Annotated in this window: 54 protein-coding genes and 7 pseudogenes (2 of these 61 cut by a window edge); 26 read left to right on the top strand and 35 right to left on the bottom strand. The window is 39.3% G+C overall.

Features of this window, described 5'->3' with window-relative positions:
- A pseudogene (locus ABLB98_RS02490) lies at positions 1-254 on the bottom strand (type I restriction-modification system subunit M N-terminal domain-containing protein) (its annotated part extends 163 nt beyond the left edge of the window); the annotation flags it as partial.
- 320 nt (positions 255-574) lie between these two features.
- Between ABLB98_RS02490 and ABLB98_RS02485 the strand changes: the two are divergent.
- Both ABLB98_RS02485 and ABLB98_RS02480 read left to right on the top strand, forming a co-directional pair.
- Positions 575-733, top strand: coding sequence for a hypothetical protein (locus ABLB98_RS02485; RefSeq protein WP_178883070.1), 159 nt, complete (start codon positions 575-577; stop codon positions 731-733).
- Between the two features lie 16 nt (positions 734-749).
- Positions 750-1,082 carry an antitoxin Xre/MbcA/ParS toxin-binding domain-containing protein gene (locus tag ABLB98_RS02480; protein ID WP_369028921.1) on the top strand — a complete coding sequence of 111 codons (333 nt, stop codon included), beginning with the start codon at positions 750-752 and terminating at the stop codon, positions 1,080-1,082.
- 576 nt (positions 1,083-1,658) lie between these two features.
- Here the strand turns inward: ABLB98_RS02480 and ABLB98_RS02475 are convergent.
- Positions 1,659-1,819, bottom strand: a pseudogene (locus ABLB98_RS02475) (IS5/IS1182 family transposase); the annotation flags it as partial.
- 113 nt (positions 1,820-1,932) lie between these two features.
- On the bottom strand, positions 1,933-2,421 hold the full coding sequence (locus ABLB98_RS02470; RefSeq protein WP_004668582.1) for a hypothetical protein: 489 nt from the start codon (positions 2,419-2,421) through the stop codon (positions 1,933-1,935).
- A gap of 77 nt (positions 2,422-2,498) precedes the next feature.
- On the opposite strand from ABLB98_RS02470, the gene ABLB98_RS02465 reads away from it, so the two are divergent.
- Positions 2,499-2,726: a helix-turn-helix domain-containing protein gene (locus ABLB98_RS02465; protein WP_025467336.1), complete on the top strand. Its 228-nt coding sequence runs from the start codon at positions 2,499-2,501 to the stop codon at positions 2,724-2,726.
- Between the two features lie 125 nt (positions 2,727-2,851).
- Here the strand turns inward: ABLB98_RS02465 and ABLB98_RS02460 are convergent.
- Positions 2,852-3,784 (bottom strand): annotated as a pseudogene (locus ABLB98_RS02460) (IS5 family transposase).
- Positions 3,785-4,116: 332 nt separating this feature from the next.
- Here ABLB98_RS02460 and thyA point away from each other — a divergent pair.
- The 4 genes and pseudogenes from thyA to msrA all read left to right on the top strand — a co-directional run.
- Positions 4,117-4,401 (top strand): annotated as a pseudogene (gene thyA / locus ABLB98_RS02455) (thymidylate synthase); the annotation flags it as partial.
- A 21-nt stretch (positions 4,402-4,422) separates the two neighbouring features.
- Positions 4,423-4,932, top strand: coding sequence for a dihydrofolate reductase (locus ABLB98_RS02450; protein ID WP_348882708.1), 510 nt, complete (start codon positions 4,423-4,425; stop codon positions 4,930-4,932).
- A 20-nt stretch (positions 4,933-4,952) separates the two neighbouring features.
- On the top strand, positions 4,953-6,008 hold the full coding sequence (locus ABLB98_RS02445) for a DUF4105 domain-containing protein (RefSeq protein ID WP_348882707.1): 1,056 nt from the start codon (positions 4,953-4,955) through the stop codon (positions 6,006-6,008).
- A 339-nt stretch (positions 6,009-6,347) separates the two neighbouring features.
- Positions 6,348-6,872 carry a peptide-methionine (S)-S-oxide reductase MsrA gene (gene msrA / locus ABLB98_RS02440; RefSeq protein WP_348882706.1) on the top strand — a complete coding sequence of 175 codons (525 nt, stop codon included), beginning with the start codon at positions 6,348-6,350 and terminating at the stop codon, positions 6,870-6,872.
- Between the two features lie 49 nt (positions 6,873-6,921).
- Here msrA and ABLB98_RS02435 read toward each other — a convergent pair whose 3' ends face one another.
- From ABLB98_RS02435 to ABLB98_RS02415, 5 genes are all read right to left on the bottom strand, one after another.
- Positions 6,922-7,326, bottom strand: a complete 405-nt coding sequence (locus ABLB98_RS02435; protein ID WP_348882705.1) for a biopolymer transporter ExbD — start codon at positions 7,324-7,326, stop codon at positions 6,922-6,924.
- Position 7,327: 1 nt separating this feature from the next.
- Positions 7,328-7,948, bottom strand: a complete 621-nt coding sequence (locus ABLB98_RS02430) for a MotA/TolQ/ExbB proton channel family protein (protein WP_004958871.1) — start codon at positions 7,946-7,948, stop codon at positions 7,328-7,330.
- Positions 7,949-7,990: 42 nt separating this feature from the next.
- Positions 7,991-8,755, bottom strand: a complete 765-nt coding sequence (locus ABLB98_RS02425) for an energy transducer TonB (RefSeq protein ID WP_005162440.1) — start codon at positions 8,753-8,755, stop codon at positions 7,991-7,993.
- Between the two features lie 245 nt (positions 8,756-9,000).
- Positions 9,001-9,864 (bottom strand): formyltetrahydrofolate deformylase, encoded by an 864-nt coding sequence (purU, locus tag ABLB98_RS02420; protein ID WP_005218264.1) that lies wholly within the window; start codon positions 9,862-9,864, stop codon positions 9,001-9,003.
- Between the two features lie 83 nt (positions 9,865-9,947).
- Entirely contained in the window at positions 9,948-10,649 is a 702-nt protein-coding gene (locus ABLB98_RS02415) for a TetR/AcrR family transcriptional regulator (RefSeq protein WP_249570077.1), read from the bottom strand.
- A 121-nt stretch (positions 10,650-10,770) separates the two neighbouring features.
- Between ABLB98_RS02415 and ABLB98_RS02410 the strand changes: the two genes are divergently transcribed.
- The 4 genes from ABLB98_RS02410 to ABLB98_RS02395 all read left to right on the top strand — a co-directional run bounded on the left by ABLB98_RS02410 (position 10,771) and on the right by ABLB98_RS02395 (position 14,735).
- Positions 10,771-12,225: a coniferyl aldehyde dehydrogenase gene (locus ABLB98_RS02410; RefSeq protein WP_005162448.1), complete on the top strand. Its 1,455-nt coding sequence runs from the start codon at positions 10,771-10,773 to the stop codon at positions 12,223-12,225.
- A 168-nt stretch (positions 12,226-12,393) separates the two neighbouring features.
- A complete protein-coding gene (gene rpmB / locus ABLB98_RS02405; RefSeq protein ID WP_004649871.1) occupies positions 12,394-12,630 on the top strand; it encodes a 50S ribosomal protein L28 in 237 nt (78 codons plus the stop codon).
- 12 nt (positions 12,631-12,642) lie between these two features.
- Complete coding sequence (gene rpmG, locus ABLB98_RS02400; RefSeq protein WP_003654787.1) at positions 12,643-12,798, top strand: 50S ribosomal protein L33; 156 nt, start codon at positions 12,643-12,645, stop codon at positions 12,796-12,798.
- A 221-nt stretch (positions 12,799-13,019) separates the two neighbouring features.
- Positions 13,020-14,735 carry a cation:proton antiporter gene (locus tag ABLB98_RS02395; protein ID WP_348882704.1) on the top strand — a complete coding sequence of 572 codons (1,716 nt, stop codon included), beginning with the start codon at positions 13,020-13,022 and terminating at the stop codon, positions 14,733-14,735.
- A gap of 114 nt (positions 14,736-14,849) precedes the next feature.
- Here ABLB98_RS02395 and ABLB98_RS02390 read toward each other — a convergent pair whose 3' ends face one another.
- Positions 14,850-15,029 carry a zf-HC2 domain-containing protein gene (locus ABLB98_RS02390; protein ID WP_005162460.1) on the bottom strand — a complete coding sequence of 60 codons (180 nt, stop codon included), beginning with the start codon at positions 15,027-15,029 and terminating at the stop codon, positions 14,850-14,852.
- Positions 15,023-15,127 (bottom strand): annotated as a pseudogene (locus ABLB98_RS02385) (RNA polymerase subunit sigma); the annotation flags it as partial. The gene ABLB98_RS02390 and the pseudogene ABLB98_RS02385, both read right to left, overlap by 7 nt.
- Positions 15,128-15,589: 462 nt before the next feature.
- Here ABLB98_RS02385 and dusA point away from each other — a divergent pair.
- Positions 15,590-16,594, top strand: a complete 1,005-nt coding sequence (gene dusA / locus ABLB98_RS02380) for a tRNA dihydrouridine(20/20a) synthase DusA (protein ID WP_087537293.1) — start codon at positions 15,590-15,592, stop codon at positions 16,592-16,594.
- Between the two features lie 9 nt (positions 16,595-16,603).
- Here dusA and ABLB98_RS02375 read toward each other — a convergent pair whose 3' ends face one another.
- Entirely contained in the window at positions 16,604-17,035 is a 432-nt protein-coding gene (locus tag ABLB98_RS02375) for a GNAT family N-acetyltransferase (protein ID WP_348882703.1), read from the bottom strand.
- Positions 17,036-17,370: 335 nt separating this feature from the next.
- Here ABLB98_RS02375 and ABLB98_RS02370 point away from each other — a divergent pair, with 335 nt between their 5' ends.
- On the top strand, positions 17,371-17,853 hold the full coding sequence (locus tag ABLB98_RS02370; RefSeq protein ID WP_249570081.1) for a CHAP domain-containing protein: 483 nt from the start codon (positions 17,371-17,373) through the stop codon (positions 17,851-17,853).
- A 30-nt stretch (positions 17,854-17,883) separates the two neighbouring features.
- Here ABLB98_RS02370 and ABLB98_RS02365 read toward each other — a convergent pair whose 3' ends face one another.
- From ABLB98_RS02365 to ABLB98_RS02335, 7 genes are all read right to left on the bottom strand, one after another.
- Positions 17,884-18,654: a tRNA threonylcarbamoyladenosine dehydratase gene (locus ABLB98_RS02365; RefSeq protein ID WP_348882702.1), complete on the bottom strand. Its 771-nt coding sequence runs from the start codon at positions 18,652-18,654 to the stop codon at positions 17,884-17,886.
- Between the two features lie 61 nt (positions 18,655-18,715).
- The gene (locus ABLB98_RS02360) at positions 18,716-19,903 is read right to left on the bottom strand and encodes an MFS transporter (RefSeq protein WP_005162549.1); all 1,188 of its coding nucleotides are present in this window, start codon (positions 19,901-19,903) and stop codon (positions 18,716-18,718) included.
- A 110-nt stretch (positions 19,904-20,013) separates the two neighbouring features.
- Positions 20,014-22,770, bottom strand: a complete 2,757-nt coding sequence (acnA, locus tag ABLB98_RS02355; RefSeq protein WP_348882701.1) for an aconitate hydratase AcnA — start codon at positions 22,768-22,770, stop codon at positions 20,014-20,016.
- 127 nt (positions 22,771-22,897) lie between these two features.
- Positions 22,898-23,713, bottom strand: a complete 816-nt coding sequence (locus ABLB98_RS02350) for a TatD family hydrolase (protein ID WP_348882700.1) — start codon at positions 23,711-23,713, stop codon at positions 22,898-22,900.
- Entirely contained in the window at positions 23,713-24,627 is a 915-nt protein-coding gene (locus tag ABLB98_RS02345; RefSeq protein ID WP_348882699.1) for an RsiV family protein, read from the bottom strand. Before ABLB98_RS02345 ends, ABLB98_RS02350 begins: the two co-directional genes overlap by 1 nt.
- A gap of 108 nt (positions 24,628-24,735) precedes the next feature.
- Positions 24,736-25,563 carry a hypothetical protein gene (locus tag ABLB98_RS02340; RefSeq protein WP_348882698.1) on the bottom strand — a complete coding sequence of 276 codons (828 nt, stop codon included), beginning with the start codon at positions 25,561-25,563 and terminating at the stop codon, positions 24,736-24,738.
- Positions 25,564-25,631: 68 nt separating this feature from the next.
- Positions 25,632-27,224, bottom strand: a complete 1,593-nt coding sequence (locus ABLB98_RS02335; RefSeq protein ID WP_087547988.1) for a peptide chain release factor 3 — start codon at positions 27,222-27,224, stop codon at positions 25,632-25,634.
- A 192-nt stretch (positions 27,225-27,416) separates the two neighbouring features.
- On the opposite strand from ABLB98_RS02335, the pseudogene ABLB98_RS02330 reads away from it, so the two are divergent.
- Both ABLB98_RS02330 and ABLB98_RS02325 read left to right on the top strand, forming a co-directional pair.
- A pseudogene (locus ABLB98_RS02330) lies at positions 27,417-27,761 on the top strand (transposase); the annotation flags it as partial.
- Between the two features lie 143 nt (positions 27,762-27,904).
- Positions 27,905-30,244, top strand: a complete 2,340-nt coding sequence (locus ABLB98_RS02325; protein WP_348882697.1) for a TonB-dependent siderophore receptor — start codon at positions 27,905-27,907, stop codon at positions 30,242-30,244.
- Between the two features lie 93 nt (positions 30,245-30,337).
- On the opposite strand, the gene arsH is transcribed toward ABLB98_RS02325, so the two are convergent.
- The 5 genes from arsH to arsC are packed head-to-tail and all read right to left on the bottom strand — an operon-like array spanning position 30,338 to position 33,389.
- Positions 30,338-31,042: an arsenical resistance protein ArsH gene (arsH, locus tag ABLB98_RS02320; protein WP_348882696.1), complete on the bottom strand. Its 705-nt coding sequence runs from the start codon at positions 31,040-31,042 to the stop codon at positions 30,338-30,340.
- Between the two features lie 5 nt (positions 31,043-31,047).
- Complete coding sequence (arsB, locus tag ABLB98_RS02315) at positions 31,048-32,088, bottom strand: ACR3 family arsenite efflux transporter (protein ID WP_348882695.1); 1,041 nt, start codon at positions 32,086-32,088, stop codon at positions 31,048-31,050.
- A 7-nt stretch (positions 32,089-32,095) separates the two neighbouring features.
- The gene (locus tag ABLB98_RS02310; RefSeq protein WP_348882694.1) at positions 32,096-32,569 is read right to left on the bottom strand and encodes an arsenate reductase ArsC; all 474 of its coding nucleotides are present in this window, start codon (positions 32,567-32,569) and stop codon (positions 32,096-32,098) included.
- 6 nt (positions 32,570-32,575) lie between these two features.
- Positions 32,576-32,896, bottom strand: a complete 321-nt coding sequence (locus ABLB98_RS02305) for a metalloregulator ArsR/SmtB family transcription factor (RefSeq protein WP_348882693.1) — start codon at positions 32,894-32,896, stop codon at positions 32,576-32,578.
- A gap of 58 nt (positions 32,897-32,954) precedes the next feature.
- Entirely contained in the window at positions 32,955-33,389 is a 435-nt protein-coding gene (gene arsC / locus ABLB98_RS02300) for an arsenate reductase (glutaredoxin) (protein WP_348882692.1), read from the bottom strand.
- Between the two features lie 270 nt (positions 33,390-33,659).
- Between arsC and ABLB98_RS02295 the strand changes: the two genes are divergently transcribed.
- Positions 33,660-34,808: an alpha/beta fold hydrolase gene (locus ABLB98_RS02295; RefSeq protein WP_348882691.1), complete on the top strand. Its 1,149-nt coding sequence runs from the start codon at positions 33,660-33,662 to the stop codon at positions 34,806-34,808.
- A gap of 109 nt (positions 34,809-34,917) precedes the next feature.
- On the opposite strand, the gene ABLB98_RS02290 is transcribed toward ABLB98_RS02295, so the two are convergent.
- The 4 genes from ABLB98_RS02290 to ABLB98_RS02275 all read right to left on the bottom strand — a co-directional run bounded on the left by ABLB98_RS02290 (position 34,918) and on the right by ABLB98_RS02275 (position 40,896).
- Positions 34,918-36,978: an EAL domain-containing protein gene (locus tag ABLB98_RS02290; RefSeq protein ID WP_348882690.1), complete on the bottom strand. Its 2,061-nt coding sequence runs from the start codon at positions 36,976-36,978 to the stop codon at positions 34,918-34,920.
- A gap of 581 nt (positions 36,979-37,559) precedes the next feature.
- Positions 37,560-38,576, bottom strand: a complete 1,017-nt coding sequence (gene ilvC, locus ABLB98_RS02285; RefSeq protein ID WP_004659026.1) for a ketol-acid reductoisomerase — start codon at positions 38,574-38,576, stop codon at positions 37,560-37,562.
- Positions 38,577-38,680: 104 nt separating this feature from the next.
- Positions 38,681-39,172, bottom strand: coding sequence for an acetolactate synthase small subunit (gene ilvN, locus ABLB98_RS02280; protein ID WP_005162601.1), 492 nt, complete (start codon positions 39,170-39,172; stop codon positions 38,681-38,683).
- Positions 39,169-40,896: an acetolactate synthase 3 large subunit gene (locus ABLB98_RS02275; protein ID WP_249570115.1), complete on the bottom strand. Its 1,728-nt coding sequence runs from the start codon at positions 40,894-40,896 to the stop codon at positions 39,169-39,171. The genes ilvN and ABLB98_RS02275 overlap by 4 nt, the downstream gene beginning before the upstream one ends.
- 506 nt (positions 40,897-41,402) lie before the next feature.
- Between ABLB98_RS02275 and ABLB98_RS02270 the strand changes: the two genes are divergently transcribed.
- The 10 genes from ABLB98_RS02270 (at position 41,403) to ABLB98_RS02225 (ending at position 53,555) form a co-directional block, all read left to right on the top strand.
- Entirely contained in the window at positions 41,403-41,774 is a 372-nt protein-coding gene (locus ABLB98_RS02270) for a DUF4124 domain-containing protein (protein WP_249570116.1), read from the top strand.
- 76 nt (positions 41,775-41,850) lie between these two features.
- Positions 41,851-42,315, top strand: coding sequence for a DUF4124 domain-containing protein (locus ABLB98_RS02265; RefSeq protein WP_249570117.1), 465 nt, complete (start codon positions 41,851-41,853; stop codon positions 42,313-42,315).
- 136 nt (positions 42,316-42,451) lie between these two features.
- Positions 42,452-45,076 carry a leucine--tRNA ligase gene (gene leuS, locus ABLB98_RS02260; RefSeq protein ID WP_249570118.1) on the top strand — a complete coding sequence of 875 codons (2,625 nt, stop codon included), beginning with the start codon at positions 42,452-42,454 and terminating at the stop codon, positions 45,074-45,076.
- 88 nt (positions 45,077-45,164) lie between these two features.
- Complete coding sequence (lptE, locus tag ABLB98_RS02255) at positions 45,165-45,674, top strand: LPS assembly lipoprotein LptE (RefSeq protein WP_005218406.1); 510 nt, start codon at positions 45,165-45,167, stop codon at positions 45,672-45,674.
- 9 nt (positions 45,675-45,683) lie between these two features.
- Positions 45,684-46,679 carry a DNA polymerase III subunit delta gene (gene holA, locus ABLB98_RS02250; protein ID WP_348882689.1) on the top strand — a complete coding sequence of 332 codons (996 nt, stop codon included), beginning with the start codon at positions 45,684-45,686 and terminating at the stop codon, positions 46,677-46,679.
- Between the two features lie 24 nt (positions 46,680-46,703).
- Positions 46,704-47,534, top strand: a complete 831-nt coding sequence (locus tag ABLB98_RS02245; RefSeq protein WP_348882688.1) for a Sir2 family NAD-dependent protein deacetylase — start codon at positions 46,704-46,706, stop codon at positions 47,532-47,534.
- Between the two features lie 109 nt (positions 47,535-47,643).
- A complete protein-coding gene (locus ABLB98_RS02240) occupies positions 47,644-48,978 on the top strand; it encodes a MacA family efflux pump subunit (RefSeq protein ID WP_348882687.1) in 1,335 nt (444 codons plus the stop codon).
- A 1-nt stretch (position 48,979) separates the two neighbouring features.
- The gene (locus ABLB98_RS02235; RefSeq protein ID WP_348882686.1) at positions 48,980-50,971 is read left to right on the top strand and encodes a MacB family efflux pump subunit; all 1,992 of its coding nucleotides are present in this window, start codon (positions 48,980-48,982) and stop codon (positions 50,969-50,971) included.
- Positions 50,972-50,982: 11 nt separating this feature from the next.
- Positions 50,983-52,383 (top strand): efflux transporter outer membrane subunit, encoded by a 1,401-nt coding sequence (locus ABLB98_RS02230; protein WP_348882685.1) that lies wholly within the window; start codon positions 50,983-50,985, stop codon positions 52,381-52,383.
- Positions 52,384-52,592: 209 nt separating this feature from the next.
- A complete protein-coding gene (locus tag ABLB98_RS02225) occupies positions 52,593-53,555 on the top strand; it encodes a hypothetical protein (RefSeq protein ID WP_249570124.1) in 963 nt (320 codons plus the stop codon).
- 85 nt (positions 53,556-53,640) lie between these two features.
- Here the strand turns inward: ABLB98_RS02225 and ABLB98_RS02220 are convergent, their stop codons facing one another.
- The 7 genes and pseudogenes from ABLB98_RS02220 to ABLB98_RS02190 all read right to left on the bottom strand — a co-directional run.
- The gene (locus tag ABLB98_RS02220) at positions 53,641-54,444 is read right to left on the bottom strand and encodes an enoyl-ACP reductase (RefSeq protein WP_249570125.1); all 804 of its coding nucleotides are present in this window, start codon (positions 54,442-54,444) and stop codon (positions 53,641-53,643) included.
- Between the two features lie 141 nt (positions 54,445-54,585).
- Positions 54,586-55,320 carry a Bax inhibitor-1/YccA family protein gene (locus tag ABLB98_RS02215; protein WP_348882684.1) on the bottom strand — a complete coding sequence of 245 codons (735 nt, stop codon included), beginning with the start codon at positions 55,318-55,320 and terminating at the stop codon, positions 54,586-54,588.
- Positions 55,321-55,684: 364 nt separating this feature from the next.
- Positions 55,685-55,963, bottom strand: a complete 279-nt coding sequence (locus ABLB98_RS02210) for a hypothetical protein (protein ID WP_348882683.1) — start codon at positions 55,961-55,963, stop codon at positions 55,685-55,687.
- 111 nt (positions 55,964-56,074) lie between these two features.
- The gene (locus ABLB98_RS02205) at positions 56,075-56,578 is read right to left on the bottom strand and encodes a DUF6586 family protein (protein WP_348882682.1); all 504 of its coding nucleotides are present in this window, start codon (positions 56,576-56,578) and stop codon (positions 56,075-56,077) included.
- Between the two features lie 72 nt (positions 56,579-56,650).
- Positions 56,651-57,010: pseudogene (locus ABLB98_RS02200) on the bottom strand (ASCH domain-containing protein).
- 6 nt (positions 57,011-57,016) lie between these two features.
- Positions 57,017-57,262, bottom strand: coding sequence for an RNA-binding protein (locus ABLB98_RS02195; protein ID WP_004802550.1), 246 nt, complete (start codon positions 57,260-57,262; stop codon positions 57,017-57,019).
- Positions 57,263-57,318: 56 nt separating this feature from the next.
- Positions 57,319-57,671: the 3' end of an ATP-dependent helicase gene (locus ABLB98_RS02190; RefSeq protein ID WP_348882681.1), read on the bottom strand. The gene runs 1,627 nt beyond the window's last position; only the last 353 of its 1,980 coding nucleotides appear in the window; its start codon lies beyond the right edge, outside the window; its stop codon occupies positions 57,319-57,321.

The following is a 57,671-nucleotide window of genomic DNA, read 5'->3' as shown; positions in this document are numbered from 1 at the left end:
AAAGTTGCAGCATCACCCAAAGTCACAAACTTCGACCAACGAAGATGATCTTGTTCAGGCGTAAAAATTGGATGTTCTACAGCAGTTTTTAAGCGGTTAGCTTTCTTTTCTTTGGTGATCTGAATTTCATCGAGTCGGCGAATAAACAGCAAATAAGTCATTTGCTCCATGACTTCTAAAGGATTGGAAATACCACCACTCCAAAATGCGTTCCAAATCTGGTCAATTTTGCTTTTAATTTCGCCTGTAATCACGTAGATGACTCTCAAATTTCTTTGAGAGTATTGTGGTGGATTTGCAGGGGAAAAGCTATAAGACCAAAAGCACAACGTCATCTTATGTCGTAGCAACTACTGTAAGAACTGTTTAATTTTTAGACCGTTTGTTTAGATGTAGGAATAATTTAATTAAGGGCTGTTGACATTTAACGTTTAAAATTAAAAATAGCTTTATGATGAAGATTATTATACAAAACAAAAATACGAATTTTAAAATAATGTGGCTAGATTGATGTCTACTCTCCTGTTTCTGGGTATTAGGAAGTGGAGGACACGATGAGAGTGAGGAAATATCTATGGATATTAAACCAATTAGAAATGATGATGATCTTACGAATGTTTTTATTCGCTTAGAAAGCATCTTTCAGGCAGATGAAGGTACGCCTGAAGCTGAGGAAATGGAAATTTTAGTTAATCTTATTGAAGCTTATGAAGACAGATATTTCCCAATCTAATGTAGAGCCTAAGGTGGTGTTAGCAAAATCATTGCCTAACACTGCGGATCAGCTCGGCCTGAAAGAGGCACAGCTTGCATCTATCATTGGGGTGAATTGTGACTTTATCAGTAATTTAAAAGCCAATCCTGAACTAGACCCTGCAACTAAACAAGGAGAACTAGCAATATTGCTCATTGAAATTTATCGTGCAGTATATGTCCTTAGTGGTAGAGATTCAGAATGGATTCATTACTTCATGAATTCCTATAATGATGCGACTAAAGGAGTTCCAATTGAGCAGATTCAGACCATCAGTGGTTTGAACAAAGTACTAAATTTTGTTGACTCAGTTCGAGCGAAAATGTGATTTTTGCAAAGAGATTATGTGTATTAGAATTTAGTTCTATTTGTAATAAGTTTTAGTACTGAAAAATGGAGGTTACGCTAATTGCATATTCTTGTTTGCACGATAACAGTACTAGTTCTTCCTTTTTCAAATTTAATACCATAACGATTAAAAAAATTTAATCTTATCTCTAAGCAACAAAACAGGATAATTAAAAACTCTTTTTATGATTTTTGACCAATCTAAATTATATGTTATGTAGTGAATGTTAAGAAACTCTGTGAGATGCAGTACGGTTGAACGTCTTAAATACTTTACGACTGAAAATCGTAAACCTCGTTCACCTTCAATGAGTCGAGTTGTGCCAATGCAATTCGGAGATGATGAAGCCTCAAAGTGTGTTGTGATGCATGCCGTTAATCATGTAATAAGTCAGCACAAAGATGAACTTATTAAACTTGTCTACAAATGAGTTAAATTAACTCGCATCAATAAAGATCAACTTCAAATATTCACCACCACAAAACAACCTAAACATTTCAAATACTTACAACCTAAAATCCATCGACTAAATTTCTTAAAAATAGAGTGCGGCTAACCAAAAAATAAGGTAAATCATGTCAAGGACATCCAGTTCTAATCCGATAAAGGATAGCTTCGATAAACAACCATAAATTATATTTGAGATAAATACCGAAATTGGAGAGAATCGATTTCAACTTAGACAATTTTTGATCTTTGAGAATTGTACGAGGTATAGCGTGGAGTGAATCTAGTTTGTCAATTGAATTCTAATTTCTCGCTATTTTTTGCAGAGTATTTGCAAACAGACCCTACTGAATTTGGATGTGATTTCAAATAAGCACTCATGTTATATATGAGCACTTATCTTATTAAGAACACTGATTTCAGACTCTAGCTTCTTAAGCTGTTGTTCACTATTTTTTTTAAATACAATAAGAGTATCTCTTAACAGTGGAAATTCTTTTATATATTGATCAAAAAACTGAATTTCTAACTGTGTCTTCTCCATCGTTACTTTCAAAATGTTGAGCTTTTTCTCAAATTCAATTTGAAAATCAAATTTTATACCCTTATTCAATAAATATGCGTTAAGTTCTGACGTTGTATAATTTGATGAATATTCATAACTTTGATTTTTACGACGAATAATTGTAATCAAATTAATTTTAGCTAAGCTTCTGATTATATTATAGGTTCTCTGGTAACCGTGATAGCCACAAAATTCAGGATACTCACTCGTAAAACCATCAAATATTGTTTTAAACTCACTATTTAAAAAATTGTGACTTGATAAAAACTTGATTAAACAATAATTAAGTTTATGATTTTTAGGCATAAAAAACTCAGCGTCTTACTTACAAATAAAATATCCCATTTTGGTATATTTATTGAAATAGTACACCATTTTGAGCTATGAGCTCAATACACGATCCTAGGTATAGGAAAATTATTACAGAATTGATTAAACTGCGTGAATATAAAAATATGACGCAGGTACAACTAGCCTTGTCCTTAAACAAGCCACAGTCCTATATTGCTAAAGTTGAAAACTGTGAGAGAAGATTAGACTTTATTGAGCTACATGATTGGTTAATGCATTTAGATGAAAATATTACAACTTTTCTAACTCATAAATTATAGATTTTTTACATAGTAATGTACGGGAAGTTATAATTACATGAGGCATTGTTACATAAAATTCTAAAGATAGAGGGCTTTATTGCACAAAGGTTTGAAAAATAGAGCTCCCCTAATTGAGCTAAAATTCAAGTGACAACTTGGGTATGAGGTCGGCCTAATTCTGTAAATTTATTTAGCACGGCTATACGTGCATGGATTTCATTGACTTGACTAGGAAAACTCCTTGCTGTTAATTTATCGCCTAATAATTTGATGCAATGCATTTTGGTTTCCACTACACTTCGACGATGATAACCAGACCATTTTTTCCAAAGAGATCTACCTAGTCGTTTGACTGTTTTTAATAATTCATTCCTCTCTAAAGATCTCAATTTCTTATCTTTCCAAGGCTTTGCATTCTTCCTAGGTGGAATGACTGCATGTGCATCTCGATCTAAAATGACTTGTCGGCAGTGCTTTGTGTCATAAGCACCATCTGTATAGACTGAATCAATTCGTTCATCAGGTGGGATTTGATCAAGTAAATCTTCGAGTACTTGTGAATCACTGACATTATTTGTGGTAAGTTGTACTGCACGTATTTGAAGGGTTTCAGCATCTATAGCAATATGGAGCTTACGCCATTGGCGACGATATTCAGATCCATGTTTCTTGCGTTTCCATTCACCTTCACCTAGAAATTTCAAGCCTGTAGAGTCCACGAGTAGATGCAGTCCATCGCTACTTTTTTGGTAGCTAATTGTAATATCAATATGTTTTTGTCTTCTACAAAGCGTGGTGTAATCTGGCGCTGTCCAATGTCATCCGCAAAGTTTAATCAGACTTTGCACAAAGCCAGTGACCATACGTAAAGACAGGCGGAATAAGGATTTAATCATTAAGCAGCATTGGATGGCTACGTCGGAGTAGGTTTGATTTCGTCCTTGTTTGCCTTTTGATGGAGCATACCATTGCGTAGCAGGATCAAACCAAATGGAAATATTTCCACGATTAATGAGTGCTCGGTTATATGAAGACCAATTGGTTGTACGATAAATTTTAGGTGTAGGCTTCTTCATTTGAAAATTATATTGTGGAATCAGCCTTTAGACATAGGTTTGTGCAACAAAGTCAAGATAGAGCATTTCTTGGTTACTCAAGTTTAAGTGACAACTTGGCTATGAGATTCAATTTTTTGAATTAAAGGATGGCTAAAAGCATTAACTATATCTATAATTAATTTTCTAGGAAAAACTTATTTAATTACACTTAGATGAGTAGTTGGTTCTAATTAACCGTTCTAGAATATACTTGGGCTTACCAAATGTGCAAAATAAATAATGCACAGTTATAATTTGATGGTAAAACCCTTATTGGAAAGCATATTGTGCAAAAATTCAGGGGCATAAATTTCCTAGGTGTGCCATTTAATATGGCCAGCTATGCCCTTCTTACACATATGATTGCTCAAGTTTGCGGCTTAGGTGTAGGTGACTTTGTTTGGACAGGCGGTGATACTCATTTATATGCTAATCACTTTGAGCAAGCACAATTACAGCTTAGCCGTGAGCCGCTACCCTTATGTCAATTAAAACTCAATCCCGGAATTACTGATATTTTTGACTTCAAATTTGAGGATATCGAAATTATTGGTTATGAGTCACACCCTGCTATTAAAGCACCCGTCGCAGTTTAAATCGATCAGAGAGAATATAAAATGGCATGGCAAGGTATAGAAGTTGTCCACGTAGTCGCAATGGATAAAAACAACTGTATTGGCAAGGGCAATGCTTTACCGTGGCATATCCCAGCTGATCTTAAACACTTTAAAGCGATTACCCAAAGCGGTGTTGTCCTGATGGGGCGTAAAACCTTAGAGTCAATGGGACGCGCACTTCCAAATCGTGTGAATTGGGTCATCACGCGTGATGTTGAATGGCAATTTGAGGGCGTTAAAGTAGCACATAGCATTGAAGATGCTTTGACACATGCACTTACAGACGTACAACACGCTGAAAAAGCATCTTTATTTATTATTGGGGGTGGAGAGATTTTTACTCAAACCCTCGCAATTGCTGATCGTCTTGAATTAACCCATGTTGATCTAGATGTACAAGGTGATGCACATTACCCAAAAATCTCTGAGGATTTTCGCAAAGTAAACTCAGAACAACACATTGATGAAAAATCAAATATTGCTTTCGAGTTTGCGACCTACCAAAAATAAAAAATGGATCGCGCGTCATCATGCATAATATTGGATCACGTGAGTTTTTACTGGCGCTAGGCATTGGGCTATTACACAGTTTTTTTGCCTTATTTGTGATCCTCTCAAGTATTTGGTTATGTCTGGCATTCTGGATTCAACATCCTTTTGGAACAATCTTTAGCCGAATCATTATCATTCTTTGGGCACTATTTGCACTCAGCCTACTTGGTGTTTATGTCAGTGGGCATATTTTTAGTCGCCGTACTGATATTTTAATTTACTGTGTTGCCTTCGCCTGTTCACTGGTCTGGTATTTTTCATTAGAGGCTCGACAAGATCGTGACTGGAATCCTGAAGTCGCTGAGCAGCTTACTTACCAAAAGCAAGGCAATCTAGTACAGTTGCATAATGTGCGTAATTTTAATTGGCATAAAGACGGCACTTATGACATTCGCTGGGAAAATCGTACAATTGACCTAGATAAAATTACAGGCGTTAATGTCATCACATCCTACTGGATGGGACCCCAAATCGCGCATACGCTAGTGAGTTTCGATTTCTCAGATCAAAAACCTTTGGTTTTTTCTATCGAGATTCGCAAAGAAAAAGGAGAAGAATTTTCCGCGATTGGTGGCTTCTTCCGTAAATATGAACTCAGTTTAGTGGCTTCTGATGAAAAAGATCTGATTTATACGCGAAGTAATATTCGTCATGAACAAGTTTATTTATTTCCAATAAGAATGCCTCAGACTGAACGTAAAGCGCTATTTATCGAATATCTACATAAAGCAGATGAGTTACGTGCTGAAGCAAAATGGTACAACACGCTCACAAGTAACTGTACAACGCTCGTTTTTGACATGATCCAAGCGATCAACCCACAAACTTTACCTAAAGATTATCGTTTACTGGCTTCAGGCTATTTACCCAATTATCTTTTTGATCTACAAGCACTTAATCAAAATTATAGTATGAAAGAATGGTATCAATTGGCATGGATCAATACACGTGCTGAAAAATATGAACAACAACCAGATCAATCCAGTGAATATTTTTCGAGAATCATTCGACATGGATTACCAAAAGAAAATTAGTCCATTTCGCTTTTTAACAAAACAATACTGAATCTCCTTCTATAGTCCATTTTGATTGATTTAAATCAATCAAGATGTATGCATTCACTTGATGATCGCGAATCCACAATCATCCTCACAAATTATTGCAAGATCGTGGATAGAAATGCCACATCATGAATACATAGGAAAAATATGCTCGGGCTTAGGTGAATTTTTATGAAATTTATAAGGGATACTGAATCAGTTATTTGATTTTGTGACCTAAAAAGCTAAATCTCTGATTGATGATGGGCTTTTACTTTTCATTGACTTCGTATACTTTATTAGTATTCTTAGAATTAAAAATTGGGAAAATTTATGCAACAAGCATTATTCGGTGGAGGTTGCTTTTGGTGTGTAGAAGCTGTTTTTCTACAACTAAAAGGCGTCGAAAAAGTTGTGAGTGGTTATGCTGGTGGTATCGTTCACAACCCAAGTTATGATCAAGTTTGCCAAGGTAATACTCAACATGCGGAAGTTGTACTGATTGACTTTGATGAACAGCAAATCAGTTATAGTGATTTATTAAATGTATTTTTTGCCACACATGATCCAACAACATTAAATCGTCAAGGGAATGATATTGGTACGCAATATCGCTCTGTCATCTATTATTTTAATGATGATCAAAAAGCACAAGCGCAGCAAATGATTGAAAACCTAATCAGTGAGGGTTTAAATATTGTTACAGAGCTAAGCCCCGTGCCAACGTTCTACCCAGCTGAAGATTATCATCAAAATTTTTATGCGCGCAATCCTTCACAAGGTTACTGCAATTTTAGCATTCCCCCAAAGCTCTCTAAACTACGCTGTAAGTTTACTGAGCTTCTTAAAACAGAATAGACATAAAAAAAGCAACTCGATGAGTTGCTTTTTTAAATCCTAAATCATTTTAATTTTCACTGACAAAGGCAATATCACTCAAACCTGCTTCACTAGCACGCGACATCACCTGAGCAACCGTATCATATTTCGACTCTTTATCTGCACGCAGTTGAACCGTAGGTTTTTGTTCAGCCTGCCCCGCTTCTTGGAAGCGCTTTTCTAGCTCTTCTAAACTTATTATCTGAGCATCCCAAGCAACTTCGCCATTTTGATTAATGCTAATGGTGATGGCTTTCGGCAGTGGATCAATAATTTCAGCCGTGGTTTTTGGCAAGCTTAATGGAATTGATGGGTTAGCAACCGTTGCTGTGACTAAGAAAATAATCATCAATACCAACATAATGTCGATCAGAGGAATGAGATTCATCTCATTCATACCACTGTCGTGGTCTTCACCCAATTGGAAACCCATTTTAAGCTTGACCTCCAACTAAACTTTGTTGAGTCGCTTTAGCTTCGGTTTTCGTCGTGCTTTCTTGTTGCAACATCGTATCGATCAATAAACTATGTGCCTGATCTTGTAAGTCATGTGCTAAACCACGATTGAAACGTACACAGATGTTATAAGCAAGTACCGCAGGAATTGCAACTGCAAGACCAAGACCCGTCATAATCAATGCCTCACCCACTGGTGTTGCTACTTGAGCTAAACCTGCTTGACCGCTCTTACCGACAGCAACAAGCGCGTGGAAGATTCCCCAGACTGTACCAAACAAACCAACGAATGGTGCGATCGAAGCAATGGTACCCAATACAGATACGCCCTTTTCCGCTTGAGACTTTTCAGCAGAAATTTGACGCAACAATGCTTGCTCAGCAACCGCTTTACGTTGTTCAAACGTCAATGGTTGTAGTTTAGATTTGAGCGACGTCAAAGCTTGAGCAAGTTGAGCATAAGCCTGTTGTTTTAATTGGCGAGTTCCCATTAAACGTAGAATAAAAATCGTCCACGTTGCAATCGACATTGCTAAAAGGATGAAATACAGAGTTTTACTTACTGCATCTGCATGTTGCCAATAAACTGAAAAGTTCATATACGAACTCCTGATTTAATCTGTCACTAGGACGCAAATTTATTAAGGATTAAATTCAAACGGTTGCTCTGTTTTGATTGGATAAGCAATACCATTTTCCATATACGGTTTAAACTTTGAACTTCTAACAGCGCGTAAAGCCTTTTCATCAAGACTCGGTAAACCACTACTACGAGTAATTCGAGCATTGGTTACTTTACCTTTTTCATCTGCCTCGATATAGATCGTAATTAAGCGTGTCTGATTTTCTAAATCTTTCGGAGTAAATGATACTCTTGGAGATCTACTCCATTGAATACCTGTCCCCCCTATAGAAACTCGTTTTGGTGAAGAATCAGCAGCTGGCTGTGCTTTAGGCGCCTCTGGTTGTACAACAGGCTGTGGTTTTTCCACTGGCTTTTCTGTCACAGTTGTACTAACAACCTTCGTTTCAACTTTGGATTCGACTTTAGGTTCAGTCTTTTGCACTATTTTTTTTGGTGTTTCTGCTTTGACCTGTTGTACTTTTTCAACTTTTTTCGGTGGTGGAGGTAAAGGCTTATCAATCACTTTTACTTCTTTCACTTCCTTTTTAGGTTCAGGTTTTGGCTTTTCTTTCGGCTTAGGTGGTTCTGGTTTAGGTGGTTCCGTAATTTTAACAAACTTAACCTTGAGTGGCTTTTTCTCAATTGGTTTTAACTCAATTGGCTTCATGTGGCTAACTGCCCACAGAACTCCTGCATGTCCAATCACAACTGCTACAAGTGCAGTGATGATCTTCTTTTTCATCGAGTGTGGCATATTCAATATCGCAGGAGATTGACTCATAAGAATCTAAGTACCTAATAGATGGTGAAATCTTTACAAAGTGAAAAACGATTTCAGTCATCGGATAGAACAATTAAAGTGGCGCAATAATAAATGAGAAGTGTTTTCATTTGCAACTATTTTTTTGTGAACATCTTTTAATTGATTGATCAATTTACATTTATTAAAATAAAATGTTATAACATAGCATTGTTGGTTTTAAAAAAGCATGCTTTAAAGCATGCTTTTTTAAAAATCTATTTGGTTTAGAAAACAACCGTTTTATTACCATCTACAATAATACGATCTTCCAAATGCCATTTTACAGCGCGAGCCAATACATTACGCTCAACGTCTTCGCCTAACTCACGTAACTGTTCTACATTGTAATCGTGGCTAACACGTTCAACATCTTGTTCAATAATTGGACCTTGATCGAGATCAGCAGTCACGTAATGTGCTGTTGCACCAATCAACTTCACCCCTTTCTCATACGCTTGCTTATAAGGATTTGCACCTACGAAAGCAGGTAAGAATGAATGGTGAATATTGATAATCTTCATTTCCCACTTGGCAACAAAGTCTTCACTCAAAATCTGCATATAACGCGCCAAGATCAATAGATCATTGCCCTGCATCATTTCATCAATTTGCGCATAAGCTTCAGCTTTATTGTCTTTATTGACTGGTACAACATGGAATGGGATACCAAAGTTTTCAACCGATTCACGCAAATCTGGATGGTTTGAGATGACTTGGGTAATTTCACATGGCAATGAGCCACGTGCATGGCGCCATAACAATTCCAATAAAGCGTGGTCCACTTTAGAAACCAGAATACCCACTTTCTTTAACTCACCCACAAAAGTGAGTTTCCATTGCATTTCATAACGTTCAGCAACGTTGGCAGCAAAGGTTTGCATCAATGCTTCTTTACGAGAATGCAAATGATCAAGTTCAAACTCAACACGCATGAAATAACGTCCGCCTTGAGCTTCTGTAGCATACTGATCAAGTGCGGTAATATTTGCTCCCTGATGATACAAAAAGCTCGATACGGCTTGCACGATTCCCGGCTTGTCTTCGCAAGTAATCAATAATCGTGCAGTGTGGGCGGTCGTCGTGTTCATGTGGTTAATATCACTTATTGGAATCAAAATTAAAAATCAAGCCGAGCATTCTAGCTCTTTTTTGCCTATGACTAAATACCTACTTATTCATCATCATCATTTTTAAGATTAGATAAACTAGCAAATAAGTCCGATGGCCCCAAAGATTTCAATAATTGTTCATAAGTTTGACGACTTTCGCCCATTAAATAAGGACCTTCCAAAAATACCATTTGTCGTAAAGCTTGCCATACCCATTTTTCTTCTAAACGATTGTTATCACTAATATGACCCGACATGTACAGGAAATTAGTCCAGTTGGTCAACACGATCCACAAGTTGATAATCAAAGCTTCAATTTCTGAATCAGTCATCTTCATCAAACCGGCATCGACAAAGGCACGATAAATTTTTTGCCCTTGCTGCATCACCTGCCCTGCAAAACGAGGATATATTTTTCTGAAGTCTTCATTATTTTCAACAAGATGATAGACATCACGGTGAATAAAGCGATAAGCCCACAACTGATTACTCAAAACTTGGAAATAACTAATTTTATCATTGGCATTTAAAGGTCGATCCGTTGGCAAGGCCAACATCTCCAAGGTTTCAGCCTGATATTGCTGCGCTAATTCTTTAATAATTTCCTGTTTATTACGGAAGTGATAGTACAGATTGCCTGGGCTAATTCCGAGTTCAGCGGCAATATGATTGGTTGTGACCGAACGTTCTCCACGCTCATTAAACAACTGCAAACTGATATGCAGAATTCTATCTTTTGTTTTATTCGGTTTAGCGTGCGACATTGAGTTTAACCATCTATAACATTATCAATAGGTTATAAAACAAACCTATAAAGCGACTTGACACTTTAGAGTATTTACTCTAAAAATTAAAAAATAATAAGCTTTCTTTTGGTCCACTCCTATGAACAGTCAAACAAAAACAACCGCTATGACACCTCATGTTGATGTGAAACGGCTACATGATTTGCTTGAACAGCAAAAAGCAGCTTACCAACGCCATCCTGTGCCAAGCGCCAAAGAACGTATTGAGCGCTTAGCTCGACTTAAAAATATCTTGGTAAAATATCAAGATCAATTTGCTAACGCAATTAGTCAAGATTATGGCAATCGTGCCATTATGGAAACCAAAATTGGCGAAGTTCTAACATGTTTAGAACATATCAAATACTATAGCAAGAACTTAACTGAGTGGATGAAGCCCTCTAAGCGCCATATCAGTATGTTACACCAACCTGCAAAAGGCTGGGTACAATATCAACCATTAGGTGTGATTGGTATTATTGCACCATGGAACTATCCATTATTACTTTCAGTTGGCCCATTGATCTGCGCAATCGCTGCAGGCAATCATGCCATGATCAAGATTTCGAGTGCATCTTCTCAGTTTGGTGCTGTATTGGAAAATGCACTTGCAGAAGTATTTCCTCAGGAACTTGTGAGTGTTATCAATGGTGGTGGCGCGATTTCAGATGCCTTTAGTCATTTAGCATTTGATAAATTAATTTTCACAGGTTCAACGTCTGTCGGTAAAACCGTGATGGCAGCAGCATCACAGAACTTAGTCCCTGTGATTTTAGAGCTAGGTGGAAAATCGCCTGCTCTTGTACATTCGGCAATGAATATTCGTGATGTGGCACAACGTATTGCGGTAGGTAAACTTTGGAATGCAGGTCAAACTTGCGTTGCACCTGATTACATGTTCCTACCTAAAGGCAAAACGGCAGAATTCACCAAGCACTATAACGACTTTGTGAATACGATGTACCCAACGCTACGTGACAATAAAGATTACACGTCAATTGTAAATGACAAACAATACAATCGTCTTCAAGGCTATTTAGAAGATGCACGTGATCAAGGTGCGACGATCGTCGAGTTAAACAACAAGAAAGAATCTTTAACTGAAGTTCGTAAAATTGCACCAACGTTACTCACAGGTGTAACCACAGAAATGGAAATTATGAAGAATGAGATCTTTGGTCCAATTCTTCCTATTCTAGAATATGAACATATTGAAGATGCACTTCAATTTATCAATAGTCGACCACGTCCACTCGCATTCTACTATTTTGATATTGATATGGCTCGTGCTGATTATGTTGCAGGACGTACCCATTCTGGACATTTTGGTATTAACCAAACCCTCACTCATGTAGCGCAAGATGATCTACCATTTGGTGGTATAGGTGCATCGGGTATGGGCAAATATCATGGTAAAGAAGGCTTCTTCAGCTTCTCTAACGAACGTTCAGTGATGTCTAACCCTGTTAACCCTAAACTTTATAGTTTAAAATTCATTCTGCCGCCGTACAACAAACCAACGCATAAACTGCTTTTGAAAACACTATTCCGTTAAGCTGATCAAGGCATGATCTATCACACTAGATCATGCCCTGTTTTTACCAAATTCGCTTGTCTTTTAATCGTATTTTTGGTATAAAACGCCCCTTGAATGATTTCATCCGTTTACTTGAATGGCTAGTTGCACGAAACCGTGCTATATAAACTAGCAATGGAGTTCACCATGTCTAAGGTTTGCCAAGTTACCGGCAAGCGTCCTATCGTTGGTAACAACGTATCGCACGCAAACAACAAAACCAAACGCCGGTTCGAGCCGAACCTGCACCACCACCGTTTTTGGTTAGAAAGCGAAAAGCGTTTTGTACGTCTTCGTTTAACCACTAAAGGTATGCGTATTATTGATAAATTGGGTATTGAGAAAGTTGTTGCTGATCTCCGTGCTCAAGGTCAAAAGATCTAAGGAGTCTGAACAATGCGTGATAAAATCCGCCTCGTTTCTACAGCTGGTACAGGTTATTTCTATACCACTACTAAGAACAAACGTACTATGCCGGAAAAAATGGAAATCAAAAAATTTGATCCAAAAATCCGTCAACACGTAATCTTCAAAGAAGCTAAAATTAAATAATTTTAGTTTTCTTAAAAAAACGACTTCAACTGAAGTCGTTTTTTTTGCAAAAAAATTTTTTAGCTAAAATAAAATGAATCACTATTTCATAATTTTTTTTGATAAATAAAAAAATTGTCATCAACAAATCCGATTTTACTTGTTACAATTTCTTCGCTGTTTTCTTGGCATGTTTTATGCTGAATTATTTGTACCTTAACCGCAATGATTAAGGAGTTTCAATGCCTCATGATGTTGATTTAATTATATTACTTGCCGTCGGTTTCGGTATAGCACTTATTTTTGGCTATATTGCCGCACGTTTACGTCTACCACCATTAATTGGTTATTTGGTAGCAGGTATTATTATAAGCCCTAACACCCCAGGTATCGTGGCAGATATACATCTCGCCAATCAACTTGCCGAACTCGGGGTAATGTTCTTAATGTTTGGCGTAGGGATGCATTTTTCCCTCAATGATTTATTACTTGTTCGTCGTATCGCCCTGCCCGGTGCGATTTTACAAATCGCTGTAGCAACACTCTTGGGTGCCGCTGTATCTATGTTTTGGGGCTGGAGTTTTGGTTCTGCACTGATTTTTGGTTTAAGTTTATCGTGTGCAAGTACCGTAGTATTACTCAAAGCACTGAGTGATCGTGGTTTACTCGATTCTGTCAATGGCAAAATTGCAGTGGGTTGGCTTTTGGTTGAAGATCTTGTTATGGTCCTGGTCTTGGTCTTATTACCTGCAACAGCTGTTCTACTTGGTGGACACCCATTAGCTGGAACGGATACCTCTCAAAATATTTGGATCACCATCGGCCTAACATTACTGAAAGTAACAGGTTTTATCGCTTTCATGCTGATAATTGGGAAGCGATTAATCCCCAAAATTATGCAATTGGTTGCTCGTTTAGGTTCTCGTGAATTATTTACACTTACCGTCGTTGCTGCTGCCGTTTCTATTGCTTATGGTTCTTATGCAATCTTTGGTGTCTCAATGGCATTAGGTGCTTTCTTTGCCGGCATGGTTGTAAAAGAGTCCGATTTCAGCCATAGAGCAGAGGAAGAGACGCTTTCATTGCGTGAAATCTTCGCTATCTTATTTTTTGTTTCAGTGGGAATGTTATTCGATCCAAAAATCTTGATTGAACAACCTTTACATATTTTAGCTGTCGTTGCCATTATCATGATTGGTAAGACTTTAGCAGCGATGGCTTTAGTTTTATTCTTCCGCTACCCAATTAATACAGCTCTCACTGTAGGCGCTAGTTTGGCACAAATTGGTGAGTTTTCATTCATTTTAGCAACATTGGGCTTGTCACTCGGTCTACTCACCCCAGATGCACAAAACTTGATTCTTGCTGGTGCGTTATTTTCAATAACTTTAAATTCATTTGTATTTTCAGCGATTGAACCCGCTCAACGCTGGATACGAGAACGCTCACATTTAGCTCGCTTATTAGAACGCAGTGGCGACCCGCTTGCCATGCTGCCAGATGAAGTTGATCAAGCTTATTTACGTGATCAGGTGGTGATTATTGGCTATGGTGGTGTAGGACGCCGCATTAGTGAAAACCTGATGCAAGAGAATATCAAGGTCGTAATTGCTGAAGAAAATCGTGAGATTGTTGAAAAACTGCGTGCCCAAGGAATGGCTGCCGTAAGCGGTGAAGCGACTGAACCTTATGTACTCATACAAGCCCATATTCAGCATGCACGCTTATTGGTTATTTCCCCTATGGATATTTTAGATATTCATCGTATTGTCGATATTGCAAAGCAATTGAATCCTGAGATTCAGGTCTTGATCTGTGCTGAAAGCAAGGAAGAGGCTGCTGTTATTCGCGATGAAAATATTGGTGAAGTTTTCTATGCGAAAGAAGAAATGGCGAAGAATATGAGCCATCATATCCTGAACCAAATTGAGCTTGCTCATCAAAGTACGTTACATTAACAAGCTATTTTCAAATTAAAGCATCTAATACCAATTATTCAGATAGTTGGTATTTTTTATCTTTTAAATTTCAGTCTTATGATTTAAAGCTAACATCCAAATACTTAATAACATTTAACCCTCGTATTTGCTCAATGCTTTTGAAAGCTGACGAAGTGTTTTGATTTGTTTGCCATAACGGCGACAAGAACGACAAGCAAATAAATGTAATTGTAGATTGCTCTGCTCTATAAACTGAAGTGGTCTATCCTGTTTCTCGGAAATTAATTGTGTTGCTTGTCGGCAAGTTAGCATGCGCAATCCCCCTTAAGTAACCATTTATTTTCTAGACATTCACGTAATCTAGTTCGGCTTCTATACACCAAGACATTAAAATTTGAGACATTAATCTCAAAACACGAACTTAAACCAAATTAACTCTTATTAAATAGATGAAAATAGAGACTACGCCTACTGTAGACACAATTAACAGAATTAAAGTCATTCCAATGAGTTAACACCTGAACGATGCTAAATAGCATTTAAAGAAAACCCCAACGAGTGTGCAGCATCAATACCGTCCGAAATGTATAGATTAAATATTTGTGGTAGTATTGCGCGCAATTGGAAATCTCTTAATCAAGCTAGAAGAGTTTCGTTCTTTGATGCTCACGCTCAATGTATCCAAATATTTAGTCATAGCATCTGTTCGATCAGATCAATCGGTTGCGCTTTGCCTAAAATGTTTGGATATACATCAGTGATGAATTCCTACTTTAAGTTTATTTCCCACTATTTGTCATAAATAGTCTATTTTCTAATACGCTCAATCATTTTATCAGGTTGTTTAACACTGAATAAAGGCATGATTTTTTATGAATATTGAAAAAACTCAGACACCACGAATCAGTGTTGCACCCATGATGGATTGGACCACAAAAGACTATCGTTTCTTTGCTCGCTTATTTAATCCCAATGTCGTGCTGTATACCGAGATGGTCACTACAGGCGCGATTATTTACGGTGGTGCAAATCGGCATCTCGATTTCAATCAGCAAGAGCATCCGATTGTGCTACAACTCGGCGGCTCAAATCCACAAGAACTTGCTACCTGCACCAAAATGGCCGAAGACTGGGGTTATAACGAAGTTAATCTCAATGTCGGCTGTCCAAGTGATCGCGTGCAAAACAATAAAATTGGCGCTTGCTTAATGGCTGAACCCAATTTAGTTGCAGAATGTATTCATAGTATGCAAAAAGCAGTATCGATTCCTGTAACTGTAAAGCATCGTATCGGGATTGATGACATGCAATCTTACGAAGAAATGCTGCATTTTGTTGATACGGTGGCATCAACAGGCTGCACACATTTTATTGTACATGCACGTATTGCGATCTTGCAGGGCTTATCGCCGAAAGAGAATCGCGAAGTTCCACCATTACGCTATGAAGATGTCTATCGTTTAAAGCAAGAACGCCCACATCTAAAGATTGAGATTAATGGCGGTATCAAGACCTTTGAAGAAACACAACAACATTTACAGCATGTTGATGGCGTCATGATTGGTCGTGAGGCATATCATAATCCGTACTTATTGGCGGAGATGGGTGAACTTTGGAATTTGGAAGCACCTAATCGTTTTGAGATCATGCAGCACATGATGCCTTATATTCATCAACGCGTTGCTGAAGGTGCTCCACTTTCGATTATCACTCGCCATATTCTAGGTTTATTTCAAAATCTACCAGGCGCACGTAAATGGCGTCAGGCGCTCAGTGGTGGAAATGCCAAAACGATTGCTGATATTGAAAATGCAATCATCAATATCCAAACAGCGATGCAACGTACTGAAGATTACGTTCGAGAACATCAAAGTTAATTTGATGTTCTACGCATAACGTTTACACATCGGAATATAGCGTAATCCGCCATTTTCAATCATTGTTGAACTGACTGTAAATCCGAAATTGTCATAAACGGGCTGCGCATAACAACTAGAATTCACAGTAATTTTTGAATGTTGCTGAGAAAGTTTATCTTCTAAAAACATCCAAAGCTGACGACCGATTCCTTGCTGTTGTAAGTCCTGCTTAACAAAGAACTGAATCAAATGAGAAGGTTGTTTATAAGCAATCACACCAATAATGGATAAATCTTTCTCGAAAACAAAATATTCAATACTTTGCATTTCAAGTAATTTCTCAATCATATCCTGACTAAATTTTGCTTCACCCTCTGCATTCAGTGCAAAATCTTTTATATATGGCTGAATTAATTCTACTATTTGCTTGATATCTGTTGCTTTTGCTGGACGTATCACTTGTTATTCTTTCCATTTTTCACTTTAATAAACAATAGTTTATAACTCTTCAAACTACAAAGCTTTGTTTCTTTGAATCAGTACTTACGTATATTTTCTAATCAAAAAAGAAATATAATCTTACAAATCATTTTATTCAAACTAATTAACAACTAAATTCATGATAATAAAAAGATTATTTATGTGATTTTTACGCCAAGTTCCTCACAACACCCTCAAAAAGTTACGTTATTACATTGCAAATAAGTTTTTTTAAGATTTATCGCTTAATATCTGCGAGCCACGGAATTTGGCGACCGTTTCAAAGTTGTTTTAGGATTGGTTGAGATTGAACTATGATTTATGATGCACCCTCATTAGATTCGATGATGCATGCACAGACTCAAAATGCAGTCATTATGCTCAGAGAAACTCCCGCAGATACTACACCACCATACGCATTATCCAAGAATTCGCAGCAAATTAACTTACAGAAGTTTTCAGATAAACTTTCTCGTGTTTCCTCATTTCACAGTTCAGCAAAGTGCGCCAAATCAATTCGCATCGCATTACAAACAGCGGGTGCAAAAATTGCACAACATCCTATAGCCGCCTCAGATTGGGGTGGAACGCTACAAAAGATTGGCTATAAGCAAATTGACCCTGCTTTTGATAACCCAATGCCAGGTGATATTTATATTATTCATCGCACCAAAAAACATGTGTATGGTCATATTGCTGGTTTTACAGGCTCACAATGGGTTTCTGATTTTAAGCAGACTAGCTATGACGTTTATAAAGACAAAAACGTCACTTATACTTATTACCGTCTTGGTTAATAAAAGACTGAATCAAAGCCTAAACGAAGATTATGTTTTAGGCTTTTTAGCATCTAATTTTTTCAGCACTTCAGCCACCGCCACCATCGCAAAGCTTGAAGTCACCACCACCGCAGAACCATAGCCGCCACAACGTAAACCTGCGCTTGGACATACATCTGCACTGGAAAATGGATTATCAATCGAATACACGCAAGTGATTCCGAATTTCTCTTTTGGTTTTTTACAAATCCCTTTTGAACGCAGTTGCGTGCGTAACTTTGCAAGCATTGGGTCTTGTTCGGTCTTGGACAAATCTGCCACGCGAATCTTCAGTGGGTCGAGTTTGCCACCCGCACCACCCGAAACAATCAACGGAATCTTGTTAAAGCGGCAATGCAGCATCAAGGCAAGTTTGGCTTTGACATCATCGATGCAATCCAAAACAATGCTTGGCACTGGGTTTAGAATCTCTTTGACATTATCAGGCATCAGATAATCATCAATCACGTTTACTTTCATGCGTGGATTGATCTGGCGACAACGCTCCGCCATCACTTCAATTTTTTCTTGTCCGAGTGTTGAGCTCATCGCTGGCAATTGACGGTTAATATTTGATGCTGCTACCACATCCATATCGACCAAAGTCAATTCACCAATCCCTGTACGTGCCAGTGCTTCAACCGCCCAACTGCCAACACCACCAATCCCAATCACCATGACATGACTGTGTTCATAATGCGAAAATGCATTTTCTCCATAAATTTTGGCGACACCAGCAAAACGGCGCTCATATTCATCATTTACAGGAACATCGGTCATAACAGTCGTGATCTATCTTTTCAGTCAAAGTAGTATTTTACCGTGTTTAACTGGTTTTAGGTTAGCCCAGTGAAACTTTACTTGATGGTTGATCTCGACGAATTAAAATAACCAACAGGATAAAAACGATTAGGCTCATGCATAAAGCCAAAAGGTTTGCATTGATCCATCCGAGGCTACTCAAAATCGGTGCAGGTAAAAATGCTCCCAAAGTCGCAAACAAAGCAATTCCTGTTTCATTAATGCCTTGGACACGATGTTTTTGCTGTTCGTTAAGACCTGCTAACAAGGTTGATGCGCCTGAATAAGCAAAATTCCAACCCACGCCCAACACGATCAAGGCAGCATTAATATAGATACCGACCTGTCCAAACATTGGAATTAAGGAAGATAGCATCAGCAAAGCAAAACCAACATAAATCGTAGTATGCGTTCCCCATCGTTGAATCAGTTTAGAGACAAAGAAGGACGGGATAAACATCGCCAATACATGTAGCTGGATCGAGATCGAAGCATAATGAAATGAATGATGCTCCTTGAGATGTAAGGAGGACATAATCATCATCACATTCATAATATAGTAAGCAAAAGCACCGCTGATGACAGCAGCGATAATCAAAGTGCTTGGCAGTTTGCGACGTTGAGTTGGTTCAATCAGCACCTGCTGTATCTGTTGGCGTTGGAATTTTTTGTTCCATAGATACAAGATCGGAGAGAGCAACAAGGCTAAGACACTGAAAATGAAATAGATCGCAGTGAAATCGGGTAAGCCTGCTACCTGTTGAAACTGAATTGCCAACATCGGTGCAATAATTGCTGCAATCACCCCACCCGAAATCACCATCGCAGTAGCTTTTGGAATTAAATCTGTCGCCAAACGATCAGAGGCAGCAAAACGATAAAAATTCGCAGTGGAGATAAATAACCCCAGTGAAAAATGACTGAGGCACAATAAATAGAATTGTTGCTGCTGTAGGGCCAAATAACCGAGAACACCTGCCAAGAACAAGCAGACGCAACCAAACTGGAAAACCAAATGCCGCCCAAGCTTTTTCATTAGAAAAGAAAAAATAAAGGTGGTCAGTAACATCGCTAAAAACTGCAAACCATACGGAACCGTAGCCAAAGCCTGTGTCGGCGCTAATTTCAACCCCACAATTGCCGCTACAGTAACAGACAGAACAGCAGCAATTAAATTAAATGCCTGCGCAGCCAAGAGATAATAAACATAGCGTGGTAACTGATTCAAAGCCTTTATCCAATTTAATCTGGCCTGATTACCTTAACGCTGAATGCTTGAAATTCAAACAAAAAAAGATGAAAGTCTAGCTTTCATCTTTGATTTAAGTGTGTGTTTCGTTATGCAGCGATCAAATTGCGTAATACATAATGCAGAATCCCACCTGCTTTAAAGTATTCCACCTCATTCAAGGTATCAATACGGCATAACACTTTGAATTGGTCTTGACTGCCGTCTTCTCGTACCACCTGAATATCTAGCGTTTGATGTGGTTGGATATCATCAGATAATCCATGACTCGACAGTACTTCACGGCCAGTGAGGTTCAAGGATTGACGGGTCTGTCCCCCTATAAACTGCAATGGCAAGACGCCCATACCGACCAGATTCGAACGATGAATCCGCTCAAAACTTTCCGCAATGACCGCTTTAATGCCTAAGAGATTGGTACCTTTTGCAGCCCAGTCTCGTGACGAACCCGTTCCATATTCCTTACCTGCAATAATCAGCAACGGTGTTTTCTGTTGCTGGTACAGCATGGAGGCATCATAGATCGCCAGCTTTTCACCCGTTGGAATAAAAATGGTATTGCCCCCTTCTTCACCACCCAGCATTTCATTCTTGATTCGGATATTGGCAAAGGTCCCGCGCATCATCACTTCATGATTACCGCGTCGAGAACCGTAGGAGTTGAAGTCTTTCGGCTCAATCCCCTGCTGCTGTAAATAGCGTCCTGCTGGGCTGTCTTTCTTGATATTTCCTGCGGGAGAAATATGATCGGTGGTGACTGAATCGCCCAATACCGCCAAGATGCGTGCCTGTTCAATATTGCAAATGGCTTTCGGAGGCTGATTAATTTCCTCAAAAAATGGCGGATGGCGAATATAAGTCGAGTTATCTTGCCACGCATAAGTTTGGCTTTGTGGAATCTGAATCGCCTGCCAAGTTGCATCACCATCAAATACTGCTGCATATTCCTTATGGAACATGTCGGTATTCACTTTTTGCAGTACTTGATCAATTTCAAACTGACTTGGCCAAATGTCTTTCAAATAGACATCTTGACCATTTTGATCTTGTCCAATCGGCTGAGTGGTTAAATCAGTCCGAATATTACCCGCCAAACCATAGGCTACAACAAGTGGTGGTGACGCCAGCCAATTGGTTTTCACTAAAGGATGAACACGCCCTTCAAAGTTACGGTTACCTGAAAGTACCGAAGCCACATTCAGATCATGGCACTGAATTGCTTCTTCAATCGGTTCAGGCAAAGGCCCTGAGTTACCAATACAGGTAGTACAACCATAACCCACCAAGTTATAGCCCAACTCATCCAAGTACGGCGTTAAGCCTGCCGCAGCCAAATAATCGGTCACCACTTTAGAACCCGGTGCCAATGAACTTTTCACCCACGGTTTACGTTGTAAACCTTTTTCAATGGCTTTTTTCGCCAGCAAACCTGCTGCCAACATCACACTTGGATTGGAGGTATTGGTACATGAGGTAATCGCGGAAATCACCACATCACCATCCTTCAATGGATACGATTTTCCATCAATAGTACAAGCAGGTTCTTCATGCGCTAAATTCGCTTTCTTGGCTTCAACAGCCGTACCGCCGCCGCCTTCATTCTCTAAACGTTCTTTGGCCTCTTTCGCAGGTTTTAAATTCAGCTCCATCAAGGCGTTAAACGTTTTAGGAACATCGCCCAACAAAACCCGATCTTGTGGACGTTTTGGCCCAGCCAGACTGGCTTGTACGGTACTCATATCCAGACTCAAGGTATCGGTAAATACAGGTTCATCGCCTGCATTACGCCATAATCCTTGTTGTTTACTATAGGCTTCGACTAAATCGATACGTTCTTGTTTACGGCCAGTTAGGGCTAAATACCCCAATGTCACATCATCAATCGGGAAGAAACCACAAGTTGCTCCATATTCAGGTGCCATATTGGCAATAGTCGCGCGGTCAGCCAATGGTAAATCAGCCAAACCATCACCATAAAACTCAACAAATTTACCCACTACGCCTTTTTGGCGCAGCATCTGGGTAATCGTGAGCACCAAATCGGTCGCAGTAATCCCTTCATTCAACTTGCCTGTGAGTTTGAAACCAATCACTTCTGGAATCAACATCGATACAGGCTGCCCGAGCATGGCTGCTTCGGCTTCAATACCACCAACACCCCAGCCCAACACACCCAATCCATTGATCATGGTGGTATGTGAGTCAGTTCCGACCAGCGTATCTGGAAAGGCAAAAACCTGACCCTCATCTTCTCCCAACCAGACCGCTTGCGCTAAGTATTCTAAATTGACTTGGTGGCAAATCCCGGTGCCGGGTGGCACCACACTAAAGTTATTAAATGCAGATTGTCCCCAACGCAGGAATTGATAACGCTCACCATTGCGCTGCATTTCAATTTCAACGTTCACAGCAAAGGCATTATTATCGGCAAAATGATCGACCATCACTGAATGGTCAATGACCGGATCAACGGGTGACAAAGGATTGATCAGGTTTGGATCACCGCCTGCTTGAGACATTGCGGCACGCATCGCAGCCAGATCGACCACTGCTGGAACACCTGTGAAATCCTGCATCAATACACGTGCAGGTCGATATTGGATTTCCTGATCTGAGCTTCTATTTTTTTGCCAATCGACTAAGGCTTGAATATGCTCTACTTTTACACTTTTTTGATCTTCAAAACGGAGTAAATTTTCAAGTAAAACCTTTAAAGACTTGGGTAATTGATCAATATTACCCAGTGTTTCAGCTGCTCGCGCCAAGCTAAAGATTTGATAGGATGTCGAACCGACGCTGAGCGTTTGTAATGAATTAAAGCTATTGATTGTGCTATATCTGGCCATTCGGTTACCCTCCCAGTATTGGCGAGTTTATTTATTATGATGTTCCCCCTTTAATGTAAGCCTGTTTAGAAAAGAGTGTGTTCCCTTTTGGTTATCTTATTTTTATCGAGATTATTGTCTTATTCTTCTAAAATTTTAAATGCAAAGCAACCAATGAGTTTTGCCATAATTGTGCAGCCAGCTGCAACTCAGGCTGGTCAAGGGTCTGAGCCAAACTGTCTAGAATATAAGGTAGGTTCACTGGGGTATTACGGGTGCGATGCTCGGTCGAAGTTTGGCAACACAACGGCGTCATATCTGGACAATCTGTTTCAATCACCAAATTTTCACTGCCAATCGCCTGCACTACTTGATGCAGCTTTTTGGCATTTGGATTGGTGATTTGTCCTGTCACCCCAATTTTAAAGCCCAGTTTAACCAATGCCTTGGCTTCTTCGACTCCACCACTAAACGCATGGGCAATGCCACCCAATTTGAATTTTTGTGCTTTTAAAATGGCAAGGGTTTCGGCATGTGCCTTACGGATATGTAATAACACTGGCTTTTGATACTGTGTTGCCAATACAAGTTGCTCAATAAAATAATATTGTTGCTTGGCAAACAGTTCTGGCTGTTTATGTTGTTTTAAAAAAGTATCTAAACCAATTTCACCTACAGCCACACAGTCATGCTGTTCTAAGACTTGCTCAAGCCGCTGTAAATGTTCTGGCTGATGTTGTTCGATATAAAAAGGATGCAAGCCTGGGGCAAGATAAGAGCTTGGCACATTTTCCCAAGCGTGTAATTGTTGATGGGTATGGATCAGTTCATCGAATCGGGATTCAACAAAACCAATCAACACTAAAGCATCGACCCCAACCTGTTTTGCTTGTTCAGCCAGATGTTGCCGATCAATATCAAAATCGGCAACATCAAAATGGGTATGGGTATCGAACAGTTGCATTAACTTTGACTTGGCGTACTTGCAGCAGGCGTAGATGCTGCGGGCGTATCAATTTTTGGTAAATATTCAGGTTTTAAAACACCCTGCAATTCACTAAATGGAATCACTAACCGCGGTAAACCGACGACATAAGGACCAATTTCATATTCGCCATATTGTAGAATTAATCCCTGCTCACCCAATAAAAAATTATCTGTTACTTGGAATGGCCAAGCCTGTTCATATTCTTTCGGATCAGTTGCAAGTTTTGAATCGACAATCCACACTTTAAAGGCTTCATGCGCCAGTTTGTCTAGAGTTGCTTTTTGCTTCGGTAATAATAGGTCATGCAATTGAATCTGTTTTTGGTTCGCTAAATCAAAGTTATAGTAACGTTGTGAGGTTGAACCATGCGCTCCACCCAAATAACTGCTGCTATTTAACACTACAGTTGCCAGCTTGCCTTTCGGTTGCAAAATTTTAGGCTTAATCATCAGACTGATTTGATGACTACTACTGAGCGCTTTCAACTCTTCATCAATTTTTACAAAAGCATTAGCATAGGTTTGTGCTTGAATATCTAAACCTGTTTTTTGTTCAGCCGTTTTGGGTACGGATGCTGCTGCGGTATCAGCATCAACGACATCGAGCATTTTACTCAGTTGATTGAGAATCTGTTGATCCAGTAACTGATCAATAAATGGGAAATTACTTTGTAATCGTTCAACTGTGAAATCTGGACAGGTATTGCCCTTACATTCAGGTAAATTTACCTGCAATTTCACGGTTTCACCACGCAGAATTGGCTCAGCAGTTTGCTGTACCACTGGCGGATCTGTCGGTTTATCCTGTGATTCTTTCGGCTCTGATTTCGGCTGGCAAGCAGCAAGCAAAATGGCACCTGCAAGAATGCTATATTTATAAAATGCTTTCATTTAAAACCTATCAGTATTGTTATTACACAAGATTTTTAAATGCTATCGAAGTTAAAGCAAAACCGCTATAAGCGCATGCAATTTCTATACGAAACTCAAGCAAGTAGATTAAAACATTTGCTGATAAATTTCAGGTTGTAGCATCTGTTTGCTTTGTTCAGTGCTTAAATAAATATCCAACTGCGGTGCATCTTTACTTATTTCATTGGCACGATAATGCAAGCCAATTCCTTCCCCATCGAAGAACCAATCTGCCTGCCCCCAATACAGTTTTTTAGGAACTTGTTTCTTCACCTCTGTACTTTGTTTTTCAATCCATTGTTGATAATGTGCTTGAATAATATTATTTAATTCATTTTGCTGATTTTTCTGTATCACATCGAGTACGGTTAGATTTTTTTGTAACTTACGATCAGCAACGAAAAAGTAAAATCTATCTTTAACCGCAATATCTTCTTGCTGTGTATCAACGCCAATTTGCAACAACACATACTGATTACGCTGTGAAGCAATACGTGTCGTTAAGCGCAGCTCATACGCTTTATTTTTAGAATACTTATCTTGCCATTCATCTGACTTTTTCACATAAGCATTCACGGCTTGCTGTAAGGTTAAATTCTTGTTTTGCTCAATTTGTTGTTGAATCACATTGGCCTGATTTTTTGCAATCCATGTGTTAAGCCACGCATCTTGGGTTTTAATGGTTTGAATGTCGACATCAATACAGTTTTTCTTTTCACAGAACGGTAAGGCATAATCCGCTTTGGCTTCTTGCATATTGAGGTATGGTAGGACTTCAGCTTTTTCAGTATGTGTTGATATTTGATTTTTGTTTTGAGCTGTATCCGTCTCATTTTTTTTAGGATGATCGCATGCCGTTAAAGCCATCATTCCAATCATTATACTGACAGCAAAAAGTGGTTTTAAAGTATTCATCTCATCCTCCTTTTTTAGATCGTTCAATTAAAAACAGCCTCTAATTTAGAAGCTGTTTTTGTATATTTTTAGTGTTCTCGCGTGTTACGGAACTGAATATCTGGCCAGCGTTCTTGCATTAACTGCAAGTTTACACGGCTTGGTGCAAGATAAGTCAGATGACCGCCGCCATCTACCGATAACTGATCATGCGCTTTTTTCTTGAACTCATTCAGAATTTTTTCATCATCACAATGAACCCAACGTACCGTATGCACACTGACAGGCTCATAAATACAGTCAACTTTATATTCTTCTTTCAAACGATAAGCGACCACATCAAACTGTAACACACCGACTGCACCGACAATCAAATCATTACTAATTTGAGGCATAAATACCTGTGTTGCACCTTCTTCAGATAACTCTTTCAAACCTTTTTGCAATTGCTTAGATTTAAGAGGATCACGTAAACGAACTCGGCGGAACATTTCAGGTGCAAAGTGTGGAATACCCGTGAAATGAAGTTTTTCACCGCTGGTAAATGTATCACCGATCTGGATGGTACCGTGGTTATGCAAACCAATAATGTCTCCAGGCCAAGCTTCTTCCAAATGTTCGCGTTCGCCCGCAAGGAAGGTTAATGCATCGCTAATACGTACATCTTTACCGATACGCACATGATTCATTTTCAAGCCTTTTTCATATTTACCTGAGCAAATACGCATAAAGGCAATACGGTCACGATGTTTCGGATCCATATTGGCTTGAATTTTAAAAACAAAACCAGTGAAACCCTCTTCATTGGCATCTACTGTACGTTCTTGTGTTGGATGTGCTTTCGGTTCTGGTGCCCAGTTGATAAAGGCATCCAGTACATGGTCAACCGCAAAGTTACCCAACGCTGTACCAAACAATACAGGGGTTTGCTTGCCTTGCAGAAACAGCTCACGGTCTAATGGCTCATTTGCCATTTGTACCAACTCAAGCGACTCCTCAAAAGAAGCCCAAGCTAACTCACCCACTTTTTCACGAATATCAGCATGATCATAACCATCACGCACCTCAATGTCCGTAATCGTCGAGCCAAAACCTGCTTTATAAACATATAACTTGTTTTCAAGTAGGTTATAAACCCCAGCAAAGTCACGCCCCATACCTAAAGGCCATGTAATTGGGACACAGCGAATATTTAAAACATTTTCAATTTCGTCAAGCAATTCTAGAGGCTCGCGAATTTCACGGTCCATTTTGTTGACGAAGGAAATGATCGGTGTGTCACGCATACGACACACTTCCATCAATTTAATCGTACGTTCTTCAACACCTTTTGCACCATCAATCACCATTAATGCAGAGTCAACAGCAGTCAAAGTACGATAGGTATCTTCCGAGAAGTCTTCATGTCCCGGGGTATCAAGTAAGTTAATGGTATGGTTTTTATAAGGGAACTGCATCACAGACGTGGTAATCGAGATTCCACGCTCTTTTTCCATTTCCATCCAGTCAGATGTCGCAGCACGATCCGACTTACGACTTTTAACCATTCCAGCAACCTGAATAGCTTTACCCCATAACAGAAGTTTTTCGGTCATCGTGGTTTTACCCGCATCGGGGTGGGAAATGATCGCAAAGGTACGTCGTTGGGCAACCTGTGCCGCTAATTCGTCTTTAAAACTCATGAGAAAAATCTTCAATATGTACACAGTTACGTACACATGACTCGATATGTACCATAACTGAAAAGTGAGAATTCGAAATTGGCGCAATTGTAGCAGATTTAGTGAACTTGTTTATTGATTGTTGATAAGTACCAAGTTATCCACACAAAGCTTTATTTGTTAACAACCGAATTGAAATTGAGCTATAAACAGGCTTATGACACCAAGCAATGCCGTCAGGTCATTGCAGATCGGCAAGCACATGCGGTGATTCCACCTAGAAAAAATGCGAAACCATGGAAAGATACAAAGACTAGCTCGTTAGAGCGAAACGAATTACTTCGAACAGTTAAACATTTAGGCAGGACACTATGGAAAAAATGGTCAAACTATCATCGCCGAAGTTTGGTAGAAACCAAGATGCACTGCATCAAATTATTGGGTGATAGGCTTAGTGCAAGGCGTTTTGATAACCATGTCAATGAGATTCATGCACGTGTGGCAGTATTAAATAAATTTACGGAGTTGGGGCGACCTCACACCCAAGTAGTCACTTAAATTTGGATAACTTGGGACAAGTTTACTCTTTGAATGTTTGTGCAATAAAGCCCCTATCCGACAAATAGTTCAGTTATAAATTGAAATTATGATTAAGAATCATTATTATTCTCAAAATTTTTCTCATATCTGAGTGAACGATTATGTCTTTTATCAAATCACGTAAGAAATTAGTATCTTCCGCAATCGCATCTTCACTCTCCGTGATTGCAGTACCAGCCATCGCTCAAGATCAGCCAGTACAACTCCCAACAATTCATACCCAAGCAGAACAAGAACAAGGTCTTAAAGTAGACCAATCCTCAAATAGCAAATTTGTCGTTCCTCTTTTAGATACACCAAAATCTGTTTCTGTTATTTCAAAGCAGCTTATTGCAGATACTCAAGTTACAAGTCTTTCTGATGCTTTACGTACGATTCCTGGTATTACTTTAGGTGCTGGTGAAGGTGGTAATCCAAACGGCGACCGCCCTTTCATTCGTGGCTATAACTCAGAAAGCTCCATGTATGTAGATGGCATTCGTAACTCAACATCACAAAACCGTGAGATGTTTGCAGTTGAACAAGTTGAAGTTACAAAGGGTTCTGCCTCTGCTTTAGGTGGTGCAGGTACTTCTGGCGGTAGCATTAACATGATTTCTAAAGTTGCTAAAAAAGGCGATGCTTTAGAAGGCTCGATCTCAGGGGGTACAGATAATTATGCACGTATCACTTTAGACGGAAACAAAGATTTTAATAATGGTGTCGCAGCTCGTGTGGTGGTCATGGGTCATCAAAACGAAAAAGCGGGACAACATGATGGTGCTGAATATAAACGTGCAGGTATTGCACCAAGTATTACCTTTGGTTTAGATACAGCAACTCGCGGTACCTTGAGTTATTACTACCTTAAAACCGATGATATTCCAGATTCTGGTATTCCATATAACAATCCATTTTCTTCAAATGCTGATCCTAAAAAAGATTTTACTCATTTGAATGGCAATGGCAAACCGATTGATGTTCAACAAGGCAGTTACTATGGTTGGAAAGATCGTGATTTCCAAAAACAAGAAAATCAGTTTGGTACATTCAAATTAGAGCATGATTTAACCGATAACCTAACGCTGAGTAATACAGCTGTTTACACAAAATCTAAGAATGATTATCTGTGGACTAATCCAGATGATTCTAAGGGTAATTTCTATAACAAGACTACGGGTGCTTTAGATGGCTCAGTTTGGAGACGTACGAACTCTCGTGTTGCAGATACGGACGGCTTTACAGATCAACTTGCTCTAACAGGTAAGTTTGATACAGGTGCATTTAAACACCGTTTTAATACAGGTGTTGAGTATAGCGATCAAAAAACTGATCGTACTCAATATATTTTAAACGGCTTAGATTCAACAGGAAGCGCAAATAATACGTGTAACGCTACTGCAATTGCTTCTGGTTGGTGCACGTCAGTGCAGAATCCAAGTAATGTTCCGTGGACAGGTCGTATAAGTACTGATGGTGCTGATCGTTACAATATTCGTAGCAAAAACCAATCTGTTTATTTCCTAGATAATATTGAGTTAAGCCCACAATGGCTTTTGGACTTGGGTGTTCGTTGGGATAAATTTGAAACCAAACAAACCATGACTTATGGTGCTCGCAATAATGCCGTGACAGGTCTAAATAATACAAAAATCACAGCTAAAGCTGGTGATCAAGTTACGGTTGAGAACAACAAAGATTTCTTTAACTACCAAGCTGGTTTAACCTTTAAACCAGTGGAAAATGGTTCAATCTATATAAGCTATGCAACTTCAGCAAACCCTGTGGGTGTCGATGGTGGTGATGGTTCGGAAGGGATTACTGCTGCAATTCAAAACCTAAAACCTGAAGAAGTTAAAACATATGAATTAGGAACTAAGTGGGATGTTCTTAATGATAAATTAAACCTTACAGCAGCAATTTTCCGTACCGAAAAAACCAATACTCGTGCTACAGCTGAAGATGGCACCACTCAAAATATCGGCGAAACACGCGTTGATGGTATTGAGCTTGGCGTAAACGGAAATATTACTGAAAAATGGGCTGTTTCTGCGGGTTACACCTATTTAGACAGCGAACTTGTCGATGGTGGTTACACCAATGTAGGTAGTACTGCAGTCCCTGTTTACCAAGCAAATCCAAGTAATGGTAACCAAGTACAAAACGTTGCAAAAAATAGCGCTACGCTTTGGACGACATACCAAGTCTTACCGGATTTAACATTGGGTGCTGGTGCTGTCGCAATGGATAAAGTCTATGGTAATGCCACGAATACCAAGTGGGTTCCAGGTTATGTTCGCTATGATGCAATGGCGCGTTATAACGTAAATAAAAATGTTGATTTACAGCTTAATGTAAACAACTTATCTGATAAGCGTTATTTCACTAAAGCATATTCATCACACTATGCAACTGAAGCGGAAGGTCGCAGTGCGGTATTGTCTGTGAACTTCAAGTACTAAAATATAAAAAATCCATGGTTTAACGATGGATTTTAATAAAAAACAGCCTCGTCACGAGGCTGTTTTTATTGTCTTAAGGAAAAGCGATAAACACTATAGATTAGGTTGATTGACGCGCTTTGACAGTTCTTCAGCGGACTCTTTCCGTTCAGAATAACGGTCTGTTAAATACTTGCTCTGCCCTCGCGTCAACAGCGTGAATTTATACAATTCTTCCATTACATCTACGATACGATCATAGTAAGACGATGCTTTCATACGACCATCTTCTTCAAACTCTAAAAATGCTTTTGGAATTGAAGACTGATTTGGGATGGTAATCATGCGCATCCAACGTCCTAAAATACGCATTTGATTGACACTATTAAAAGACTGCGAGCCACCACTAACTTGCATCAATGCCAAAGTCTTACCCTGGGTTGCACGAATCGCACCACCTGCCAGTGGAATCCAATCAATTTGCGATTTAAAGATGGAACTCATCGAACCATGACGTTCAGGCGAACACCACACCATGCCCTCTGACCATGCCAACAATTCATGTAATTCTTTAGCTTTTGGGTGTTCCATATCCGCATCTTCAGGTAAGGGCAAACCTTTAGGATGAAAGATTTTTACTTCAGCACCAAACTGCTCCAAGATGCGCCCTGCTTCCATCACGGCTAAACGACTATAGGAACGTTCACGATTCGAACCGTACAACAATAAAATACGTGGTGCATGATCCAAGGCTTGCGCCTGCACTTTTTCTAAAGTGGGTTGATCAAGTAAATTCATATCTATATTTGGAAGAGTCATCACAATTACACCGATTTAAAATACTTTTTTCTGAGCCATAAAGACACACTAACCAAAGCAATCAGCACAGGCACTTCAACCAATGGACCAATCACTGTGGTAAATGCCACAGGTGAAGCTAAACCAAAGGTTGCAATAGCGACCGCTAATGCCAATTCAAAGTTATTCCCAGCAGCAGTAAAGGAAATTGCAGTGGTTTTCGGATAGTCATTGCCCATCCACTTGCTCATGAAGAAGCTGATGAAGAACATCACAACAAAGTAAATCGTCAGTGGAATCGCTATACGAATCACATCGAAAGGCAAGCTCACGACATCAGCACCTTTAAGGCTAAACATCGCAACGATGGTGAACAGCAACGCCAACAAACTTAAAGGGCTGATCTTCGGCAAAAAAATACTTTGATACCACGCTAGACCTTTGGCTTTCACTAAAATCAATCGTGTCATGAAACCAAGAAAAAATGGAATACCCAAGTAAACCAACACCGCATGGGTAATCGTCCAAAAATCTACATGAATGACTTGTCCTGCAATACCAAAATAAGGTGGCAAAAAAGTCAGGAATAACCAAGCATAGGTACTGAAGAATAGAATTTGGAAGATACTGTTAAATGCCACCAATGCAGCAACATATTGATTATCACCACAAGCTAAACCATTCCAGACCAAAACCATCGCAATACAACGTGCTAAGCCAATCAAAATTAAGCCCGTCATATATTCTGGATAGCTGTGTAGAAAAATAATCGCTAATCCGAACATCAGAACAGGCGCAATAATCCAGTTCTGAACCAAAGATAAAGTTAAGGTTTTTTTATCTTTAAATACCTGTGGCAAAGCGGCATAGTCGACTTTTGCCAAAGGTGGATACATCATCAAAACCAGACCAATCGCAATTGGGATATTGACGGAATCCACACTCATTTTGTCTAAAGCGACAGAAGCCTGAGGTAAAAAAACACCGATCGCAATTCCCAACCCCATGGCAATAAAAATCCATAGGGTTAAGTTACGATCTAGAAATGACAATCTTTGCTGAGCCATGATGTTCTCATTCAATATCTGAGATGTGATTGATTGCAGCAATCAATTCAGGACGAGACATATTTGCGCTATCTAATGCAAATAAAGCATCTAAACGGCGGTTGATATGATCTACAGTCACTTGGAATGCTTGTAATTTTTCTGATTTAGGCAAATCTAAATGTGAAGGATCAGTCAAGCCCCAATGTGCTTTAATTGCACCGCCTAAATACAGTGGGCAAGCTTCCTGAGCCGCAGAATCACAGACCGTAATCACCACATCCGCTTGATATTGTTCGCAGTCATCAATGGTTTTACTCCACAAACCATCAGTTGAAAGGCCTAAGTTTTCAAGCGTTTCAATCGTCAGTGGATGAACCTGTCCAGAAGGCTTACTGCCTGCGCTATATGCTTTCCAATTTTCAGGTGCACGACTGTTAAAAAGTACTTCGGACAAAATGCTGCGACAACTATTTCCAGTACATAGGAAAATAAATTTCATGCGGTATTACTCACAATAACTTTTAATTTGGAGAGACTGAGATTGGTTACTTGCGGAAGTTTGTTCACGTACCAAGAGATTTAGTAATTCATGACACCAAACAGGCAACTCTGGATGAATGCTGTAATACACCCACTGGCTTTGTCGTCTGTCTTGCAATAAACCTGATGAACGTAATAACGCTAAATGTCTAGAGATCTTGGGTTGACTGAGTTGTAATTTTTCAGTCAAGTCACACACACATAATTCTTTATGCTCAGCAACTAAAGTGACGATATTGAGCCGTGTTTCGTCTGCTAAGCATTTAAAAAAATTCACTTGATCCATCTTCACATCCTATTTGCTTATATGAATATGTAAATTTCCATATATAAAAGCCAAATTTTTAATTTACGCGTTGCCCATTTTCATCAATCACCTGCTCACCATCTTCTTTAGTAAAAGCGCCCTTTTGTGGTAGTGTCAAAATATCTAACACAAGTTCAGATGGACGACACAAACGTGTTCCTCGTTCAGTCACCACAAATGGTCGATTGATCAAAATAGGATGCTCAAGCATAAAACTGATCAGTTGCTCATCCGTCCAATCTTCACGATCTAATGCTAGATCACGATAAGGATCGACATTCTTACGAATCGCTTCTCTAACCGTCAACTTTGCATCTTGAATCAGTTGCATTAACTCACTACGCGTAGGCGGTGTAATCAAGTATTCAATAACATTTGGCTCAATGCCTGCATTACGAATCAAAGCCAATGTGTTACGTGAAGTTCCACATGCTGGATTGTGATATATCGTCACATCTAATAAAGTTGTCATCGAATTAAAACCTGATTAATTTTTAAATTCTTTATATATGAATTTCCATATATATGCAAATTCATATATAAATAAACTGAAAGAAATGAGATGAGATGAATCGATAAACTCATTTACTCAGCTTTTTAGCAGAGCTTAATCCTCCATATTCGGTGTTATTGTCTTAAGTTGATCATTTTGGAATACAAGTTAAGCACCTGAGTCACTGAGCTTAGGGACTTTTTCTTCTAATATGCGGCTACACAGTTGTAACCATAGAGTTCTTGCACGATGACTCAATTGCCTAAATTTAAAAATACCTTTGTTAACGCTAAAACAGCCCAATCAATCTTAAAAACGCGTGCGGGTAAGCAAGCTGCACAAGTATTTTCAAATGCGGCAGATCGTTTCTTGAGGGGACATCAACTGGCATTGTCAGGAAAGACACCTTTTGAAGTCGTTTATGAACGTGAAATTATTAGCTTACGGTTTTACAAGTCAGACGTAGAATCGGGTGAAAATAAACACCGTGTGCCACTGGTTATTATTCCCCCATTAGCAGCGAACACCTTAGTATTCGATTTGTTTCCTGATCGTAGTCTCATTCGTTACTTTCAAAGCCAAGGTTTTGATGTATATATGATTGACTGGGGCACACCAAGCCGTAAACAAGCTAAATATAATTTCGGTACATATATCAAAATCTTTATGCCCGACTTTATCAGCAAAGTTCGTGAACATAGCGGACAACAACAACTATCACTGTATGGTTGGAGTCTCGGTGGAGCGATCTCCCTTTGCTATACCTCATTATTTAAAGATAAAAATATTAAGAATCTAATGATTTTGGCATCACCAATTAACACTCATCAATCAGGTTATATTGGCAAGCTTTATCAAAAGTTAAACACGCCAGCACAATGGGTACGGACCAATACTAATTTCCGAATCCGTCAAATTCCGAGCCGCTATTTCCATATTCATGGTTGGCAAAATACGCTCGGATTTAAGCTCACAGACCCAGTGGGTAATTTTAAGAATTATTGGCAATTACTGAAAAATTTGAACGATCGGCAGTTTGTCATTAATCACGCAACATCAAGTTCGTTTGTTGACAATATGCTTGCATATCCTGGTGGTGTAATGCGCGATATTATTTTACGCTTCTGGATTGATAACGAACTTTCGACAGGTCTCATTAAATTCGGAGATCAAACGGCTGATTTTAAAGATATTGAATGTTCAGTACTTGCGATTGGTGGGGATACTGACATTATTGTGACTGCAGAAGCTGTACGACCATTAATGGATTTGATCAGTAGCCAAGATAAAACCTTTGAAATTGTCTCTGGTGGTCATATGGGTTTGGTTTCAGGTAGCCAAGCACCACAAGCAGTTTGGCCTGTCGTTAGCGCATGGTTGCAACAGCGCTCAAATTAAGTGCTTACAATTGCTAAAATAGTCAAGGCTGTGAATCTCTTTTACTTGAAAAGATATGAGCAGCCTTTTTCGTGAATAGATGATATAGAAATCGTTAGGTCCAAATAAACTAAGCAAAGTTGTGATGATTCAACACTAAATTTTCAACATTTACAGGCATACCCAATAAATAACCTTGTAATTGATTACATCCTAAATTAGTTAAAATATCAGCTTGTTGCTGTGTTTCTACACCTTCAGCTGTGACGATTAAGCCTAACCTAGCGGCAAGGTGAATGATACTTTCTAGAATTGCCTCTTCTTTCGAGTTTGGTTGTAAATCTATGAGAAAACCGCGATCAATTTTAAGTTCATCAACAGGCAGATCTTTTAAATATAAAAAGCTTGAATAGCCAGTTCCAAAATCATCAATCGCAATCCGAATACCCAACTTACGCAAGCGTTCTAAAGTGCGAATACTTGAATCAATATGATGCATTGCTGTTGATTCAGTGATTTCTAAAATAAGATTATGGGGCTGAATTTGATATTGTTCTAAGAGCTGCTCTAATACGTTAAAAAGTTTTTTATTTTCAAATTGTAATGCAGATAAGTTGACGGCAATTGGATAAAAAGGACTATTACTTCGTTCCCATTTTTGAATCTGCTGACAAGCTTGCTCCAATGCCCAATATCCCATCGGAATAATCAAACCTGTTTTTTCTGCTCCCTCAATAAACATTTGAGGAGTCAACAAACCTAAGCTTGGATGCTTCCAACGAATGAGCGCTTCAATACCACAAACTTTATAATTCGCAGTAAATTTAGGCTGATAAAATAAAACAAATTGCTGCTCATCTACAGCTTTATACAAATCATTAATTAATTTGGATTGGCTACGAACATCTTGCTGATCTGTTGTAGAGTGGAAAACAGTAAAGGTATTTCTACCCTGCTCTTTAGATGCCAACATTGCTACATCTGCATTAATTAATAAATCCTGAATATTCGTACCGTGCTCAGGATACATCGCAATTCCCAAACTTGCAGAAATATTAATTTCTTTTGTCGCGATCAGATATGCCTCTTGAATAAAATGCAGAACTTCTTCTGCCAGCAACATCGCTTGATTAACATTAGTATTTTCAGAGATCAATACAAACTCGTCACCACCAATACGAAATAGCTTATGGCTTGAACTTAATTTTTCATGTAACCGATTGGCCATTTGAATTAAAAGTTGATCACCAATATGGTGTCCAAAAGCATCATTTACCGATTTAAAGCGATCTAAATCTACATATAAAAATGCTGCTTTTTCTTCTCGTAAGCGATGATGGCTGAAGATTACTTCCGCATAATCTGTCAAATATAATCGATTCGGCAACTTTGTTAATGAATCATGTAGTGACTGAGTTGCTAATTCTTTATTTATTCTAACTAATTGTTGATTACGTTCCTCTAGTCGGGTTTCTAAAACTGCGACGGCGAAACCAGCAACAAAGACTAAACTCGTAATAAAAATAATCGTAAATAACAGCACACTTTGGTCAGTTTGAGCAGCACTTAAGATCATCGCTACCCGTTCATCAAATAATGTCGCAGCCATTCCAGTATAATGCATACCTACAATACTAAAAGCCATCAATATTGCAACGACAGCCTTTAGTGCAGTTTTATATTTAACCGCGGTTTTATATTTAAAAACGAATAAACAGCTCAAACCAGAACCACATACAGCAATGAGTACTGAACAAATCACGAGTAATGGATCATATCTCAATTGATGGTGTTCAACTGAAAGCGCCAACATCCCCGTGTAATGCATTCCAGATATCCCTAGTCCTAAGAATAATGCACCTAAGATCAGACGTAGCATAGGTAAAGTAGGTCTAGTGGTTAGCCAAACAGCAAATACCGAAGCAGTTGCGCCTATCAAATATGAAAGCACAGTCAAACTAATATCAAAATGATAGCCTTCAGGCAAATGGCTCGCGAGCATTCCAATAAAATGCATTGCCGATATTGCCAAGCCTAAAGTCAACCCACTCGTTACTAAAATGCTTTTCTCCAACTTTTTATATGGAGCTTTAAAAACGAGCTCTTCCATTGAAACTGCAGCATAACAAGTCGCTACTGCAAACAAAATGGAAGCGATGACCCATGTGCTATCGTAATCAACGTTAACCATAAAGGACTTCCATGATTATTCAGTACTTTTTTTTATTTATTGAGCGAATTGCTCAAAATCAGAACGATCATTAACACTCAAAAAAGATACAAATTGTGTATTCATAAACTTTCCTTAACAATAACATCATCTAGTATAAGGTCAAGTCTTTTTCATTTTATAAATCAATAGAATAAAAACACATATTCATTTCAAACCAATGAAAATTCTTGTTTTTTTACTGCAATTTTAAAAGCAATCAACAATTATAAAAGATGCACTACCTTTAATAAATGCTCTAAACATGTATATAGTATGCCTTTTTATCATGCTGTTTGCTATAACTCTGTTATTAAAAAAGACTAAGAATATGAAGTTTTTTATATTGAAAGCAAATAAGTGACTACACTCCTTATCAGGTAATTTATTTTTTATACTCTCAATAACATCTTAAAAATTCTGCTTACATCCATACGAGCCGCGAGAATTAACTTAACAACCTAAACGGCAAGATTAGGCTATCATCACGAGATACAGCACTTTAAGTGATGCAATAAAAAAGCCCTTGTATAAACAAGGGCTTTTAAAGATTAAACTAAAACTTAGTTCTTCTCTTTGTCTACGATTTTGTTCGCTTGAATCCAAGGCATCATCGCACGTAACTTGTTACCTGTTACTTCGATACCATGCGCAGCATTTTGACGACGACGAGCAGTCATAGATGGGTAGTTTAATGCACCTTCTTGAATGAACATTTTCGCATATTCACCAGATTGGATACGTTTCAATGCATTACGCATTGCTTCACGAGACTGTTCATTGATTACTTCAGTACCAGTCACATACTCACCGTACTCAGCATTGTTAGAAACTGAGTAGTTCATGTCAGCGATACCGCCTTCGAACATTAAGTCAACGATTAACTTAAGTTCATGTAAGCATTCGAAGTAAGCCATTTCTGGTGCATAACCCGCTTCAACCAAAGTTTCGAAGCCCATTTTAACCAATTCAACAGCACCACCACAAAGAACTGCTTGCTCACCAAATAAGTCAGTTTCAGTTTCTTCACGGAAAGAAGTTTCGATGATACCTGTACGACCACCACCTACACCTGAAGCGTAAGAAAGCGCTACGTTACGTGCATTACCAGAAGCATCTTGGTGAATTGCGATTAAGTCAGGAACACCTGAACCACGTTGATATTCAGAACGTACAGTATGACCTGGTGCTTTTGGAGCAACCATGATTACGTCTAAATCTTTACGTGGAACAACTTGGTTATAAAGAATAGAGAAACCATGAGCAAATGCTAAAGTCGCGCCTTCTTTGATATTTGGCTCAATTACATCACGATAAAGTTGAGATTGGAACTCATCTGGAGTCAAAATCATCACTAAGTCAGCTTGAGCAACAGCCGCTGGAACTTCAGATACTTTAAGACCTGAATTTTCAGCTTTTTTCCAAGATGCTGAACCAGCACGTAAACCAACAGTGACGTCAACGCCAGAATCTTTCAAGTTAAGTGCATGAGCATGACCTTGTGAACCATAACCAATGATTGCAACTTTTTTGCCTTGGATGATTGATAAGTCACAGTCTTTATCGTAAAAAATTTGCATCTGTTTTCTCCGCTAAAATTTTTGTCATTTCCCTTGTCATACAAGGATAGATTCTTTGAAACTTCCCAATTCTTGCATTTCTATATGAAGAATTGGGGAAGCGATTAAATACTTAAAACTTTTTCACCACGTGCGATACCAGACACACCAGAACGTACAACTTCTAGAATGGTATTTTCAGCAAGTGCATCAATAAAACCATCAATCTTTTCAGTTGTACCTGCGATCTGAATCGTATAAGTGGTTGGTGTTACATCAACGATTTGGGCACGGAAAATATCAGCTGTACGCTTAATTTCCGCACGAGCAGCACCTAAAGCTTTCACTTTAATCAACATAAGCTCGCGCTCAATATGTGCACCTTCTGACAAATCAACCACCTTAACCACTTCAACTAATTTATTCAGTTGCTTTGTGATCTGCTCGATTTTGTGATCATCACCATAAGTTGTCAGCGTCAAACGAGATAAAGTTTCATCTTCAGTTGGCGCAACGTTTAAAGTCTCAATGTTGTAACCACGTTGAGAGAATAAACCGACCAAACGAGAAAGCGCGCCTGCTTCATTTTCTACAAGTACAGAGATAATGTGTCTCATGCCGTGCGCTCCCCTTTACCTAACCACATATCTTTCATCGACTGACCTGCAATCAACATTGGATAAACATGCTCTGTACGATCAACCATGACATTAATGAATACACATTTATCATTAATTGCCATTGCTTCAGCCAGTTTAGATTCCAATTCATCTGCATGATTGATTTGAATACCTACGTGACCATAAGCTTCCATCAATTTTGCAAAATCAGGTAAAGAATCTACATAAGAGCTTGAATGACGCCCTTCGTAGTTCATATCTTGCCACTGCTTCACCATGCCTAAAGCTTGGTTATTCAAGCAAAGAATTTTCACATTTAAGCCATATTGCTTACATGTTGATAATTCTTGGATACACATCTGAATTGATGCTTCACCTGTAATACACACGACTTGTTGATCTGGGAATGCAAGTTTCGCTGCCATTGCATACGGTAAACCAACACCCATCGTACCTAGACCACCAGAGTTAATCCATTGGCGTGGACGTTTGTATTTGTAGTAGTTTGCACCAAACATTTGGTGCTGACCTACGTCAGACGTAATGATCGCTTCACCATTGGTCACACGATCAAGCGCTTCCACCACTTGTTGTGGTTTCATTTCACCATTTTGAGCCGCTTCATAGCGTAAGCCATGAACTTTACGCCACTCATTAATCTGAGACCACCATTCAGCAATTGCTTCCGGATTTGGCTTAGACACATTCATCTGTTTAAGCTGAGCTAACATTTCTTGAAGAACTGGCTCAACCGCACCAACGATCGGAATGTGCGCCATGATCGTTTTAGAAATGGTCGCTGGGTCAATGTCAATATGAATGACTTTGGCATTTTGACAGAACTTGGCTGGATTGTTGGTCACACGGTCATCAAAACGTGCGCCAATCGCCAAAATCACATCTGCATTGTGCATCGTCATATTGGCTTCATAAGTACCATGCATCCCTAACATACCCACAAATTGTGGATCATTACCTGGGAAAGCACCTAAGCCCATCAAGGTATTAGTCACTGGATAACCCAATAGATGTGCAAGTTCAGTCAATAGTGCAGAAGCATTACCTTGAACAACACCACCACCTGTATAGATAATTGGGCGTTTAGCAGTGATCAGCTCATCAATTGCTTTGCGAATTTGACCTGAATGTCCACGTGAAGGCGGTTGATACGAACGCATCTTCACTTTTTCAGGATATTCGTAGGCAAATTTTTCTGCTGGATTGGTGGCATCCTTAGGAATATCAACAACCACTGGGCCTGGACGACCAGAAGAGGCAATATAAAATGCTTTCTTAATAATGGCAGGAATTTCGCTGGCGTGACGCACTTGGAAACTGTGCTTTACGATTGGACGAGAAATACCAACCATATCTGTTTCTTGGAATGCATCTTCACCAATTAGGTGACTTGCAACTTGCCCTGACAAAATCACCATTGGGATTGAGTCCATATAGGCAGTTGCAATAGGAGTAACAGTATTTGTTGCACCTGGACCAGAAGTCACAAGAACAACACCTGTTTTACCAGTTACACGCGAGTATGCATCTGCCATATGACCAGCAGCTTGCTCATGACGTACAAGGTAATGATTAATTTTGTCTTGTTGAAAAAGCGCATCATAAATATGTAAAACTGCGCCGCCTGGATAACCAAAAACATGCTCTACGCCTTCGTCCGCAAGCGCACGAACGAGCATTTCACCACCAGATAAAAGTTCCAACGTGATTCACCCTAGTGTTAGTACAATTTATGGGAGACATAAATTATATTTTCATTCATTAACTTATGCACTTTTCTAAGTGTGCGTATTCTACTCGTTTTTGCTGCAATAGGAAAAATTTTCTGACTCATCAGCCGTATAAGCTGTTATTACATCTCGAATCAAAACATGTTGGGATAAACATATTTCAAAAAATCATTCTCTCGGCTAGAAAGAATGTCCATTGCAAACCATGACATTTATTCGAAGGGTGATCAAATAAGCGCATATAAAACTAAGCAAGCATTTTTGTTGCTTTCATACACAAAGTCAAGAATAAAGAAAAGGTTTTTTTAGAATAATTTTTAGCTGTTGTTTTTTTAATCTCTCAGCTCAAGGTAATTTATCGATTCAAATGCCCATTTATCAAAAAACTATTTTCTTTTTATACAAAAATAGGCATTGTGATTGGCTAATTCAAACATTTTGATCGAATATAGACGGAATTCTTTTGGGGAGATCAAATTATGAAACCATCATATTTTAAAACAAGCCTATACGCTGTCGCAACTACGACTCTGCTTCTTTGTTCTAGCCAAAATTATGCTCAGCAGTACTACAAATGGATGGATGCTAATGGTTCAACCCATTACACCACGACTCCTCCACCAAAAGGAGCAAAACGATTAGATAGAATTTCCACTTATGGGACTAGCACTCAAAATCCAAACCCGCCGAAAGCACAGCAACCTCAAAATGAAAGTCAACCGTCTTCTGAAACACAATCACCTCAAAGCTTTGGTCAACCTTCAACGAATGTAGCTTCTCAAACTCCAGCTACTACTGCACCTGTTCAAACTCAAACTACAGCACCAGTTAGAGTAAAACCAAATCTTTAGATTCTTTTAATATAATTGAATAAAATGGTGACTCTAATATCACCACTTTATTCAATTTTTTAAAATACGAATATTTATGACAAAAACTCTTTTCCAACAACATTCTGTAATCACATTAATATTATCTATTTATCCAGCTACAACCTATCTTCAAGATTTTTATAAATGGGTCGATGCGAATGGCTCAACTCATTACTCAGTCACACCGCCGCCCTCCAATGCGAAAAAACTAGGCTCAGTATCCACCTATCAAAACAAAACAGAACAGTCCTCAAAAACGTTAAATTCACCGCAACCTATAAAAAACCCATACCAGTATTCATTTCCAGTAACTCCAAAAGATAAATTCACAACAAAAGAACGGGCTAAAATTGAAGCAAAAGTACGAAAAGGAATGCAAGATTACTCTAAGGAGAAACGCACCAATCCTTATATAGACATGTTCGGCTCACTGACGGAACAAGATCTTAGATCCTCTTTAGAATCAGAATATCTCCAGAAAAAAGAGAAGTTAGCAAATTCAAGAGTATCAAATCGATAAAAGTATCTAATTTATAACTACACTGATACTCAAAACCAGAAGATAAAATCTTGCTCTAAAAACTGACATTGACCCCTATTTTGCGCTATGCTGTGCGGCAATCTTAACTTTAATTTTTGTTGTATCGCATATCCCTATGACGACTTCTCACATTGACTCCGAATATCAAGCAAGTGCCATTGAGCCTCAAGTTCAACAAGACTGGGACAATCGCAAAGTTTTTAAAGTTGCAGACACTGTAGAGGGCAAACATCGCTATATCCTGTCGATGTTCCCTTACCCAAGTGGCAAACTGCATATGGGGCATGTGCGTAACTACACCATTGGTGACGTGATCAGCCGTTTTTATCGTTTAAAAGGTGAAACGGTATTACAACCAATGGGTTGGGATGCATTTGGTTTGCCTGCTGAAAATGCAGCGATTGCGCACCAAGTTGCACCAGCAAAATGGACGTTTGAAAACATCGCGTATATGCGTGACCAATTAAAGAAATTGGGCTTATCCGTCGATTGGGATCGTGAGTTTGCGACCTGTACACCAGAGTACTACCACTGGGAACAATGGTTATTTGTTCAACTTTATAAGAAAGGCTTGATCTATCGTAAGCTTTCAACCGTGAACTGGGACCCAGTAGACCAAACAGTGTTAGCCAACGAGCAAGTTGAAAATGGTCGTGGCTGGCGCTCTGGTGCATTGGTTGAAAAACGTGATATTCCAATGTACTACTTCCGCATCACCGACTATGCACAAGAATTATTAGACGATTTAGACACCTTAAAAGATGGTTGGCCACAACAGGTTCTGACCATGCAACGTAACTGGATCGGCCGTTCGACAGGGATGGAAATCATCTTCCCTTCTGCAAATACTGAAGTCTATGCAGATGGCCTAACCGTTTATACAACGCGTGCGGATACCTTAATGGGTGTGACTTATGTTGCGGTTGCAGCAGAACACCCTCTTGCGCTTAAAGCAGCGGAAAACAATCCTGAGTTAGCTGCATTTATTGAAGAATGCCGTATGGGTTCAGTCGCAGAAGCGGACTTAGCCACGGCTGAAAAGAAAGGTATGGCAACAGGCTTATCTGTTAAGCACCCAGTCACAGGTGAAGAACTCCCTGTTTGGATTGCCAACTATGTATTGATGTCATACGGTTCAGGTGCTGTAATGGCAGTTCCTGCACATGACGAACGCGACTTTGAATTTGCCAATAAATTTAACTTACCAATCAAGCAAGTCATCGATGCTAAAGGCACTGATGATGCTGAATACTCAGTTGCTGAATGGCAAGAATGGTACGGTTCTAAAGATGGCATATTGGTGAATTCTGGCGAGTTTGATGGTTTAGCATTCCAAGCCGCTTTTGATGCCTTCCTTGCAAAATTAGAACCACAAGCTTTGGCAAATTCTAAGGTTCAATTCCGTTTACGTGACTGGGGTGTTTCTCGTCAACGTTACTGGGGTTGTCCAATTCCAATGATCAACTGTAATAGCTGTGGTCAAGTCACCGTTCCAGAAGATCAATTGCCTGTGGTATTACCGACCGATGTAGTTCCAGATGGTTCGGGTAATCCATTGAACAAGATGCCTGAATTCTATGAAACCAAATGCCCAAGTTGTGGTGGCGATGCACGTCGTGAAACAGACACCTTGGACACCTTTGTAGAATCCTCTTGGTATTATGCACGTTATGCATCTCCAGACTTTACTGGCGGTATGGTAAAACCTGAAGCGGCTCAAAGCTGGCTTCCTGTGAACCAGTATATCGGTGGTGTAGAGCACGCAATTCTGCACTTACTTTATGCACGTTTCTTCCATAAATTGATGCGTGATGAAGGTGTGGTACAAGGTAACGAACCATTTACTAACTTGCTCACCCAAGGCATGGTGTTGGCAGACACCTTCTACCGTGAAGCAGAGAGTGGCAAGAAAACTTGGTTTAACCCTGCTGACATCGAATTAGAGCGTGATGAGAAAGGTCGCATTCTATCTGCGAAATATTCGGGTGATGGTCAGGAAGTTGTGATCGGCGGACAAGAAAAAATGTCTAAGTCGAAAAACAACGGTATTGATCCACAAGCCATTATTGACCAGTACGGCGCAGATACCGCACGTGTCTTTATGATGTTCGCTGCACCACCTGATCAATCTTTAGAATGGTCAGATGCAGGTGTTGAAGGGGCTAACCGCTTCTTGAAACGTGTATGGCGTTTGGCTGCTGGTTTCTTGGAAAAAGACAATCAAGCGACTGCAATTGATACAGCAAACCTCTCGAAAGACGCGCAAGATTTACGTCGCAAAACCCATGAAACCATCCAGAAAGTGGGTGATGACATTGAACGCCGTCATGCGTTCAATACTTCTATTGCGGCATTAATGGAGTTATTGAATGCGACCAATAAGTTTGAAGCCAAAGATGACAATGATGTAGCTGTTGCACGTGAAGCAATTACAACTTTATTGACTTTACTTGCCCCATTTGCACCACATTTAAGTCAAACACTTTTAGCACAGTTTAGTATTGATATTAATACGACACTGTTCCCACAAGTGGATGAATCAGCGTTAACCCGTAATACGCAAACGATTGTTGTACAAGTGAATGGTAAACTGCGTGGTAAGTTAGACGTCGCAGTCGATATCTCTAAAGATGAGTTATTGGCTTTGGCAAAAGCACTGCCAGAAGTTCAACAATTCTTAACTGGTCCAACCAAGAAAGAAATTGTAGTGCCAAATAAACTTGTTAATTTAGTTGTTTAATAATTCTTTCTAACCTCTCTTAAATATAAGAGAGGTTTTAATCCTCTACCAAAGAGGAATTAGAATAGATTTGATTAGAGGAATAAATATGCACTTAGCACAACGTTTAGCTGCTATCGTTTTAACTTTAGGTCTAAGTGCAGGCTTAGTTGGCTGTGGCTTTCATTTAAAGGGGAGCTATCCAACGGCAACACCATTGGTTTATAACAAACTAACTTTGGTTTTACCTGACAATACCGATGAACTCGAGAATCGTCTCAGCATCTATCTCAGTGCTACGGGCGTACAACTCAGTAATGCCAATGATGCCTATGTACTTCGTATCTTAGATTATACCCCTCGTCGCCAGTTATTGAATGGTAAATTGACTGAAGTACTATTGCGTTTAACCGTGACTTTCCAAATTGAAGATCGTCAAGGCAATAAAATCACAGAACCACGTACACTCACTGCATCTCGCACGTACCAATATGATGTGGCAACTGTAAATACAGATAACCAACAAGAAGCGTATCTGAACCGTATCATTATTGATGATATTGCCCAGCAAATTACGCGTCAAATTGCAGCGAATCGTTTACCCAAAGCTCAACCATAATTACTTTTTATGAAGTTAGATTATGTTCAAGCATTAAAACGCATTACAGAAGCCCGTGGTGCATGGATCATCCATGGGCAAGAACCTTTACTTGAGCAAAACTTACTTGATGGATTTCGTAAAAGTTGGCAACAGCATGAAGTTGAACGTCAGCGTTATGACATCAGTAGCGTCAATGATTGGAAAAATGTTTTTAATGCGCTGAATAGCTTATCGCTGTTTTCTCAGCAACTCGCCATTGAAGTACATGGCAATATCAAGCCTGATGCCAACGGCCTAAAACTGCTGAAAAACTATATTCAACAGAATGAACATAACTTATTGCTCATCGTTTTACCTAAACAAGACAGCAGCAGTTTAAAGTCTGCCTTTTTCCAAGTCGTGGAGGCCAATGGTGTTGTGGTTTCTTTGACCGCAACTTATCCACAAGACCGACAAAAAATCTTAAATTTAGAAGCAGAAAAACTAGGCATTCAACTAGATCATGATGCTTGGCAATGGCTAATGCAGCATCATGAACATAACCTGCTCGCAGCCAAAAACAGTTTGATGCGTGTTGCAGATACCTTTCCTGATATCAAACAAATCCAGATTGAACAACTCTATGCGTGTTTACAAGATCAATCACGCTATACCACCTATGATTTAAGTGATGCATTATTAACAGGAAATTTAGCTCAATCCGTTAAAATCTATCAGTATCTTCTTGCTGCTGGCGAACCAGATAGCTTGATCTTATGGTCACTCAGCAAAGAAATGCGTCTACTCATGCAACTTTTTGAGCAGCCACAGAATGCATTGCAATTAGGGATTTGGAAAACTAAAGTTTCGCTTTATCAGCAAGCATTACGCCGCTTAAACCCTCGTCAGTTTTTAAAATGGCCTGAACTTTTATTAGCAATAGATGCTGCAATTAAAGGAATGTCTAAAGAAAACTCAGAACATCTGATGCTTCAAGCAATCAGTGAACTGTGTGGTACAACTTTATTTCCAAGCTTTTCTTAAAGATAAATAAAAAAGGATGACTTTATGTCATTGGATTTAACCACAATCCAGAAAGAACAAATCAAAGATATACTTTCGCGTGCTGATGCTCTTATTATCAGCGCAGGTGCTGGCATGGGTGTTGACTCTGGGCTACCTGATTTTCGTGGTAATCACGGTATGTGGCAAGCCTATCCTGAACTAGGCAAACAACGAATTGATTTTACAGAAATCGCCAATCCAGCCGCTTTTCATCGCCATCCACGTTTAGCTTGGGGCTTTTACGGACATCGTTTAGCACTCTATCGTAAGACTCAACCCCATATAGGTTTTGAATTACTCAATCAATTGGCAGAGAAATTAGCACTACCTTATTTTATATTCACTTCTAACGTCGACGGGCAATTTCAAAAGGCAGGCTTTAGTCCAAAGCAGATTTATGAATGTCATGGTTCAATTCATCATTTACAATGCTTAGCTAGTTGTACTTCAGAAATTTGGTCAGCAGATGACATCTCGCCTGAAATCGACCATCTAAATTGCCAATGGTTAGATGACCTCCCTCACTGTAAACATTGTGGCGGTTTGGCACGTCCTAATATCTTAATGTTTGATGACTACGAGTGGATTGCTCAGCGACAAACACAGCAACGAAATCGTTTAGAATCCTTTATAAATCAATACAAACAACCACTTGTTATAGAGATTGGTGCAGGCACTGCTATTCCAACGGTGCGCTATTTCAGTGAACGATTTGCGCCTTCTCTGATTCGTATTAATCCTCGTGATTATGCTTTACCCAAAACAGGTGGAATCGCTCTTGCCATGAGTGCTACACATGGTATTCAAATAATATATGACATTTCCACGACATAGCATCACAGCCAAATAGTAAATAATTCTCATTCTAAATTAAAAATATCCACGCTTTATCCTTATTTCACTTTTATACTAAGTTTATTTTCTTCATTTTGACCTCGTGACCATGCCAAAAACAAGCTCTAAAAAAATTCAACCTCGCAAAATAATATTGATCGCTCTCGGTGTATTGATCATAGCAGCACTAGGTTGGATGTTCTTTAAACCTAAAGCTGAAGTTCCACAATATATTAGTGCTGAAGTTTCGCGTGGTGATATTGAAGATTCTGTTTTAGCCACAGGTGTATTGGAAGCCACCAAAATGGTGAGTGTCGGTGCACAGGTTTCAGGTCAAGTGAAAAAAATGTATGTTCAGTTAGGCGATCAAGTCAAACAAGGTCAACTGATTGCAAAAATCGACTCGATTCGCCAAGAAAACGAATTAAAAACAGCCAAAGCGAATATTCAAAATCAACAGGCTCAATTGGCGGTACAACAAGCCAATTTAGCAAAAGTGGAAGCTGAATATAAACGCCAACAGGCTATGTTTAGCCAAGATGCAACTTCACGCGCAGAACTTGAAACAGCATTAGCAAACTTTAAAACAGCACAAGCTCAAATTGCAGCAATCAATGCGCAAATTGAACAATCTCGATTAACACTCGCAACTGCACAAGAGAATTTAGGTTATACCAGTATTATTGCACCAATGGATGGGACAGTGGTTGCCATTGTGACCGAAGAAGGTCAAACGGTGAATGCCAATCAAACCGCGCCAACGATTGTGAAATTGGCGAAATTGGATACGATGACAATTAAGGCTCAAATTTCTGAAGCCGATGTTATGAAAGTTGAAAAAGGTCAAACCGTTTACTTCACGACATTAGGTAATAGTGACAAAAAACATTACGCACAGCTACGTCAAGTTGAGCCAGCACCAAACTCTATCAATACCGAAACAACCAATAGCAGTTCATCATCATCAAGCACAGCCGTGTATTACAACGCTTTGTTTGATGTTCCAAATGAAGACGGTAAGTTACGTATTGATATGACTGCACAAGTCTATATTGTTTTGGCTGAAGCGAAAAATGTACTAACAATCCCTGCCGCTGCCATCCAAACTAAACGTTCAAACAAAAAAGAAAATGGCAATAATTCGGTTGCAACGGATAAAGCAAAAAATGCAGATACTCAGAAAGCGCAGCATCCTAAACGCCTAGATTTGACTGAAGCTGAAAAAGCCTTAATTGCTCAAGGTAAAGCATCCACAGGCATGGTTCGTGTGTTACAAGCGGATGGAACTGCTCAACCTCAACCTGTGTTAATCGGCCTTAACAATCGCGTTACTGCACAAGTGCTGAGAGGTTTAAAACAAGGTGATCAAGTGGTGATTGCCGATGCAACTGATAGCTCAAACGAATCAGCAAAACGTAGCAATCAACGTCCAATGAGAATGTAATATGACCCAAGATCAAACGCATTCTTCACAGCCATTACTTGATGTTAGTGACCTCACCCGTGAGTTCCCTGCGGGTGAAGGTACAGTACAAATTCTCAAAGGCATTGATTTAAAAATTTATGCAGGTGAGTTGGTTGCCATTGTTGGACAATCAGGCTCAGGTAAATCGACCCTGATGAACATCTTGGGTTGTCTGGATAAGCCCAGCGCAGGAAGTTACAAGGTCAATGGTCGAGAAACTCGTCAGCTTGAACCTGATGAACTGGCACAACTACGCCGTGAATATTTTGGTTTTATTTTCCAGCGTTATCACTTACTGGGTGATCTGAGTGCTTCTGGTAATGTTGAAGTCCCTGCCATTTACGCAGGCGTAGACAGCCAACTTCGCCAACAGCGTTCGGCTGAGCTACTCTCAGAACTCGGACTTGAAGAACGCTTACATCATCGACCAAGCCAGTTATCTGGTGGTCAGCAACAACGTGTTTCAATTGCCCGTGCATTGATGAATGGCGGTGATGTGATTCTTGCCGATGAGCCAACAGGTGCATTGGATAAGAATAGTGGTGTTGAAGTGATGCGTATTTTGCGTGAGCTGAATGCCAAAGGTCATACCATTATTCTGGTCACACATGATCTTAATGTTGCCAAGAATGCGACTCGTATTATCGAGATCAGTGACGGTAATATTATTTCAGACCGTGCCAATGTGCCTGAAAATACAGATAACGATTTAGAACATCAAACCCTGCAACGCACACCACAAAAGAAAACCTCAACTTGGCGTTCTTTTTTTGACCGCCTCGGTGAAGCATTCCGCATGGCACTGCTTGCCATGAATGCCCACCGTATGCGGACTTTCTTGACTATGCTTGGGATTATTATCGGGATCGCATCCGTGGTCTCGGTGGTTGCACTTGGGAATGGCTCACAGAAGCAAATTCTAGAAAATATCAGTAGCCTCGGCACCAATACCATTACCGTCTATCAAGGTCGTGGTTTTGGTGATAACTCGCGTGCTTCACAAGTCAAAACACTGGTGCCTGCTGATGCAGAGGCATTGGCAGAACAGCCTTACGTCGATGGGGTCAGCCCATCTGCCAATACCAGTGTGACGCTACGTTACAAAGATACCGAAGCATCCGCAACGGTAAATGGGGTTAGTGCTGACTTCTTCTATGTGCGCGGCATGAACTTTAAATCAGGACAGCCTTTTGACAAAAACAGTGTTACTCAGCGTGCCCAAGATGTGGTGATTGATACCAATACGGAGAAAACCTTCTTTGCAGATGGCACCAATCCTGTCGGTCAAGTACTGCTATTAGGCAGTGTACCCAGTCGAATTATTGGCGTGATTGATGCTCAACAAGGTTTTATGGGCAACTCTGACAGTTTGAATGTTTACTTGCCTTATTCGACAGTCATGAGCCGTATGTTAGGTCAGTCTAATGTGCGTAGCATTATTGTTCGTATTAAAGATGAATATCCAAGTAGTGCCGCTGAAAATGCCATTTTGACTCTACTTGAACAACGTCACGGCGCGCAGGACGTGTTTACCCAAAACTCCGACAGTATTCGTGAAACCATTCAGCAAACCACTGCAACCATGACCCTGTTAATTTCTGCAATCGCGGTTATCTCTTTGGTCGTTGGTGGTATTGGGGTGATGAACATTATGTTGGTTTCTGTGACTGAACGAACTCAAGAAATTGGTGTACGTATGGCGGTTGGTGCTCGACAAAGTGACATTTTGCAGCAATTCCTGATTGAAGCAATTCTGGTCTGCTTACTGGGGGGCGTGCTAGGTGTATTGCTTTCACTTGGGATTGGACAAATCATCGGACACTTTGCCAAAGGCATCATTGAAATGAGTTATTCGACCACGTCAATCGTAGCGGCCTTTGTCTGCTCAAGCATGATTGGTATTGTATTTGGCTTCTTACCAGCACGAAATGCGGCGCAACTCGATCCAGTTGCTGCTTTAGCGAGAGAATAAGGAATTTGAGTATGTCTTTTCAATTCACAAAATTAGGACTCGCACTGGTACTCACTGGCTCCTTGGCTGGCTGTTCTGCTGTGGTGAAAACCCCCTATAACGCCCCAACAATCCAAGTGCCACAACAGTTCCAATACGATGCACAAAAAAGTAAAAGCATCAATTTAACTGATCAATGGTGGACGTTATTTAATGATGCTCAACTGAATCAGTTAGTCGATCAGGTACTGGCTAAAAATAGCGATTTAACTGTTGCCGGAATCACCCTTAAACAGGCTCGTTTACAGGCAGGTTTGGCTGAAAATAAACAAGGGATTCGAACCAGTTCCAGTATATCAACAGGTCATAACTATGACCTACGCTCAGGTGATGGTTCTGACCGTGGGTTATCGACCAGTGTCGGTGTTAGCTATGAACTCGATTTATTTGGCAAGCTCGCCAATCAAACTGAAGCAAGTCGTTGGGAAGCTCTAACCACTGAACAAGATTTGCAAGCCACAGCACAAAGTCTGGTTGGAACCACAGCGAAACTGTACTGGCAATTGGGCTATTTAAACGAACGTTACCAAACCATTCAGCAGAATTTAGCCTCAACTCAAAAAACCTATTCTTTGGTACAGTCGCAATATAAAGCGGGTGCGGTTTCAGGCTTAGATTTAACTCAAGCGGAACAATCGGTACAAAGCCAAAAAGCCAGTTTAAGCCAAATTGAGCAGCTTCGTGTTGAAGCGCGTACTGCGATTGCTGTATTGCTACATGAACCTGTTCAACAACTGAATATTCAAGAGCCTACACAACTACCTCGCAATGCTCTTCCGAATATCGCGATTGGACTCCCTGCCGATATTTTATCGCGTCGTCCAGACTTACAAGCTTCTGAATTACGCCTACGCAAAACCTTAGCCAATAAAGATGCAACCAAAGCCAGCTATTATCCATCGATTAATTTGACGGGAAATCTAGGTTCTTCTAGCACCTCTTTAACACAACTGTTAAAGAACCCTGCTTTAACTTTAGGTGCAAGCCTGAGCCTACCTTTTCTTCAATATAATGATATGAAGAAAGATATTGCGATTAGTGATCTGGAATATGAAAAAGCAATTACTCAATATCGCCAAACGCTATACCAAGCTTTTGCTGATGTCGAAAATGCATTATCGAATCGAACACAACTGAATCAACAAGTACAACTGCAACAACGCAATGTCGAACTTGCGAACAAGACCGAGCGACTAACCGAAGTACGTTATCGAAATGGTGCAATTGCCTTAAAGAACTTACTAGATGCGCAAGAGACTACACGTAATGCACGACTCAGCTTAGTTGAAACCAAGCAGAATCAATACAATGCGTATGTGACCCTAATGCAAGCTTTAGGTGGAAGTCCTGTGAAAGAACTGCCTGAACAATAACACACGAGTTGATATTGTTTACTTTCTTAAAGTTCTGAACTCATTTTGAATGAGCTGAGAACTTTTGATTTTACTCATCAAATTTATGCATTGACGTAAATCTTGCTGTTTTATATGCTGATCAAAATATAGTTAAATCAAATAGAAATTAAATTGGTCATACGGCAAATTTGCCGTGTAACTGTAGTTAAGCCTATTGGGAATCATTAATGAGCAAGTATGAGTTGAAAGATGCTATTGATGAACATATGTCGTTTATTGATGAGATTCTCCAAGAATCAAAAGTACCTATATTTGATCGGTTTATTCGTGCCGCTTCAATTTTTGTTGATGTTGCAATAACAGACTCTAGTTTTGGAAGCAAAGAAGAACTCTTGAAAAGCAAAGCATTTTTTGAGGGGATAATTCCATTGGTTAACGACTGGTATTGGGAAAAATATGGCGAACTCTCAAAAAAACCAAAGGATAAAGTTTATTCGGCAATTATTAGCCCCTATGGACAACCTGTATTAGTAAAAATCCCATCTACGACTAGTAGAATTGAAGTGCCAAATGAAACAGCATGGCTTACTTTTCCAGATTGCCGGCAAGAAAACGAGTCATTAACTGATATGATTCAAACACCATCAATACTGGATAAGATACCCTCAAATGAAAAAGAGGTTCTACTTTCAGAGTTCGATGAAGTTGTATCTATGACTAGATCAATCAATCTAAATATTATGTCTGCTAGTAACTTTGATCCAGAAACTACTAATATGGCTCAGGGAATATGGAGTCATTTTGAAAAAGCTATTGTGGATATCTTGTCTTTTCAGAATCAGCAAGCGTCTATTGGATGTTGGGAGTTACATCTAGCAATAGAAAAAACGCTAAAAGTGTATCTAAAGCAAGCCAATGGAAAGAAATACTATGGGCACAATTTGAACACACTCGGGGATGAAGCAAGGACCTATATTCCAGAAATTGACTTATCAATGATAAAGTCGCTGCCAAGTGACAAAGATGCTATCCAGCTTCGATACTCCGAGTTAATTAAGAATGTAGATGAGGTTGTAGGTTACTATAAAAAAGCATTGGCATTGGTTTCCTTCATCACAAGCAAATTATCCCGAAAGTATCAGCTCAATAACGCGTCTTTTTTAATAAGAAAAGCAGCTTGGGCAAAGTAAGGATTAACAAGACATTAAAGCCGCCCTCCTTAAAAAACAAAGCCGCTATAAAAGCGGCTTTATTCAATAATCTAGAGCAATCTAATTATTCATCATTCATCATTGACTGGCTCATACCGACAGTATTGAAACCACCATCAACATAAAGGATTTCACCCGTAATACCTGAAGCCCACGGCGAACAAAGGAACAATGCAGCATTACCCACTTCTTCAATCGTCACATTACGTTGTAATGGAGCAATTTTTTCATTGGCATCTAACATTTTACGGAATGATTTAATACCAGAAGCTGCCAATGTGCGGATTGGACCCGCAGAGATCGCATTCACCCGAATCCCCTCTTTACCCAAGCTTAGCGCTAAATAACGAACACCCGCTTCTAAAGACGCTTTAGCCATACCCATCACGTTATAGTTTGGCATCACACGCTCAGAACCTTGATAAGTCAAGGTTAGTAAACAACCTTTACGTGCTTGTAATAATGGTTTAGCAGCACGAGCCATCGCAACAAAGCTATACGCACTAATGTCATGTGCAATTTTAAAACCCTCACGATCCGTCACGTCGGTAAAGTCACCATCTAGCGTATGTGCAGGTGCAAAACCAATCGAATGCACAACACCATCTAAACCATCCCAATGTTTTGCTAACTCAGCAAATGCACCATCAATTTCTGCATCAACAGCTACATCACAAGGGAAAACTAAGCTTGAACCAAACTGTGCTGCAAAATCATCAACACGTTTTTTCAACTTTTCATTTGGATAAGTAAACGCAAGCTCCGCACCTTCACGATGTAATGCAGCAGCGATACCGTATGCAATTGATAATTTGCTTGCAATACCAGCGATTAAAAAACGTTTACCAGCTAAAAGTCCTTGTGACATCTTATTCTCACTCGAAAAATTTTCACCACATCATGCCAACATTCCTTATTTTTCGGAATTGCATAATCCATCTTTTTTACAAACTTGCATAAAAAAATCGCCCTCAGATGAAGGCGATTTTCTTTTTAAGATAATAATTCGTTAGTCATCACCTTGGATCAGACTCAACAAACGCATAAATGAGTAATACATCCATACCAAAGTTGCTAATAGTGCAATTGCACACAACCATTCAAATGCTTTCGGAGCACGTTGTGCTGCTGCACTTTCAATTAAATCAAAATCTAAAATTAAGTTCAATGAAGCAATTACCGCAACAAAAGCTGCAAAACCGATACCTAACCAGTTACTTTCAAAGATATAAGGAATACTTGAACTAAATGCCAAACTCATGATGATCTGAACGACAAATACCAAAGCTATTGCAATAGATGCTGAGATCACCACTGCTTTGAATTTCTCAGTTGCACGAATGATTTGGAATTTATATAAACCAAATAGAACTAATGTGGTCACAAATGTTGCAAGTAAAGCTTGTAACGGAACACCTGGAAATTTCAGTTGGAAAATAAAAGAAATACCACCTAAAAATGCACCTTCAAATAAAGCATAAGGAATTGCTAAAGCAGGTGCTGTATTGGATTTAAATGTTGTAATCAAAGCTAGAACAAAACTGCCAATTGCCCCGACGATTGCCGCTGCATATGCAATCGAAAGATTTGCTGTGAATGCACAATAGAAAAATAGTGCCATTCCTAATACAGCTGCAATCACTGTCAATAATACTGACTTCTGAATAGCACCTTGAATGGTCATTGGCTCAGTTATATCAGTATAGGTTTCCACCCGAGTTAAAATTGGATTATTACTTTGCATGTAAGCTCTCTTTTTATAGTAAGCAAATAAAAATTGAGTTTATGATATTTTTTATTCAATCCCAATATTTTTTACATTTAATAAAGCTTTAATTTTTTTGCAATTTATTGATAGCTAATCCATTAAAAATATATGAAACAAAAGTATTTGATTGCAAAATTAAAGCACATTTTATGGCTATAACTTTCATTTCGTAGCGAGAACCATAAGCTTTTATTTACAGTCTAGATCTCTTTATACCAACTGAATCAATTGTAATAAAATCTGTATTCATCTAAGTAACATAAGTAATAAAAAAAGGAGTCGCATTTTAGGACTCCTTTTTAAATCATTTTTTAGATTAGAGTGAAATATTACAGTTCTTTTAGCTAAAGTGCTGTGGTTGCTCATCAATAACTTCTGCTTGTAACTGATTCATCTGTTTTTCCAACAAACCAAATAAAGCGGCTTGGATCATATGCTGTGCAACGGTTGGTGTCTGATCACCCAAAATCTTTTTAACATCTTCACTAAATTGAATTTTAACCAAAGGTTCTGCTTCCGAACCAGCATGACGCAAGGCAAGCTCTCCACCTTCAAGTTGAACTAACTCGAGAACGGCTTCTTGGCTACCAAATAACTCTTTTAACTGTTGCATTGACATACATTACTCCATGTTGCTACATGGTGGCAAAGCGCTACTGCACTTTGCAATCTCACGTCTTATTTATATAAGTGCTACTCACTCATATTTCAAGTCTATGTTGTACTCGAATTAAAACTCAACCATTTCATTGCGAAAACCGTCAATCAAATGGCTTAACTCTCTATGCCATTCTCGTAATATTTTCGCATCGGGTAACCATGCTTGAGGACTTTGAGTCACCTTAATAATCAAATTCGATGAGGTCTCATTTTCAGGCTCTGGTACTGTTGGCTCGGGTGCGTACTGACATAAACGATACGCACGTTTGAGTTCTGCAATAAAACCATCTTTAGCAAGTTGCTGTAATACTGAAACTTCTGGTGAGACTTGTCCTTTAACTGCCATCTGTTCTTCAATCGACTTAAAAGTCGGTTGCAAATCATTTAAACGATAATAGCGCACCAATTCTTGTAAAAACGCTAAAATTGCCCCGTGTAAATGAAATACTGCTGCCTCACGATATGCCTGCGCTTGTTGAATATGTTCAGTTTGCTCAGCTTGTTGACATGCAAGTCGGGCAAAATACAATTTTTGATTGGTACGATCAGCATGGTAGCGAGCAACACGAGACATAATAAATCCCTTTTTCAGTTCATTTAAATCAAGACTGATTGTAAAGCGAATTGATGCTGAAACAAATAGCTCTCACAACATCAATTCAATACGATAAAGTTTTCGCTTGGCAATGACTTGAATCGGTGGATCAATCGGACGAATATTGCGATTGCCCCAAGCCAAATATCCTTCAGCCCAATACGTTGCACAAGCTGCATCAACTTCATCAGATTGCCATGGATGCACTGATTCAATATCCACCAATGCAACGGCAAAACCAACGTCTTCATCCCCATCATTCAAAAGAAAGTGTTGATTCTCTACAATCATCAAATCTTTCAGTGGCAACATTCGAGGTTGCTATGAGCGAACCTCAAGCGTTTTAATTTTCTTGGCTATTCGTTCAGCATTTGGTGCAACCATTGATAAAGCAGTATATTGCTTTAACATTGATAATTAAGCTTTATCATCCGCAGCTTTGACACGAATGCCTTGGCTTTTTACCTTCAAGGTGTTTAAACCTTTAATTGCTTTAATCGCTTCACGTGGATTTGGCATTTCAACAAAACCGAAACCTTTCGATTTACCCGTTGCTTCGTCTTTGACCACGACACAAGACTCAACTTTTCCATATGCTTTAAATAAGTCGAGAATTTCCGCATCAGTCACATTACGGTCTAAATTACGAACTAAAATTTTCATGCTAAAACCTAAAAGATGATTCATTGTAGAATCAAAAGAATTTGAATCTGCCTAGTTTAATCGAAATCAATCCCAAAACCTAAATTGATTGTAGTCGTACGAGAATGATTGCTTTGGCCGTAGGCACGTGGAATATCCCGATGAATCTGAACATCGACTAAATGTTGAGGTAAATCATTGAGGAAGTAACTTTCTATTTTTCTTCCTAACTCATCATATTGATCTTGTGACCATAAATTTAAATTCTGTTTGGTCAAAATCAATTCATCTTCTGCACGTGTTAACGCAACATATAGCACACGACGCTCCTCCTCCACATCATCAAAATCGCCTTGTGCGCGTGCATGAGGATATTGATTCGGAGAAACATGTGGGACATAACAGACTTTTTGTTCAGTTCCTTTTGCAG

The sequence above is a fragment of the Acinetobacter yuyunsongii genome (assembly GCF_041021915.1).
Classification (GTDB): Bacteria; Pseudomonadota; Gammaproteobacteria; order Pseudomonadales; family Moraxellaceae; genus Acinetobacter.
Note: the sequence above shows the minus strand (reverse complement) of the source record. Positions and strands in the feature narration are given on the sequence as shown.

Bases quoted from the DNA above. Each gene is read 5' to 3' on its own strand.
- msrA (WP_348882706.1), top strand. From the start codon at position 6,348: ATGCAACAAGCATTATTCGGTGGAGGTTGCTTTTGGTGTGTAGAAGCT.
- ABLB98_RS02245 (WP_348882688.1), top strand. From the start codon at position 46,704: ATGTCATTGGATTTAACCACAATCCAGAAAGAACAAATCAAAGATATA.
- ABLB98_RS02350 (WP_348882700.1), bottom strand. From the start codon at position 23,713: ATGCAACTGTTCGATACCCATACCCATTTTGATGTTGCCGATTTTGAT.
- ABLB98_RS02425 (WP_005162440.1), bottom strand. From the start codon at position 8,755: ATGAGTCAATCTCCTGCGATATTGAATATGCCACACTCGATGAAAAAG.
- leuS (WP_249570118.1), top strand. From the start codon at position 42,452: ATGACGACTTCTCACATTGACTCCGAATATCAAGCAAGTGCCATTGAG.
- lptE (WP_005218406.1), top strand. From the start codon at position 45,165: ATGCACTTAGCACAACGTTTAGCTGCTATCGTTTTAACTTTAGGTCTA.
- ABLB98_RS02465 (WP_025467336.1), top strand. From the start codon at position 2,499: ATGAGCTCAATACACGATCCTAGGTATAGGAAAATTATTACAGAATTG.
- ABLB98_RS02325 (WP_348882697.1), top strand. From the start codon at position 27,905: ATGTCTTTTATCAAATCACGTAAGAAATTAGTATCTTCCGCAATCGCA.
- arsC (WP_348882692.1), bottom strand. From the start codon at position 33,389: ATGACAACTTTATTAGATGTGACGATATATCACAATCCAGCATGTGGA.
- ABLB98_RS02340 (WP_348882698.1), bottom strand. From the start codon at position 25,563: ATGAATACTTTAAAACCACTTTTTGCTGTCAGTATAATGATTGGAATG.
- ABLB98_RS02240 (WP_348882687.1), top strand. From the start codon at position 47,644: ATGCCAAAAACAAGCTCTAAAAAAATTCAACCTCGCAAAATAATATTG.
- ABLB98_RS02430 (WP_004958871.1), bottom strand. From the start codon at position 7,948: ATGAACTTTTCAGTTTATTGGCAACATGCAGATGCAGTAAGTAAAACT.
- acnA (WP_348882701.1), bottom strand. From the start codon at position 22,770: ATGGCCAGATATAGCACAATCAATAGCTTTAATTCATTACAAACGCTC.
- ABLB98_RS02210 (WP_348882683.1), bottom strand. From the start codon at position 55,963: ATGTCAATGCAACAGTTAAAAGAGTTATTTGGTAGCCAAGAAGCCGTT.
- ABLB98_RS02230 (WP_348882685.1), top strand. From the start codon at position 50,983: ATGTCTTTTCAATTCACAAAATTAGGACTCGCACTGGTACTCACTGGC.
- ABLB98_RS02205 (WP_348882682.1), bottom strand. From the start codon at position 56,578: ATGTCTCGTGTTGCTCGCTACCATGCTGATCGTACCAATCAAAAATTG.
- arsB (WP_348882695.1), bottom strand. From the start codon at position 32,088: ATGGCTCAGCAAAGATTGTCATTTCTAGATCGTAACTTAACCCTATGG.
- ABLB98_RS02265 (WP_249570117.1), top strand. From the start codon at position 41,851: ATGACAAAAACTCTTTTCCAACAACATTCTGTAATCACATTAATATTA.
- ABLB98_RS02305 (WP_348882693.1), bottom strand. From the start codon at position 32,896: ATGGATCAAGTGAATTTTTTTAAATGCTTAGCAGACGAAACACGGCTC.
- ABLB98_RS02235 (WP_348882686.1), top strand. From the start codon at position 48,980: ATGACCCAAGATCAAACGCATTCTTCACAGCCATTACTTGATGTTAGT.
- ilvC (WP_004659026.1), bottom strand. From the start codon at position 38,576: ATGCAAATTTTTTACGATAAAGACTGTGACTTATCAATCATCCAAGGC.
- ABLB98_RS02215 (WP_348882684.1), bottom strand. From the start codon at position 55,320: ATGCAAAGTAATAATCCAATTTTAACTCGGGTGGAAACCTATACTGAT.
- ABLB98_RS02395 (WP_348882704.1), top strand. From the start codon at position 13,020: ATGCCTCATGATGTTGATTTAATTATATTACTTGCCGTCGGTTTCGGT.
- arsH (WP_348882696.1), bottom strand. From the start codon at position 31,042: ATGACTCTTCCAAATATAGATATGAATTTACTTGATCAACCCACTTTA.
- ABLB98_RS02295 (WP_348882691.1), top strand. From the start codon at position 33,660: ATGACTCAATTGCCTAAATTTAAAAATACCTTTGTTAACGCTAAAACA.
- ABLB98_RS02450 (WP_348882708.1), top strand. From the start codon at position 4,423: ATGGCATGGCAAGGTATAGAAGTTGTCCACGTAGTCGCAATGGATAAA.
- ABLB98_RS02445 (WP_348882707.1), top strand. From the start codon at position 4,953: ATGCATAATATTGGATCACGTGAGTTTTTACTGGCGCTAGGCATTGGG.
- ABLB98_RS02470 (WP_004668582.1), bottom strand. From the start codon at position 2,421: ATGCCTAAAAATCATAAACTTAATTATTGTTTAATCAAGTTTTTATCA.
- ABLB98_RS02345 (WP_348882699.1), bottom strand. From the start codon at position 24,627: ATGAAAGCATTTTATAAATATAGCATTCTTGCAGGTGCCATTTTGCTT.
- ABLB98_RS02365 (WP_348882702.1), bottom strand. From the start codon at position 18,654: ATGACCGATGTTCCTGTAAATGATGAATATGAGCGCCGTTTTGCTGGT.
- ABLB98_RS02270 (WP_249570116.1), top strand. From the start codon at position 41,403: ATGAAACCATCATATTTTAAAACAAGCCTATACGCTGTCGCAACTACG.
- ABLB98_RS02220 (WP_249570125.1), bottom strand. From the start codon at position 54,444: ATGTCACAAGGACTTTTAGCTGGTAAACGTTTTTTAATCGCTGGTATT.
- ABLB98_RS02290 (WP_348882690.1), bottom strand. From the start codon at position 36,978: ATGGTTAACGTTGATTACGATAGCACATGGGTCATCGCTTCCATTTTG.
- ABLB98_RS02435 (WP_348882705.1), bottom strand. From the start codon at position 7,326: ATGGGTTTCCAATTGGGTGAAGACCACGACAGTGGTATGAATGAGATG.
- ABLB98_RS02310 (WP_348882694.1), bottom strand. From the start codon at position 32,569: ATGAAATTTATTTTCCTATGTACTGGAAATAGTTGTCGCAGCATTTTG.
- ABLB98_RS02390 (WP_005162460.1), bottom strand. From the start codon at position 15,029: ATGCTAACTTGCCGACAAGCAACACAATTAATTTCCGAGAAACAGGAT.
- dusA (WP_087537293.1), top strand. From the start codon at position 15,590: ATGAATATTGAAAAAACTCAGACACCACGAATCAGTGTTGCACCCATG.
- holA (WP_348882689.1), top strand. From the start codon at position 45,684: ATGAAGTTAGATTATGTTCAAGCATTAAAACGCATTACAGAAGCCCGT.
- rpmG (WP_003654787.1), top strand. From the start codon at position 12,643: ATGCGTGATAAAATCCGCCTCGTTTCTACAGCTGGTACAGGTTATTTC.
- ABLB98_RS02225 (WP_249570124.1), top strand. From the start codon at position 52,593: ATGAGCAAGTATGAGTTGAAAGATGCTATTGATGAACATATGTCGTTT.
- ilvN (WP_005162601.1), bottom strand. From the start codon at position 39,172: ATGAGACACATTATCTCTGTACTTGTAGAAAATGAAGCAGGCGCGCTT.
- ABLB98_RS02195 (WP_004802550.1), bottom strand. From the start codon at position 57,262: ATGAAAATTTTAGTTCGTAATTTAGACCGTAATGTGACTGATGCGGAA.
- purU (WP_005218264.1), bottom strand. From the start codon at position 9,864: ATGAACACGACGACCGCCCACACTGCACGATTATTGATTACTTGCGAA.
- rpmB (WP_004649871.1), top strand. From the start codon at position 12,394: ATGTCTAAGGTTTGCCAAGTTACCGGCAAGCGTCCTATCGTTGGTAAC.
- ABLB98_RS02410 (WP_005162448.1), top strand. From the start codon at position 10,771: ATGAACAGTCAAACAAAAACAACCGCTATGACACCTCATGTTGATGTG.
- ABLB98_RS02485 (WP_178883070.1), top strand. From the start codon at position 575: ATGGATATTAAACCAATTAGAAATGATGATGATCTTACGAATGTTTTT.
- ABLB98_RS02335 (WP_087547988.1), bottom strand. From the start codon at position 27,224: ATGAGTTTTAAAGACGAATTAGCGGCACAGGTTGCCCAACGACGTACC.
- ABLB98_RS02415 (WP_249570077.1), bottom strand. From the start codon at position 10,649: ATGTCGCACGCTAAACCGAATAAAACAAAAGATAGAATTCTGCATATC.
- ABLB98_RS02370 (WP_249570081.1), top strand. From the start codon at position 17,371: ATGATTTATGATGCACCCTCATTAGATTCGATGATGCATGCACAGACT.